The sequence below is a fragment of the Kocuria sediminis genome (genome assembly GCF_009735315.1).
Lineage (GTDB): Bacteria > Actinomycetota > Actinomycetes > Actinomycetales > Micrococcaceae > Kocuria > Kocuria turfanensis.
The window spans coordinates 1-48,219 of sequence record NZ_WOGU01000003.1 but is presented as its reverse complement, the minus strand read 5'-3'; the positions used below and the strand labels follow the sequence as shown (position 1 = coordinate 48,219).

General features: G+C 68.2%; 40 protein-coding genes and 3 pseudogenes. 21 read left to right on the top strand and 22 right to left on the bottom strand.

Annotated elements, in window-relative coordinates; all coding sequences use genetic code 11:
• The coding region (locus GMA12_RS04535; RefSeq protein ID WP_370830218.1) for a GH25 family lysozyme at nucleotides 1-979 on the bottom strand (979 nt) is incomplete at its 3' end.
• 223 nt (nucleotides 980-1,202) lie between these two features.
• Between GMA12_RS04535 and GMA12_RS04530 the strand changes: the two genes are divergently transcribed.
• Nucleotides 1,203-1,835, top strand: a complete 633-nt coding sequence (locus GMA12_RS04530) for an arsenate reductase/protein-tyrosine-phosphatase family protein (protein ID WP_156267643.1) — start codon at nucleotides 1,203-1,205, stop codon at nucleotides 1,833-1,835.
• Between the two features lie 16 nt (nucleotides 1,836-1,851).
• Here GMA12_RS04530 and cls read toward each other — a convergent pair whose 3' ends face one another.
• The gene (cls, locus tag GMA12_RS04525) at nucleotides 1,852-3,315 is read right to left on the bottom strand and encodes a cardiolipin synthase (RefSeq protein ID WP_156267641.1); all 1,464 of its coding nucleotides are present in this window, start codon (nucleotides 3,313-3,315) and stop codon (nucleotides 1,852-1,854) included.
• 40 nt (nucleotides 3,316-3,355) lie between these two features.
• Complete coding sequence (locus GMA12_RS04520; protein WP_156267639.1) at nucleotides 3,356-3,757, bottom strand: hypothetical protein; 402 nt, start codon at nucleotides 3,755-3,757, stop codon at nucleotides 3,356-3,358.
• Between the two features lie 305 nt (nucleotides 3,758-4,062).
• Here GMA12_RS04520 and GMA12_RS04515 point away from each other — a divergent pair, with 305 nt between their 5' ends.
• From GMA12_RS04515 to GMA12_RS04500, 4 genes are read left to right on the top strand one after another with little or no spacing between them, the layout of a single operon-like run.
• On the top strand, nucleotides 4,063-5,619 hold the full coding sequence (locus GMA12_RS04515) for a S8 family peptidase (protein ID WP_156267637.1): 1,557 nt from the start codon (nucleotides 4,063-4,065) through the stop codon (nucleotides 5,617-5,619).
• Nucleotides 5,616-6,104 (top strand): hypothetical protein, encoded by a 489-nt coding sequence (locus GMA12_RS04510; protein ID WP_156267635.1) that lies wholly within the window; start codon nucleotides 5,616-5,618, stop codon nucleotides 6,102-6,104. Before GMA12_RS04515 ends, GMA12_RS04510 begins: the two co-directional genes overlap by 4 nt.
• A gap of 5 nt (nucleotides 6,105-6,109) precedes the next feature.
• Entirely contained in the window at nucleotides 6,110-7,285 is a 1,176-nt protein-coding gene (locus GMA12_RS04505) for a M14 family metallopeptidase (protein ID WP_156267633.1), read from the top strand.
• Complete coding sequence (locus GMA12_RS04500; RefSeq protein WP_156267631.1) at nucleotides 7,282-8,154, top strand: NmrA family NAD(P)-binding protein; 873 nt, start codon at nucleotides 7,282-7,284, stop codon at nucleotides 8,152-8,154. Before GMA12_RS04505 ends, GMA12_RS04500 begins: the two co-directional genes overlap by 4 nt.
• 119 nt (nucleotides 8,155-8,273) lie before the next feature.
• Here GMA12_RS04500 and GMA12_RS04495 read toward each other — a convergent pair whose 3' ends face one another.
• The 3 genes from GMA12_RS04495 to GMA12_RS18515 all read right to left on the bottom strand — a co-directional run bounded on the left by GMA12_RS04495 (nucleotide 8,274) and on the right by GMA12_RS18515 (nucleotide 11,336).
• Nucleotides 8,274-9,221: a phosphotransferase family protein gene (locus GMA12_RS04495; protein WP_156267629.1), complete on the bottom strand. Its 948-nt coding sequence runs from the start codon at nucleotides 9,219-9,221 to the stop codon at nucleotides 8,274-8,276.
• Between the two features lie 121 nt (nucleotides 9,222-9,342).
• Complete coding sequence (locus GMA12_RS18520) at nucleotides 9,343-10,002, bottom strand: response regulator (protein WP_162459475.1); 660 nt, start codon at nucleotides 10,000-10,002, stop codon at nucleotides 9,343-9,345.
• Nucleotides 9,999-11,336 (bottom strand): sensor histidine kinase, encoded by a 1,338-nt coding sequence (locus GMA12_RS18515; protein WP_206064638.1) that lies wholly within the window; start codon nucleotides 11,334-11,336, stop codon nucleotides 9,999-10,001. Before GMA12_RS18515 ends, GMA12_RS18520 begins: the two co-directional genes overlap by 4 nt.
• Before the next feature lie 206 nt (nucleotides 11,337-11,542).
• Here GMA12_RS18515 and GMA12_RS04480 point away from each other — a divergent pair, with 206 nt between their 5' ends.
• Nucleotides 11,543-12,175, top strand: a complete 633-nt coding sequence (locus tag GMA12_RS04480) for a ClpP family protease (protein WP_156267627.1) — start codon at nucleotides 11,543-11,545, stop codon at nucleotides 12,173-12,175.
• Nucleotides 12,172-12,774 (top strand): ClpP family protease, encoded by a 603-nt coding sequence (locus GMA12_RS04475; protein ID WP_062736601.1) that lies wholly within the window; start codon nucleotides 12,172-12,174, stop codon nucleotides 12,772-12,774. The genes GMA12_RS04480 and GMA12_RS04475 overlap by 4 nt, the downstream gene beginning before the upstream one ends.
• Nucleotides 12,775-12,819: 45 nt before the next feature.
• On the opposite strand, the gene GMA12_RS04470 is transcribed toward GMA12_RS04475, so the two are convergent.
• Entirely contained in the window at nucleotides 12,820-13,200 is a 381-nt protein-coding gene (locus GMA12_RS04470; protein WP_240898604.1) for a helix-turn-helix domain-containing protein, read from the bottom strand.
• Between the two features lie 103 nt (nucleotides 13,201-13,303).
• Between GMA12_RS04470 and GMA12_RS04465 the strand changes: the two genes are divergently transcribed.
• From GMA12_RS04465 to GMA12_RS04445, 5 genes are all read left to right on the top strand, one after another.
• On the top strand, nucleotides 13,304-14,989 hold the full coding sequence (locus GMA12_RS04465; protein ID WP_156267625.1) for a helix-turn-helix transcriptional regulator: 1,686 nt from the start codon (nucleotides 13,304-13,306) through the stop codon (nucleotides 14,987-14,989).
• A 160-nt stretch (nucleotides 14,990-15,149) separates the two neighbouring features.
• The gene (locus GMA12_RS04460) at nucleotides 15,150-16,001 is read left to right on the top strand and encodes a class I SAM-dependent methyltransferase (protein ID WP_156267623.1); all 852 of its coding nucleotides are present in this window, start codon (nucleotides 15,150-15,152) and stop codon (nucleotides 15,999-16,001) included.
• 119 nt (nucleotides 16,002-16,120) lie between these two features.
• Nucleotides 16,121-16,414, top strand: a complete 294-nt coding sequence (locus tag GMA12_RS04455; protein ID WP_062736602.1) for an ArsR/SmtB family transcription factor — start codon at nucleotides 16,121-16,123, stop codon at nucleotides 16,412-16,414.
• A complete protein-coding gene (locus GMA12_RS04450) occupies nucleotides 16,411-16,806 on the top strand; it encodes a VOC family protein (RefSeq protein ID WP_156267621.1) in 396 nt (131 codons plus the stop codon). The genes GMA12_RS04455 and GMA12_RS04450 overlap by 4 nt, the downstream gene beginning before the upstream one ends.
• A 424-nt stretch (nucleotides 16,807-17,230) precedes the next feature.
• A complete protein-coding gene (locus tag GMA12_RS04445; protein ID WP_156267619.1) occupies nucleotides 17,231-17,710 on the top strand; it encodes a hypothetical protein in 480 nt (159 codons plus the stop codon).
• A gap of 463 nt (nucleotides 17,711-18,173) precedes the next feature.
• On the opposite strand, the gene GMA12_RS04440 is transcribed toward GMA12_RS04445, so the two are convergent.
• From GMA12_RS04440 to gmd, 3 genes are read right to left on the bottom strand one after another with little or no spacing between them, the layout of a single operon-like run.
• Nucleotides 18,174-19,817: a tyrosine-protein kinase domain-containing protein gene (locus GMA12_RS04440; RefSeq protein WP_156267617.1), complete on the bottom strand. Its 1,644-nt coding sequence runs from the start codon at nucleotides 19,815-19,817 to the stop codon at nucleotides 18,174-18,176.
• 44 nt (nucleotides 19,818-19,861) lie between these two features.
• Nucleotides 19,862-20,866, bottom strand: a complete 1,005-nt coding sequence (locus tag GMA12_RS04435; protein ID WP_156267615.1) for a GDP-L-fucose synthase family protein — start codon at nucleotides 20,864-20,866, stop codon at nucleotides 19,862-19,864.
• A gap of 26 nt (nucleotides 20,867-20,892) precedes the next feature.
• Entirely contained in the window at nucleotides 20,893-21,924 is a 1,032-nt protein-coding gene (gmd, locus tag GMA12_RS04430) for a GDP-mannose 4,6-dehydratase (protein ID WP_156267612.1), read from the bottom strand.
• Between the two features lie 738 nt (nucleotides 21,925-22,662).
• Here gmd and GMA12_RS04425 point away from each other — a divergent pair.
• On the top strand, nucleotides 22,663-23,919 hold the full coding sequence (locus GMA12_RS04425; RefSeq protein WP_162459474.1) for an O-antigen ligase family protein: 1,257 nt from the start codon (nucleotides 22,663-22,665) through the stop codon (nucleotides 23,917-23,919).
• 75 nt (nucleotides 23,920-23,994) lie between these two features.
• Here GMA12_RS04425 and GMA12_RS04420 read toward each other — a convergent pair whose 3' ends face one another.
• Together GMA12_RS04420 and GMA12_RS19680 are read right to left on the bottom strand one after the other, a co-directional pair.
• Complete coding sequence (locus GMA12_RS04420; RefSeq protein WP_156267608.1) at nucleotides 23,995-25,092, bottom strand: acyltransferase family protein; 1,098 nt, start codon at nucleotides 25,090-25,092, stop codon at nucleotides 23,995-23,997.
• Between the two features lie 420 nt (nucleotides 25,093-25,512).
• Nucleotides 25,513-26,412 (bottom strand): annotated as a pseudogene (locus GMA12_RS19680) (IS30 family transposase); the annotation flags it as partial.
• A gap of 69 nt (nucleotides 26,413-26,481) precedes the next feature.
• Here GMA12_RS19680 and GMA12_RS04415 point away from each other — a divergent pair.
• Nucleotides 26,482-27,309: pseudogene (locus GMA12_RS04415) on the top strand (IS5 family transposase).
• 441 nt (nucleotides 27,310-27,750) lie between these two features.
• Here the strand turns inward: GMA12_RS04415 and GMA12_RS19500 are convergent.
• From GMA12_RS19500 to GMA12_RS04380, 7 genes are all read right to left on the bottom strand, one after another.
• The gene (locus tag GMA12_RS19500) at nucleotides 27,751-28,854 is read right to left on the bottom strand and encodes an acyltransferase family protein (protein WP_370830377.1); all 1,104 of its coding nucleotides are present in this window, start codon (nucleotides 28,852-28,854) and stop codon (nucleotides 27,751-27,753) included.
• A gap of 304 nt (nucleotides 28,855-29,158) precedes the next feature.
• Nucleotides 29,159-29,986 (bottom strand): glycosyltransferase, encoded by an 828-nt coding sequence (locus tag GMA12_RS18740; RefSeq protein WP_162459473.1) that lies wholly within the window; start codon nucleotides 29,984-29,986, stop codon nucleotides 29,159-29,161.
• 516 nt (nucleotides 29,987-30,502) lie between these two features.
• Nucleotides 30,503-31,810 (bottom strand): oligosaccharide flippase family protein, encoded by a 1,308-nt coding sequence (locus GMA12_RS04400; protein ID WP_162459472.1) that lies wholly within the window; start codon nucleotides 31,808-31,810, stop codon nucleotides 30,503-30,505.
• A gap of 124 nt (nucleotides 31,811-31,934) precedes the next feature.
• Nucleotides 31,935-33,086: a glycosyltransferase family 4 protein gene (locus tag GMA12_RS04395; protein WP_276607350.1), complete on the bottom strand. Its 1,152-nt coding sequence runs from the start codon at nucleotides 33,084-33,086 to the stop codon at nucleotides 31,935-31,937.
• A complete protein-coding gene (locus GMA12_RS04390; RefSeq protein ID WP_162459471.1) occupies nucleotides 33,083-33,874 on the bottom strand; it encodes a WecB/TagA/CpsF family glycosyltransferase in 792 nt (263 codons plus the stop codon). Before GMA12_RS04390 ends, GMA12_RS04395 begins: the two co-directional genes overlap by 4 nt.
• A 161-nt stretch (nucleotides 33,875-34,035) precedes the next feature.
• Nucleotides 34,036-35,583, bottom strand: a complete 1,548-nt coding sequence (locus GMA12_RS04385; protein ID WP_156267596.1) for a sugar transferase — start codon at nucleotides 35,581-35,583, stop codon at nucleotides 34,036-34,038.
• 297 nt (nucleotides 35,584-35,880) lie between these two features.
• Entirely contained in the window at nucleotides 35,881-36,339 is a 459-nt protein-coding gene (locus tag GMA12_RS04380) for a hypothetical protein (protein WP_156267593.1), read from the bottom strand.
• 312 nt (nucleotides 36,340-36,651) lie between these two features.
• Between GMA12_RS04380 and GMA12_RS04375 the strand changes: the two genes are divergently transcribed.
• A complete protein-coding gene (locus tag GMA12_RS04375) occupies nucleotides 36,652-37,887 on the top strand; it encodes an MFS transporter (RefSeq protein ID WP_156267591.1) in 1,236 nt (411 codons plus the stop codon).
• On the opposite strand, the gene GMA12_RS04370 is transcribed toward GMA12_RS04375, so the two are convergent.
• Nucleotides 37,884-38,300, bottom strand: a complete 417-nt coding sequence (locus tag GMA12_RS04370; protein WP_156267589.1) for a VOC family protein — start codon at nucleotides 38,298-38,300, stop codon at nucleotides 37,884-37,886. The genes GMA12_RS04375 and GMA12_RS04370 overlap by 4 nt on opposite strands.
• Nucleotides 38,301-38,471: 171 nt before the next feature.
• On the opposite strand from GMA12_RS04370, the gene GMA12_RS04365 reads away from it, so the two are divergent.
• From GMA12_RS04365 to GMA12_RS04355, 3 genes are all read left to right on the top strand, one after another.
• A complete protein-coding gene (locus tag GMA12_RS04365) occupies nucleotides 38,472-38,876 on the top strand; it encodes a hypothetical protein (protein ID WP_156267587.1) in 405 nt (134 codons plus the stop codon).
• An 88-nt stretch (nucleotides 38,877-38,964) separates the two neighbouring features.
• The gene (locus GMA12_RS19395) at nucleotides 38,965-40,623 is read left to right on the top strand and encodes a sensor histidine kinase (RefSeq protein WP_156267584.1); all 1,659 of its coding nucleotides are present in this window, start codon (nucleotides 38,965-38,967) and stop codon (nucleotides 40,621-40,623) included.
• Between the two features lie 86 nt (nucleotides 40,624-40,709).
• A complete protein-coding gene (locus tag GMA12_RS04355) occupies nucleotides 40,710-42,437 on the top strand; it encodes a cation:proton antiporter (RefSeq protein WP_156267582.1) in 1,728 nt (575 codons plus the stop codon).
• A gap of 15 nt (nucleotides 42,438-42,452) precedes the next feature.
• On the opposite strand, the gene GMA12_RS04350 is transcribed toward GMA12_RS04355, so the two are convergent.
• Entirely contained in the window at nucleotides 42,453-43,928 is a 1,476-nt protein-coding gene (locus tag GMA12_RS04350) for a sugar transferase (protein ID WP_370830209.1), read from the bottom strand.
• A 370-nt stretch (nucleotides 43,929-44,298) separates the two neighbouring features.
• On the opposite strand from GMA12_RS04350, the gene GMA12_RS04345 reads away from it, so the two are divergent.
• Entirely contained in the window at nucleotides 44,299-45,099 is an 801-nt protein-coding gene (locus GMA12_RS04345; RefSeq protein ID WP_156267575.1) for a WecB/TagA/CpsF family glycosyltransferase, read from the top strand.
• 98 nt (nucleotides 45,100-45,197) lie between these two features.
• Here the strand turns inward: GMA12_RS04345 and GMA12_RS04340 are convergent, their stop codons facing one another.
• Entirely contained in the window at nucleotides 45,198-46,703 is a 1,506-nt protein-coding gene (locus GMA12_RS04340; protein ID WP_370830208.1) for a sugar transferase, read from the bottom strand.
• A 508-nt stretch (nucleotides 46,704-47,211) separates the two neighbouring features.
• Between GMA12_RS04340 and GMA12_RS04335 the strand changes: the two genes are divergently transcribed.
• The gene (locus GMA12_RS04335) at nucleotides 47,212-47,847 is read left to right on the top strand and encodes a 50S ribosomal protein L25/general stress protein Ctc (protein ID WP_156267573.1); all 636 of its coding nucleotides are present in this window, start codon (nucleotides 47,212-47,214) and stop codon (nucleotides 47,845-47,847) included.
• A 148-nt stretch (nucleotides 47,848-47,995) separates the two neighbouring features.
• Nucleotides 47,996-48,219 (top strand): annotated as a pseudogene (locus tag GMA12_RS04330) (aminoacyl-tRNA hydrolase); the annotation flags it as partial.

Genomic DNA, 48,219 nt, shown 5'->3' with positions numbered 1-48,219 from the left:
CGATGTGCATGGGGTGGTCGTTGAAGGCGCTGGAGTTGCCCGTGCAGTCCCGCCACCAGTAGTAGTTCGTGTAGATCGCCGGCAGCCGGCCGGTGCGGGCCTTGTACCGGTTGGAGAAGTCCCGGATCCAGCTGACCATCTCGGACGGGGAGAAGCCGTAGCAGGCGTTGCCGTAGAGCGAGGGGTACGGGTTGTTCTCGATGTCCAGCAGGCCCGGCAGGGTCCGGCCGTCGGCGGACCACCCGCCGCCGTTGGCGAGGAAGTAGTCGGCCTGCTTCGCGCCCGAGGAGTCCCGGGTGGGGAGCGCGAAGTGGTACCCGCCGCGGTACATCCCCACGGCGCCGGCGCCGTCGTACTGCTGCCGGAACAGCCGGTTGGTGATGCTGTCCCCCTCGGAGGACTTCACGTAGGCGTAGCGGGAGCCCTGGTTCCACAGGCTCGTCCAGTTCAGGGAGGTCTGCCAGTTGGAGACGTCCGTGCCCTCGATCCCGGACGGCGCCCAGGACGCGGCGGCGCCCAGGGCGCCGGCCGACGCGGCCCCGGCGACGGCCTCCTCGTCGGTCGGGCCGGACGCATCGGACGGGCCGGATGCCTCGGAGGGATCGGACGCCTCGGAGGCCCCGGATCCGCCCTCGAGCTCCGCGGCGGTGCGGGCGGAGTTCGCGGCCAGCTGCTCGAAGTGCGTCGGGGACTTGGCCCACTGGCCCATCACGGCGCCGCCGGAGAGGCTGCCCGCGGTGGGCCGGGTGCCGGCCAGCGCCGGGTCGGGGAGCACGCTCTCCCCGGTGGTTCCGTCGACCAGGGTCGAGACGATCTCGCCGTCGGACTCCACGACCTTGGAGACCAGGTTGCCCTGCTGCTCGGCCGAGAGGGTGGTGGGGGCGGCGTCTTCCGTGGCCGCCGTGGGTGTCAGTGTGGTGATGGCCAGCACCGCCGCCGTGAGGGCAGCGGGCAGCGTCAGTCGGGGGGGTGCTTTCACGCTGGGACGCCTAACTCGCATGGATCGTTTGGGGGAACGACTCGTGCAAGGCCATGGGGATGGGGGGAAGATCCTCTGGAGCCACGTCGAGTATAAAGGCGCGTTTACATAAATAATCAATAACGGTGCGACGTGTTACACACATTCCGCCGAGTGCGCGTCGGAGCATCGCGCCTGGTGCCGCCGGATACGATGAACCGGACTCGACCCCCGGAGGAGAACCATGCCCCCCACGCGCATCCTGACGGTCTGCACGGGCAACGTCTGCCGCTCGCCCATGGCGGCGGTGGAGCTCGACCACGGTCTCAACGCCGTCTCCCCGGGCGGCTTCGCGGTGACCAGCGCCGGGATGCACGCGCTGGTGGACCAGGGCTTCGAGGAGCGGGTGGGCCGGCTGGCCCACGACCGCGGCCTGGACGCCGCCGCCGCCCACCGGGCCCGGCAGGTCACCCCGGAGGTCCTGCGGGACGTGGACCTGGTGCTGGTCATGGCCCGGGAGCACACCCAGCCGGTGCTCCAGCAGTCGCCGCGGCTGCTCAAGAAGGTCTTCACCCTCCGGGAGTTCGCCCGGATCCTCCTGTACCTCTCCACCGACCCGGAGCTCGACGCCGCCGTCCCGGCCGACCGCGCGGAGCGCTGGGCGTGGCTGGTGCAGCAGGCGCCGCGGCTGCGCCAGCGCGTGCCGGTGCGCCACCCCGAGCGCAACGACGTGATCGACCCCTATCGCCAGGAGGACGCGGTGCTCGAGCAGATGGCGGAGGAGCTCTTCGAGGCCACCGACGCCGTGATCGCGTGGGAGCGGCGCTACGCGCAGCGCCGCGCGGCGAGCGGCACCGCGAGCAGCTCCGCCGGCTGAGCCGCGGCGGCCCGGTTCACATCAGGGCGGAGACCAGCCGGCACACGTTGTCGAGGTAGCGGTGGTGCCAGGGCTGGCCCCGCCACTCCTCCAGGGTCAGCTCCCGGCTGATCGCCCGGTAGTGCGCGTCGTTGGCCTGCAGCCGGGCCACCAGGTCCCCGCCGAAGGCCAGCAGCATCACCTCGTAGTCCAGGGCGAAGGACCGGAAGTCCATGTTGGAGGACCCGATCATGGCCACGGTGTCGTCGACGGTCAGGTACTTGGCGTGGAGCACCGCCGGGGCGGGGTAGAGGTGGATGTGCACCCCGGCCTCCAGCAGGGCGCGGTAGTAGGAGCGCTGGGCGTGGCCGACGAGGAACTGGTCGGCCTCCGCGCCCACGAAGAGGTCGATCCGCACGCCGCGGTAGGCGGCGGTGGTGATGGCCGACAGCAGCGACTCGTCGGGCACGAAGTACGGGCTGGTGAGCGCCACCGTCTCGGTGGCCTGGTGCACCAGCGCGGTGAAGACCCGCAGGTTCGGCTCGGAGGGGAACCCCGGCCCCGAGGGGATGAGCTGCATCGCGTGGGCCGGCCCGCCGGGCACCAGGGACGGGGCGTCCACGACGTGCTGGGCGGGCGTCAGGTTATGCCCGGTCTCCAGGTACCAGTCCGTGGCGAAGACCGCCTCGACCGCCCGCACGATCTCCCCGCGCACCTGGAGGGTCAGGTCGTTCCACCGTCGGCCCGCGCGGGCGTTGCGGGCGCTGCCGTAGGCCGGGTCGATCATGTTGTGCGAGCCGAGGAAGGCCACCTCGCCGTCGACGACCAGCAGCTTGCGGTGGTTGCGCAGGTCCGGGCGCCGCCACCGGCCGCGCAGCGGGGCGATCGGCATCATCAGGTGCCAGTCGATGCCCGCGTCCGTGAGCCGACGGCGGAAGGCCCGCCAGCCCGGGTACTTCCGTGACCCGAGGTGGTCCATGAGCAGCCGCACCCGCACGCCGCGGCGCACGGCCTGGGCCAGGGCGGTGAAGAACGGGTCGGTGGTTTCGTCCCAGGCCATGATGTAGAACTCCACGTGCACGTAGGTCCGCGCGCCCGCGACGGCCTCGGCCATGGCGGCGTAGGTCTGCGGCGCGTCGCCGAGCAGGCCCTCGTCGGTCCCGGTGACGCACGGCATCCCGGTGAGCCGGCGGGTCATCCGCAGCACGGACGCCAGCTCGTCGGACGGATCCGCCCCCGGCGGCACCGTGGGGCGGTGCCCGGTGTGCTCGGCCAGCAGCCGGTTGACCCGGGTCTGCACCTCGTGCCGGCGCCCGCGCACGTACGGGCTGCCGATCAGCCAGTACAGCGGGAAGCCGACGACCGGCACGAAGAGGATCAGCAGCAGCCACGCCGAGGACGAGGAGGGCCGGCGGTTCTCCGGCACCGTGCCGACGGCCACCAGCTTGAGCCCGTACTCCAGGACCACCAGCGCCACGGCCGTCAGCTGAGCCCACCCCATGGAACGCGCCTTTCCCGCAACGCCGGGTGCGTTGCTGCTGTCATGCAGTCTCGCGTGCGCCGACCCGGGGCACCAGCGGGCCGGCCGGGAAGACGTGCTGCTCCAGCACGGTCGCCTGCTCGATCTCGAACTGCCCGGCGCTGAGCAGGCCGCGGTCCCGCAGCTCGACCAGCAGGGCCAGCCGCTGGGCCTGCTGCGGGCCCACCGGCCGGGCGGGGGACCCCTCACCCCACCGGAGGACCTGCGTGCCCGGAGACCGGGGCGGCCGGCGGGCCAGGTAGACCAGCGCCCCCACCAGCGGCACCAGCACGACCAGCGCCCAGGCCGCCGCCCGCACGCCGCGCAGGTCTCCCCGCCCGTGGATGTCGGTCAGGGCGAGGCCCCACAGCAGGCAGATCGGGGTGGCGGCCACCACCCACCCGAAGACGCTCCAGACATCCATGCGCGTTCCGTCCTTCCGCACCGCCCTGCTGGGTGGTCAGGGCCACCGACAGGCTCTCGTGGGCCCGGGCCCCGTGGCCTCACCCCGGCAGGGTGAAACCGGCCTCGCCCCGCCCCGGCCGCGCGCTGCAGGGCGCGGCAGAGCCGCCCGGCGAACTGTGACGACGCCCCAGGTGCGGCCGTGGCCCCGGAGTGGTTAGGTGTGTGCCACGACGACGACGCACGCGCGGCGTCGGCGGCGGGGCGGACACGACCGGCGCCGCCGGTGCCGCACGGCCCGACGGCCGGCATCCCGGGAGGAGCGCAGTGGAACGGAGCTACTACCAGCGCGGACGGCTGAGGACCGTGGAGCAGATCGAGGACGTCGCCCCCGTGCAGTCCTCGGCCGCGGGAGTCCGGTGGGAGGCGCTGGGCCCGGAGGTCGACGCCGCCGCCCTGGAGATGCCGTCGGACTCCCTCGAGGCGTTCCACCGGGCGGGCTGGGTCTTCGTGCGCCCCACGCCCAGCACGGCCCGTCTCGTCGCGGAGCCGCGGGCGGACGGGACGGCCCCGCCGGCCGGAATCCTGGTCCGACGCCAGGACGGACGCTACGGGATCGTCACGCGCCGCCTGGTGGTGCAGCTGCAGCAGGAGATCCCCGAGGAGGACGCCGCCGCCGTCCTGGCGGAGCTGGACCTCGACGAGGTCGGACGGCTGCGCTTCGCCCCGAACCTCTTCGAGGTGGACGCCACGGCCTATCCGGACGCCCTCGACGCCTCCGTGGCCCTGCACGACGACCCCCGGGTCAGCCTCGCCGAGCCCAGCTTCCAGGAGCACGTCCCGGGACGCGCCGCACCGGCCGACCCCCGCTACCGGGAGCAGTGGCAGTGGTCGAACACCGGCCAGACCGGGGGCACGCCCGGCGCCGACGTCGCCGCCGAGGCCTCCTGGGACCGCACCCGCGGGGCCGGGGTCCGGGTGGCCGTGATCGACAACGGCTTCCTGGCCACGCACGAGGACCTGCGGGACGGGGTGGTGGGCACCTCCGGGTACTTCACCGCCGCCGGCCCGGAGCCCGGTGGGAGGCCACGGTTCGTGCCCGGCACGGCCGGCATGCCGTCCGGGGACCACGGGACGTTCTGCGCCGGGATGGTCGGCGCCCGGCAGGGCAACGACCGGGGCGGTTCCGGAGCCGCCCCCGAGTGCGGGCTCGTGCTGCTGGCGTGCCTGCCCGACCAGGTCGGCGACCAGACGACCCTGGCGCGGGCGGTGGCCTGCGCCGCGGACCCGTCGTCGGAGGTCCCCGGGGCCGATCCGGCGTCCGGGGCCGACATCCTGGTCTGCAGCCTGGGCCCCAACGACGCCGCGTGGGAGCTGGCCACCGTGCTGGACCTGGCGCTGGCCTCCGCCGCGCGCGGGGGCCGCGGCGGAGCCGGTATGGCGGTCTTCTGGGCGGCCAGCAACGGGGAGAACGTCGACGTGCTCGAGGACGAGGTGGTCTCCCACCCGGACGTGATCGCCGTGGTGCGCTCCACCCACGACGACCTCGAGGACCACGCGGCCCGGGGCCCGGAGGTCGAGCTGATCGCGCCGGGCGTCGACGTGCTGAGCACCGGCGGCGACGGCGGCTACCACGTGGCCACCGGCACGAGCTTCGCGGCCCCGTGCGCGGCGGGCTGCGCCGCCCTGGCGCTCGCGGTCAACCCGGGACTCACCGGGGCGCAGCTGCGGGCGGTCCTGCGGGAGTCCGCGGAGAAGATCGGCGGCGTTCCCTACGACGACGCCGGGCACGACGACGACTACGGCTACGGGCGGGTCAGCGCCGCGGCCGCCGTGCAGGCGGCCGAGGCCCTGCTCCGCGCGCCGGTGAGGGAGATGTCATGAGCGAGGACGTTCCGACCGAAGACGTCATGGGCGGCGGGGCCCCGCTGCCCCCGCTGATCCACGTGGAGGTCCACGGGACCGAGCTGGGCGATCTGCGGGACTTCGCCCGGGAGACCGGCGCGGACCTGGGCTGCCGGGCCACCCCGCGGCAGGAGGCCGAGGGCTGGGTGGTGGACGCCTACCTGCCGGAGGACCGGCTCGAGGCCGCCCGCGGTGCCCGCTCCGGCGCCCGGGTGCGCCTGGAGGTCCGGGAGAACGCCACCGCCGTGGGTCGCGAGCGCCAGGCCGAGGTCGGCACCGGCAACCGGTTCCTCGCCGGTGACACGGCGGCGGGCGAGGCGGCCCGCGGCCGGGCGGCATCGGGTGGAGCGGCACCGGAGGGAGCCGCACCGGGGAAAGCCACAGGCGGTGAGGCCGGTCGCGGCGCGGCCACCGTTCCCGGCACGCAGCTGGCCCCCGTGCGGGGCCTGGGGGAGAAGCGCTGATCGCCATGAGCTACCTCAACGTCGACGAGATCGAGACCGCCCTGCAGTCCCTGGCCGCCGAGTACCCCGAGCTCACGGAGCTCATCGAGCTGCCGCACCGCACCCACGAGGGCCGCCGCGTCCGGTGCCTGCGGATCGGAACCGATCCGCAGCACCCCGGGGTGCTGCTGCTGCTGGGCGGTGTGCACGCCCGGGAGTGGGTGCCGCCGGACGCGCTCGTGTCCCTGGCCGCGGACCTGTTGGAGGCCGCCACCCGCGGCACGGGCCTGGTGTACGGGGACCACCAGGTGCCCGCCGACCGGGTGCAGCAGGTGCTGGAAGGCACCACCCTCTACGTCGTCGCGTGCGTGAATCCGGACGGGCGCCACCACAGCCAGACCGTCGAGCCCATGTGGCGCAAGAACCGGCGCCCGCACCCGGCCGGCGGCATCTGCACCGGGGTGGACGTCAACCGCAACTTCGACTTCCTCTGGGAGCACACGGCGAAGTTCCATCCCGACGCGGACGTGGCCACCTCCGCCGACTCGTGCGATCCCCGCCAGGTCTACCGGGGACCCGCGGCCGCCTCGGAGCCGGAGACCCGCAACGTGGTGCACCTGCTGGACACCTACCCGGGGATCCGCTGGCACGTGGACGTGCACAGCTTCGTGCCGGTGATCCTGCACAACTGGGGCAGCGACGAGCACCAGAGCACGGATCCGGAGCAGAACTTCCGCAATTCCGCCTTCGACGCACTGCGCGGGGTCCCCGGCGACACCGCCTACCGCGAGTACCTCCCCACCGCCGACCTCGAGGCGGAGCTGGCGCTCGGGGCGCGGATGAGCGAGGCGATCCGGCAGGTGCGCGGGGACGAGTACCCGGTGGTGCCGGCCTTCGGCGGGCTCTATCCCACCTCCGGGGCCAGCGACGACTACGCCTACAGCCGGCACTTCAGCGATCCGTCCCGGACGCGGGTGCTGGGCTTCACGATCGAGTACGCCCACAGCTTCCAGCCGCCCTGGGCCGAGGCGGAGCACGTCATCCGGGAGGTGTCCGCGGGCCTGCTGGCGCTCGCCGCTGCCGTGGCCGACCCGGCCGATCCCGAGGCCCGCAGTGCCGAGGGCCAGGGTGCCGAGGACCGCGGTGCCGAGGACCGCGGTGCCGAGGACCGCGCGGCCGCCGGACGGGAGGGCCCGGCATGAGCATCGTGGTCACCACGCCCACCGGGCACGTCGGCTCCCGGGTGGTGCAGCTGCTGCTCCAGGCCGGGGTCCGGCCCACGCTCCTGGTCCGGGACGCCGCCCGGCTGGAGCCCGCGGCGCGGGAGCGCTGCACGGTGGTGGAGGGGGACCAGGACGACGTGGAGGCGGTGCTCCGGGCCACGGCACGCGCCGAGACCCTGTACTGGGTGAACCCGCCGAGCCTCGACGACGACCCGGTGGCCGGCCACGCCCGCTTCGGCGCGGTGGCCGCGGCCGCGGTGGCCGAGAACGCCGTGCCACGGGTGGTGTTCCAGAGCAGCGTGGGCGCCGAGGCCCGGGAGGGGTTCGGGGACATCGACGGCCTGGCCCGCACCGAGGAGCTGCTCGACGCCACGGGCGCCTCCGTCACCCACCTGCGCTGCGGGTACTTCTTCACCAACCTGCTGCTGGACCTCGAGTCCGTGCGCGCCGGGGTGCTGAGCACCACCTTGCCGGTGGACCACCGGATGCCGTGGGTGGACCCGCGGGACATCGGGGAGGTCGCCGCCGCCCGGCTGCTGGCCGGCGGCTGGACCGGGCGGCACACCCAGGGCGTGCACGGCCCCGAGGAGCTCTCCTTCGCCGAGGTCGCCCGGATCGTGGGCGCGGCGCTCGGCCGGCCGGTGGCCGCCCAGCAGGTGGCCGAGTCCGAGGTCGCCGAGGCGCTGCGGGGCCTCGGCCTCACCGACGCGCAGGTGGAGGGGGTGCTGGGCATGTCCCGCGGGCAGCGCGGCTTCGTCCCCGAGAACCCCCGGGACGTCCTCACGACGACGCCGACCCGGCTCGGCGCCTGGGCCTGGTCGGTGCTGCGCCCGGCCCTGGAGCAGTGACCCGGTGTTGGGGCAATGACCCGGTCCGGTGCCCGGGGGCCCGGCCGGGCCGGTCCACCGGCCGGCCACCGCCGCTGATCGAGACCCGGCCGCCGCCGGGCCGCGGGACGATGGCCGGTTCAGTCCAGCGGGGCGCGGCAGCGGTCGAAGGTCTCCCGGGCCACCGACCAGGTGGTCTTGCCGACCTCGAAGTGGTCGGTGAGCATGTACACCCCGACCCAGCGCTGATAGGTCCACACCCGGTCCAGGAACCCGAGGTCCTTCGGCCCGGTGTAGCGCTCGTAGACCGCGCGGACGAAGGCCTCGCCGTACTCGTGCAGCTCGGCGAAGTCCACGGCCGGGTCCCCGAGGCACATGTCGCTGAAGTCGATGACCCCCAGCCGGCCGGCGGCCTCGTCCCAGAGCAGGTGCCGGCTGTAGACGTCGTTGTGGATGAACACCGCCGGCAGATCGGCGGCCAGCAGCTCGTCGACGTCGGCGAGGATGTCCTCCACCTCGGCCAGCTCACCGGGAGTCAGCACGGCCGACAGATGCGCCGCGACCCCCTCGCGGATCTCTCGCTGGTCCTCGGCCAGGAAGGACGGCGGCACCCGCTCCAGCGGAGTTCCGGCGATCGGGGCGGTGTGCAGGACGGAGAGGAACCCCGCCAGCTGCCCGATGAGGGTCTCCCGCTGCGCCGCGGGCAAGGCGGCCCACAGCTGCGGGGTCAGCATCCCGCCCGGCACGATCGGATAGCCGGCGAACGAGCCATCGGGCGCCACCCGGTCGTAGCGCGGGATCCGCACCGGCAGCGGGCCGGCGCGGCCGTCGCCGGCCCGATCGTCGGAACGGCCGACGGCACTGTCGGCGGAGGGCTCGCCGGAGCGTGCGGCGAGCAGACCGGCGAGGTGGTCGAGGACCTCGATCTCCAGGCCCAGCCGGTCCGTGTAGGGCGACTCGACCGGGAAGCGGAACACCCGGGCGTCGTCGAGGAGGACCACGACGTGGTCCCAGCCCTCCGTGATGCGCCGGGCCTGCGACCAGCGCAGGTCCGGGAAGGCGGCGGCGATCCGGTCCAGCTCGTCCATGGCAGTCCTTCCGTGCGGGATCGGCGGGCGGCACCGGCCGTGCGGGCGGTGGTGCGGGTCCGCGGTGCCGGGGTGATGATGGTCGGGTCGGTGGGGCTGGGTCGGGATCGGTCGGGCGGGGTCAGCTGCCGGGGGCGACGAGCCCGGTCTCGTAGGCGATGACCACCAGCTGGGCGCGGTCCCGGGCGCCGAGCTTGTGCAGCAGCCGGGAGACGTAGGTGCGAGCCGTGGCGGGGGAGAGGAACAGGGCCTGGGCGATCTCGGCGTTGGACAGCCCCCGGCCGACCTGCTGCAGCACCTCCCGTTCCCGCTCGCTCAGCCGGTCCAGGGGCGTCGCGTCCAGGACCGCGGCCGGCCGGGCGGCGATGCTGCTGAGCACGGTGCGGGTCACCGACGGGGCGAGCAGGGCCTCCCCGCCCGCGACCACCCGGATCGCCCGGCGCAGATCGGCCGGCGAGATGTCCTTGAGCAGGTACCCGGCAGCCCCGGAGCGGATCGCCTCGAAGATGTGCTCGTCCTCGTCGAAGGTCGTCAGCACCACCACGGCGACGTCGTGCAGCGCCGGATCGGCCACGATCACCCGGGTCGCCTCCAGCCCGTCCAGCTCCGGCATCCGGATGTCCATGAGCACCACGTCCGGGTGCAGCTCGCGCACCCGCGCCACCCCGGTCCGGCCGGTGGCGGCCTCCCCGACGACCGCGATGTCGCCGTCGTGCTCGGCCAGGGCGCGCAGCCCGGTCCGCACCAGCACCTGGTCGTCCACGACCACCACCCGGATCACGGGTGCAGCCTCGCCGGCAGGGCGGCCCGGACCACGAACCCGCCGTCCTCCCCAGGACCGGCCGTGAGCGTGCCGCCGAGCAGGCCCACGCGCTCGGCCATCCCGGCCAGCCCCCGCCCGCCCGCGGTGAGCGCCGCGTCCGGATCGGTGATCCTGTCCGGGGCCGCGTCGGGACTCCGATCCGCACGGGCACCCGGACCTGCGCTCGCGCCCCGAGCCGTGCCCTGACCGGTGCTCGCACCGGAGCCCGGACCCGCGCCCGGACCGACGACGGCCGTCGGAAAGAGAGCGGCGCCGCGGCCGTCGTCGGCGACCGTCACGTGCAGCGTCCCGTCCCGGAGCCGCAGCGCCACGGTGGCGTGCTCGGCCCCGGCGTGGCGCAGGACGTTGGTGAGCGACTCCTGGACCACCCGGTAGGCGGCCGCCTCGACCGCGGCGTCCAGCCGGCCGGGCTCGACGTCGAGCTCCGTGCTCACCTGCACCCCTGCCTCCTGGGCCCGGCGCACCAGGTCCGGCAGCCCGGCCAGGCCGCCGGCGGACCGGTCGGCCGGGGCCGCGGTGGGGGAGCGCAGCAGCTTCACGGTGCCGCGCAGCTCCTGCAGCGTGGCGGAGGCGGCCGCACGGATCTGCTCCACGGCGCCGGCGGCGGCGCCGTCGTCGCGCCCGATGGCCTCGGCGGCCACGTTGCTGTGCACGGCGATCACGGCCAGGCTGTGGCCCACGGTGTCGTGCAGGTCCCGGGCGATGCCCACCCGCTCGGCCTGCAGGCGGCGCTCGGCCTCCCGGCGTTCGGCTGCGGCGGTCAGGGCGCGCAGGTGCTCCTCGTGGGCGCGCAGGTCGCGCCGCGAGCGCACCCCGACGCCCAGGGCGATGGCGGCGGCCACCAGGGCGACGTCGGTCAGCAGGTCGTAGCTGAGCAGATAGGCGACGGGCAGGCCCTCGTCCACCCGGAAGAACGCCGCCACGGACACCAGCACCACCCCGGCCAGCACCGCCGCGCGAGTGCGGTCCTGCTCCGCGGCGGAGAAGAGGGCGGCCACCGCGGGCAGGGCGATGCCGATCGGCGGGAGCTGGAACACGTAGTAGCCGAAGATGCCGAGCACGGTCAGGGCCAGCACCAGCCGGGGCGCCTTCCGCCGGGCCAGGAGCAGGGCGCCGAACCCGGCCGCGAACAGGTACGCCAGCGGGCCGGCGCGGCCGGTGCCCTCCAGGTCCGCGGCGACCACCACGGCCACGACCGCGCCCATCGCCGCGGCGAGCACGCCGTCCACCAGCCGGGGATCGGCGGTCCCGGCCGGCCGGTCCCCGGCGCAGGCGAGCGCGGTGCTGGGCATGCTCCCAGGGTAGCCACGGGACCGGTTGCCGGGGTCCGCCGGGAGGCGACATCCCGTGTCATCGGCAGACGATCGGCAGTCGATCCGCCCGGCGACCCGCCGGGCGGGACGGCCACCGGAACCGCTCCCAGCGGAGCCGCTCAGGGCAGAGCCGCGCACAGCAGAAACGGGTTCCGCCCCGCACGGGGCGGGTCCACGCTGGGGCCATGAACACCTCCACCGCACCACCCAGAACCCCGATCGACGACGAACTGGCCTCCCGGCTGCTGGAGCAGCGCATCATCGTGCTGGGCGCCGAGCTGGACCAGGCCACCGGCAACCGGCTGTGCACCCAGCTGCTGCTGCTCTCCGCCCAGGACCCGCGCCGGGACATCAGCCTGTGGATCAACTCCCCGGGCGGCTCCGTCCCGGCGATGCTCGCGATCATGGACGTCATGCGGATCATCCCCAACGACGTCTCCACCCTCGCCATGGGGCTGGCCTGCAGCGCCGGGCAGTTCCTGCTCTCGGCCGGCACCCCGGGCAAGCGCTACGCCCTGCCGCACGCGCGGATCCTGCTGCACCAGGGCTCGGCCGGGATCGGCGGCACCGCCGGGGACATCGCCATCCAGGCCGAGGACCTGCGCCACACCCGGGACACCGTGCTGGGGCTCATCGCCGAGCACACCGGCCAGCCGGTCGAGCGGATCACGGCCGATTCCCAGCGCGACCGCTGGTTCACCGCCGAGCAGGCCCGCGCCTACGGGTTCGTGGACCGGGTCATCGCCGGGCTCGACGACGTCCGGCCCCGCGCCGCCGCGTCTCCCGCGACGCCCGCCGCTGCGGGGGTGGGGTCATGAGCACCTACACCGTGCCCTACGTCGTCGAGCGCACCCCCAACGGGGAGCGCAGCATGGACGTCTTCAGCCGGCTGCTGGCCGAGCGGATCGTCTACCTCGGCACCGAGATCGACGACGGCGTCGCCAATGTCCTGATCGCCCAGCTGCTGTACCTCGACTCCTACGGCTCCGACCAGCCGATCGGCTTCTACATCAACTCCCCGGGCGGCTCCACCACCGCGATGCTCGCTGTCTACGACGCCATCCAGTACGTGGGCGCCCCCGTGGAGACCACCTGCGTGGGCCAGGCCGCCTCGGCGGCCGCGGTGCTGCTGGCCGCCGGCGCCCCGGGGCGGCGCTCGGTGCTGCCGCACGCCCGCGTGGTGCTGCACCAGCCCGCCGCCCAGGGCCAGGGCACCATCCCGGACCTCATCCTCGAGGCCGAGGAGATCGCCCGCACCCGCGCGCAGCTGGAGCAGGTCCTGGCCCGGCACACCGGGCGCACCCCGAAGCAGATCCGCGAGGACACCGACCGGGACCTCGTGCTCACCGCCGAGGAGGCCGTGGCCTACGGGGTGGCCGACCGGGTCGTGACCCCGCGGGAAGTCCGGGCCCGGTGAACCGGGTCAGTGGTGCCGCGTCAGCGGTGCCGCGGGGACGGCCGCTCAGACGGCCAGGGCCACGGGACCGGCCAGGCAGACCGGCCCGCCCGGCGCTACCCGGGCGGCCGGGGCCGCGTCCCGCAGCACCCCGGTGGTCCCGGCCGTGAGATCGAGCAGGTTCAGCCCCAGCGCCCCGACCACCGCGGCGATGATCTCCGAGGACGGGTCCTTCACCCCGCGCTCGATCTCCGAGAGGTACTGCGTGGACACCCCGGAGGTGCGCGCCACCTGCGCCAGCGTCAGCCCCTGCGCCAGGCGGTGGCGGCGCAGGAACATCCCGAGCACGGACCGCCACAGCGGGTCCACGGGCGCTCGCGGCGCCGTCCGCTCCCGGGGTGCGGGCGCCGGGAGATAGGCCGGTGTGGGCTCGGTCACGTTGCTCATGGATCCATGCTAGGTCCGTCCCGGCGCCGGCGGGCGGGTCCTCTGCTGTGAGCGGATCACCCCGCGCCTGTCCACGCACCGGGCGCGGTGGGATACTGCTGTCATGGAGTCGCCGCACGTGGGCGGACTGATCCAGGAGGGGGCGGAGGCGCTCGAGCAGGCCGACTGGCCCGGCGCGCGCCGGGTCTTCGAGCGCGTCCTGGACGGCAACGGCTCCGCCGAGCACGCGGTGGCCGCCGAGGGCCTGGGCCTGGCCCTGTGGTTCGAGGGCCGGATCGCGGAGGGCATCGAGTGGCGCGAGCGCGCCGTGGCGGGCTATGCCGCCCAGCACCGGTGCCACGACGCCGCCCGAGTGGCGGCCTGGGTGTCCGACCAGCACCTCATCGCGGGCCGGCCGTCCGCGGCCCGGGGCTGGCTCGCCCGGGCCGAGAGGGTCCTCGAGGACGTCCCCACCGGCGTGGGGCACGGCTGGGTGGCCATCGGGCGGGCGCAGCAGGCCGAGGCCGTCGAGGAGCAGGCCGAGCAGGCCGCCCGCGCGCTGCGCATCGGCCGCGAGACGGGGGCGGAGGACCTCGAGATCCTCGCGCTGAGCCTGCTCGGCAAGGCGGAGCTGACCGCCGGGCACCGGGAGCCGGGCCTGCGGCTGCTCGAGGAGGCCATGGTCGCGGCCACGGCGGGCCGGATCCGCAACGTCCACACCCTGGGGGAGACCTACTGCACCCTGGTCGGGGCCTGCGCCGAGGCCGAGGAGTGGGAACGCGTCGTGGAGTGGTGCGAGCGCGTGGAGGACTTCGCCCGGACCCACCAGGCGGCGCCGCTGCTGGGGGTGTGCCGGACCGTGCACGCCGACGTGCTGGTCGCCACGGGCCATTGGGCTGAGGCCGAGGCGGCGCTGACGTCCGCCCTGGCCACCCACGCCCGCGCCATCCCGGAGCTGAGCGTCCCGGCCCGCGCCTCCCTCGCCGAGCTGCGGATCCACCAGGGCCGGCTGCGCGAGGCGGAGCAGCTGCTGTCCCGGCGGGAGGAGCACCCCGCGACCCTGCGTGCCATGGCCCTGCTGCACCTCGCCGAGGGACGGCCGCAGCTGGCGGTCTCCCTGCTCGAGCGCGGCCTGTCCGAGACGGAGGGGCACGCGGTGCGCACCGCGCAGCTGCTGGCGGCTCTCGTCGACGCCCGCCTGGCGGCCGGGGACCCCGCCGGCGCGGAAGTCGCCGTCGAGCAGCTCGAGCGGATCGCCGAGGAGTCCGGGATGCGGCTCGGGGCGGCGCGCGCCGATCTGGCGGCGGCCCGGCTCGGACTGACCACCGGTCACCGCGCCGCCGCGGCCGAGTCCGCCCGGCGGGCCCTGCGCGCCTTCGGCGTCCTGGCGATGCCGCTGGACGTCGGGCTCGCCCGGCTCGAGCTGGCCCGCGCGGTGCGGGACGACTCGCCCGAGCTGGCCCGGGAGGAGGTGCTGGCCGCCCAGGCCACCTTCCGCGAGCTCGGGGCCTCCCGGGAGCTGGACGCCGCGGGCCGGCTCCTGCGCGAGCTCGGGGGCGGCACAGCACCCCGGTCGCGGAGCGCCGGGGAGCTGACCTCCCGGGAGCACGAGGTGCTGGACCTCGTCGCCCTCGGGATGTCCAACGCGCGGATCGCCCGGGTGCTGGGGATCAGCCAGAAGACCGCCGGGCACCACGTGAGCCGGATCCTGATGAAGCTCGGGGTGCACAACCGCGCGGAGGCGGCCGCACACACGGTGGCCACCGGCCGGGACGGAGGCCGGGGAACAGGGTCAGGGGCGGCGGGATAGGGGCGGGGTATAGGGACCGGGGATAGGGACCGGATAGGGCGTTCTCCCGATGTTCGGCCCCACCGGTCGGCGGATGCTGGATGGCGTGACACACCTTCAGCGCACACCAGCAGCAGGCCTCGACCCGAGGCGCCCGTCCCACCGATCAGGAGAACCCGTCATGTCACAGACCCTCAGCACCCCCGCCCCCGGCAGCCCCACCGCGGACCAGCAGCTCAAGGCCAAGCACCGCGCCATCTGGGCCTCGGGCGACTACCCGGCCATGGTGGAGACGTTCCTGCTCCCGCTGGGCCCGCGCCTCGTCGAGGCCGCCGGCATCGGCTCCGGCCGGCGCGTGCTGGACGTCGGCGCCGGCACCGGCAACGCCTCCCTGCCCGCGGCCGCCACGGGCGCCCGCGTCACCGCCAGCGACCTCACGCCCGAACTGCTCGACGTCGGCCGCCGCCGCGCCGAGGCCGCCGGGCTCGACCTCGACTGGGTCGAGGCCGACGCCGAGAACCTTCCGTTCGCGGACGGCTCCTACGACGTGGTGATGTCCTGCATCGGCGCCATGTTCGCCCCCCACCACCAGCGCACGGCCGACGAACTGGTGCGGGTCACCCGCCCCGGCGGGACCCTCGCGCTGCTGAGCTGGACGCCCGAGGGCATGGTGGGGGAGCTCTTCCGCACCATGAAGCCCTTCGCCCCCGCCCCGCCGCCGGGCGTGCAGCCGCCGCCGCTGTGGGGCAGCGAGGAGCACCAGCGCGGGCTCTTCGGCGGGCGGGTGGACCTGGCCACGGTCCGCCGGGACGTCCTCGAGGTCACGGCGTTCGAGCGTGCTCGCGACTTCGGCGAGCACTTCAAGGCCAACTACGGCCCCACCATCGCCGCCCGGGCGAACGCCGAACGCGAGGGCCGCGCCGCGGAGTTCGACGCGGCGATCGACCGGCTCTGCGATGAGTGGAACCGGGGGACCGCCGACCGGGCGCGCTTCGAGATGGAGTACCTGGTGACCACCGGCACCCGCGCCTGACCGGCGCCGGGAACCGCAGGGCGGGGGACGCACGGCGTCCCCCGCCCTGCGTGCTGCGTTCCCCGTCATCGACCCCCGAAGTCTTGAACAGCAACTCATAGGTTGCCTATTCTGGTCGTGTGGACATCCTCTTCCAGGCGCTCGCGCACCCCGCGCGGCGGATCCTGCTCGAGGAGCTGGCCGCGCGCAACGACCAGAGCCTCTTCGAACTGACCGTGCGCCTGACCACCGGCCACGGCCTGTCCCTGACCCGCCAGGCCGTGACCAAGCACCTGGCCGTGCTGCGCGAGGCCGGCCTGGTGACCAGCACCGTCCGAGGCCGCACCACGGTGCACCACCTGGACACCACCCCGCTCACCGACCTGCGGCAGTGGCTGGACGCCCTGCCGCCCCCACCGAAGGACACGCCATGAGAATCACCACCGCCAGCATCTTCGTGGACGACCAGGCCAAGGCCCTGGACTTCTACACCACCAAGCTCGGCTTCCAGCTCAAGACCGACGTGCCGGCCGGGCCCTTCCGCTGGCTCACCGTGGTCTCGCCCGAGGTCCCGGACGGGGTGGAGCTGCTGCTGGAGCCCTCCGAGCACCCGGCCGTCCGTCCCTTCAAGGAGGCGCTGGTGGCCGACGGCATCCCGTTCAACAGCTTCGCCGTCAAGGACGTGCAGGCCGAGTACGAGCGGCTCACCGGGTTGGGGGTGCGCTTCGTGCAGGAGCCGGCGCAGATGGGCCCGGTGACCACCGCGGTGCTCGACGACACCTGCGGCAACCTCATCCAGATCGCCCAACTGAACCACCCGGAGTAGACCATCGAATGACGTGGATGTTGCGAGCAGGGAATGCGCGCGGCGCCTCTCCGGAGGAACTGACCTTGTCAACGACGGGCAAGTACGGCAGTCGCACGAGCGCCTCCGTGGAGGTGGACCGGGCAAAGAATTCGAACTGTCTCCTCTAGCGGAAGCATCGGCGTCAGGTGGCCGTAGGCGCACTCCTAGTCTGGTCTGGAATGCACCGGCGGGCGCATCTCAGGTGACCGCACGGCCTCTGCACGCCCGCTCGGCGGCTAGAGGAGTTGGCCGTACGCCCATGAATGTCGAGTCCGGATGGATTGCGGCGCAACGGCGGGAGGACCGATCAGCTGTTATTCGATCGTCATCGTCACAAAGGCCAATGCCAGTCATGGGGTTTGTAAGTTGGGGGGCGTTCGCATCCGTGACCAGGGGGAATGTCATGAAAACGTGGAAGAAGTCTGTGCTTTGTTCAGTAGCCGCCGGTGCGCTGATGGTCGGCGGGTTGTTGAGCCCGGTCAGTGCTGCCCCAAATCCACCCGGACCGGATGGGGGAACATTCGACTTCAATTGCTCCAATGGGGCGGAACTCACGGTGACCTACGAAGGGAAAATCAAGACCATTGAAAATGCCTCCGGGACGAAAACCATATCTCCCGGTACGAAGGCGACGGTCACAAACATAACGAGTGGGAAGTCCGCAACGTACACGATCACGGGCACGGGCCGTCCTGAAGCACTCGGAGAGAACACTCGTGTGAGGTTGACCGGACGCAATCTGGTTATCAGGCCGTTCCCGAACCCTGACGAGCTCTACGTTACCTCGGGGAACGTGACCTACGTGGTCGACGCAGAGGGAAACGAAGTTAAGCGATTTAGCGGCCCCGGCAACGTCATCGATGTCTGCGAGGAACTGGGCTAATTCCAACTCCTGAGACGGTCCGCCGCTATGGCGGAAGCAACGACATTGCAGTCGAACAAGCGACGCCCACAATAATGAACACACACCACACGCTCACACCATGAACCGTGAGCTCTGAGATCCGGGAGTGGGCTGAGCTACACCACTTGTCCATGCGAGAGTAACCGTGTTGGCGAATTTATCAGAACTGCTGAGCTCGGTAGCGGCTATGGACCGTGCTACGGGCAGACTATCGGACCGGCGCCGGCGTACCGTCTTTACGGTAATGATTGGAGGCCGAGTCAGGGCTATGCCATTTCCAAGGCTATGGTGCTGATGCGGCGACGGCCGAGGCAAGACCCTTTCGCATCATGGTCACTGTCCGCACCTCCGATAACCATCGGATATAGCAGGACAGAAGCGCGCTCAAAGGGCGCCCTACAAAAGCAGGGCGCCCTTTGAGTGCATTGAGTCTCGAGAAGGCTCAGTGGCCCGTGGACGTGGACCCGGAGGACGAGCCGGGCCGGCCCCAGGCCTCGATCCCGAAGGTCTCGTGCTCCGGGGAGTCCTGCTCCTTGGACTGCTCGGCCTGCGGAGCCGGGGCGGCGTCCTCGGCCGCCGGGGCCGTGGGTTCCTTCCACGGCGCCGCCGGAGCAGCAGGAGGAGCCGGAACGACCGGCTGCGCACCGGTCTGGGGCGCCGCCTGCTCGTCCGAGCTCGCGTAGTAGGACTTGCCGTAGTACCCGTAGTACCCGGCGTCCGCTCCGGTGGTGGGCACGCGGTTGAGCACCACGCCGAGCACGTGCCCGTGGACCTGGTGCAGGTTCTCCAGGGCCTTGGACAGCTCGTCCGTGGTGGTTTTCTGCGCGGTGGCCACGATGATCGCCCCGTCCGCCGAGGCGGTGAGCAGTGCGGCATCGGTGACCGGCAGCAGCGGGGGAGCGTCCACCAGGACCAGGGCGTCCTCGGCGAGGGTCTCCAGCATGGTGTGCATGGCTTTCGAGGACAGCAGCTCGGTGGGGTTCGGCGCGGTGCGGCCGGCGCCGAGCACCTGCAGGTTCGGGAACTTGTCGTAGGTCTGCAGCACCTCGTCCACCTGCACCTGACCGGTCAGCACATCCGTGACGCCCACCCCGGGCACGAGGCCGAACAGCTCGGTCATCACCGGGCGGCGGAGGTCCCCGTCCACCACGACGACGTTGCGCCCGGTCGAGGCGATGGCCACCGCCAGGTTCGCAGTGATCGAGGACTTGCCCTCACCCGGCAGGGAGGAGGTGACCACGATCACCTTGGGCGGGTTGTCCACGGAGACGAAGCTGAGGTTGGTGCGCAGCTCGCGCAGGGCCTCGGAAAACTCGTGGTGCCCGCGTCCGCCGGAGTAGCCGGTCTCGATGATCTCGCGGTGGTCGACCAGCCGCTCGTCGGTGGGAATCACGCCGAGGACCGCGACGCCGAAGCCGTCCCGGATCTCCTCGACCGACTTGATCCGGCGGTCCATCTTGAACCGGGCGAAGGCGTAGAGCAGACCCAGTCCCAGACCGCCCACGAGGCCGAGGACCAGGTTGAGCTTGAGGTTCGGCGAGGACGGGGCCAGCGGCAGCGAGGCGTTGCTCAGCGGCTGGACGGCCACGCGGTTGATCGCGTCCTCGTCGCCCTGGCTCTCGAGTTCCTGAACCTGACCCGCCAGCGCCACGACCCACGCGTTGGCCAGGTCGGCCGACTCCGTGGGGTCCTCGGCGTCGGCGGTGATGCGCAGCTCCGGGGTGTCCACCGGGACGTCCGTGGTGATGCGCGGCAGGATCTCCTCCGGCGTGGCGTCCGAACCGAGCTCCTCGATCACGGACTCAGCCACCGGCCGGGACGTGGCCAGCGACTCGTAGGAGACCGCCTTGGACTGCGCCAGGTTGTTCCCGGCCAGTGCGCTAGCCAGGTCCTGCTCACCCGTCGCCACGACGAGCCCGGACGCGGTGGCCGAGTAGATCTTCGGCTGGATGAGCGTCCAGCCCAGGGCCAGCAACGTGCACAGCAGGGTGATCAGCGTGATTGCCCGCCAGTGGGTGCGCACCAGACGCAGGAGATCCCGGGCATCGAGCGCCGGGGCTTCGCGCTCTGCGTCAAGGTGCTCCATGGTTCTCCTCGGATTCGGGTCGGGGGTCGGGGGCTGCGTGACGGTCACTGGCGGATGCCGTCCTGGTGTTGGCGGTACCAGTCGACGGTGGTGCGCAGGCCCTCTGCGAGGGGGATGCGGGCGGTCCAGCCGGCGTTGGTGAGCTTGGTGACGTCCATGAGCTTGCGCGGGGTGCCGTCGGGCTTGGTGGTGTCCCACTCGATGCGGCCCTCGTAGCCGACGGCGGCGGCCACCTGGTGGGCGAGGTCCTTGATGGTGACGTCGGTGCCGGTGCCCACGTTGACGTGCTGGTCCCCGTCGTAGTGCTCGAGCAGGTGCAGGCAGGCGTCGGCCATGTCGTCCACGTGCAGGAACTCCCGCAGCGGGGTGCCGGTGCCCCAGTTGGTGACCGACTCGGCCCCGGCGATCCGCGCTTCTTCGTAGCGGCGGATCATGGCGGGAAGCACGTGGGAGCCGGTGGGGGAGAAGTTGTCCCCGGGCCCGTAGAGGTTGGTGGGCATCGCGGAGATCCAGGGCAGCCCGTACTGGCGGCGCACCGCCTGGATCTGCAGGATCCCGGCGATCTTGGCGATCGCGTAGGCGTCGTTGGTGGGCTCCAAGTGCCCGGTGAGCAGGTACTCCTCCTTCAGCGGCTGGTCGGCCAGCTTCGGGTAGATGCACGAGGACCCCAGGAAGAGCACCCGCTCCACCCCGTGGGCCAGGGCGGCGTCGAGGACGTTGACCTGGATCCGCAGGTTCTCGGAGAGGAAGTCGACGGGGTAGGTGTTGTTGGCCAGGATCCCGCCGACCTTGGCCGCGGCGAGCACCACGTAGCGCGGCTTGGCCTCGGCGAAGAAGGCGAACACCGCCTCGCGGTCCTTCAGGTCCAGCTCGGCGGAGGTGGCCCCGATCAGGTCGGTGAAGCCTTCGGCCTGGAGCTTGCGCCAGATCGCGGAGCCGACCAGCCCGCGGTGGCCGGCCACGTAGAACGGCGCGGTGCGCTCCAGCGGGCCGGGCACGAACCCGGTGGTGGTATTGGCGGGGGCCGTGGTGGTGGGTGTCTGTGTCATGGGTGTTCTTCCTGTCGCGTTCCGCGTCACTTGGCCCAGGAGGCGAGCTGCACGGAGTCGACCCAGGCGTCGTCCTGGAGCATGGCGATGTCGGCGTCGACCATGAGCCGGGCCAGTTCGGGGGCCTTGATCGTGGCTTCCCAGCCGAGCTTGTCCTTGGCCTTGGCGGGGTCCCCGATCAGGGCGTCGACCTCGGTGGGGCGCAGGTAGCGCTCGTCGAACTCGACGTGCTCGCGCCAGTCCAGCCCGGCGTGGTCGAAGGAGAGCTCCAGGAACTCCCGCACGGTGGTCGGGGTGCCGGTGGCCAGGACGAAGTCCTCGGGCTCGTCGGCCTGCAGCATCCGCCACATGCCCTCGACGTACTCGGCGGCATAGCCCCAGTCGCGGATGGCTTGGAGGTTGCCCATGTAGAGCTTCTCCTGCTGGCCGGCCTGGATCGCTGCCACGGCCCGGGTGATCTTCCGCGTCACGAAGGTCTCCCCGCGGCGGGGGGATTCGTGGTTGAACAGGATCCCGTTGACCGCGAACATGTCGTAGGCCTCGCGGTAGTTCTTGGTGATCCAGTAGGAGTAGATCTTCGCCGCCCCGTAGGGGGAGCGGGGGTAGAACGGGGTGGTCTCCGACTGCGGCGGCGGGGTGGCCCCGTAGAGCTCGGAGGTGGAGGCCTGGTAGTAGCGGGCGTCCACATCAGCCATGCGCAGGGCTTCGAGCAGGCGGATGGTGCCCAGCCCGGTGGTGTCCCCGGTGTGCTCGGGCTCCTCGAAGGAGACCTTCACGTGGGACTGGGCGGCGAGGTTGTAGACCTCGTCCGGGCGGATCTGCGCCATCAGCGTCACCAGCCGGGAGCCGTCGGAGAGGTCGCCGTAGTGCAGGAACAGGCGCGCGTCGGACTCATGGGGGTCGGAGTAGAGGTGGTCGATCCGGTGGGTGTTGAACGTGGAGGCCCGCCGGATCAGGCCGTGGACCTCGTACCCCTTGGCGAGCAGCAGCTCCGCCAGATAGGAACCGTCCTGACCGGTGATACCCGTGATGAAGGCCTTCTTGGGGGTGGCGTGCATGATCGTCCTTCTGGGGGATGAGACGTGGGCCGTCGGGGGGACAAGTTCATGCTAGTGAATCAACGGGCAAAGTCGACGATCGATGGCAGACATGTTGCGTCAAAGATCAGACCACATCTCTTTACGAGCGCATGGCGGCGTTTACTGTGAGGTGCTCCGCGACGTACGTGGGACCGCGGCCGCGGGGCTTCGAGGGCGCGGACCGGTCGAACTCAGTGCCCGGTCACTCGCGGCAGTCCTCGGAAATCGCCGGAGCAAGTGATCGTTTTGGCCCCGGCCGAGTCGATGTCGTTGGCGAATGTGTGCTCGGTGTCCACCGCAGCCAGGACTAGGCGACCGGTGGCGAAGTATGGCGTCAACGTGCTTGGCACACGTTCTCAGGAACACAGGTTTCTCGCTGATGAACAACACGCTGACGACGATTGACATATATGGGGCTCCTTATCGGCAGGCTAGGGAGAGGCGCCGTCCGAAGTCACCTCTTTTGGCTCGTCTGGACACTGGTCCGGCCACGGTTGGCCTGTTGTCGGTTGGTCTGCGGACCGGCATGTGTACACAGCCGTGGCGCAGGTGGTGGCAGCCATGCCTCGGTTCTGTCCAATAACGAGTCCGGTCCAACTTGCCTTCACAGGGCCACTTGAGTCGTCGATCACATCACTAACGATCAAGACGGACGGTCAACCGCCACGGGCACGACATCTAAGCGTGTCGGCGGGGCCCACGGTTAGAGTGTCTCGCATGGTCTCCCCCCGCCGTAAACGTCTCCCGCTCATGGGCTGGATGGCCCTCTCCTGGTTCCTCGTCATTGATGTGTTGACCAGTGTCCAAGCGGGGCCCATCAGCCTATCAGGGCTGTTCACCATAGCCACGGCACTGTTGTGCGTCTGGTATCTCGCTCTCATTTACATCAAAAAACATGGCGAGGTACCCCGCAAAGCGGTTCCGTGGCCGTTGGTTGCATTTTTATTGCTGTCCTGGGTCCAACTGCTGTTCGGGCCGTCCTTACTGGGTGTGCAGAACGTCGCCGTGTACACCGGGTTCATCGGGGCGATGCTGGCTGCCGCCCGGTGGGCGCCGGTATGGCAGACGACCAGCTTTTTGCGGGCACTGCGGCTGGTGGCGATCACCGCACCCCTGATTTTTCTTATAGCGTGGGCGGCTGGTGTGCAGGTGTACGGCGAACGGGCTTATGCGCTCACAGCGATGCTTTTCACGGCCGTACTTATTCCCTACCGTGGCCAGCGGCTGGCGTATAAAGCTGGCCCCTATTTAGTAGTTGCCACAATTTTCCTGAGTCTTTCGCGCACCGCTGCAATTATCGCGGCCGTCTTGCTGGTGTTCACGGCGGTCCGGTCGAGGCGACGGTACAGGGTGGCGCGTGCTGCGGCTCTTGCCAGTGTTGTTGGCGTGGCATTGTTCTGGGCGGTGACCTCCTATGCGCCGTTCCGAGACAGATTCCTGGTCGGGGACCAGGCCCTTGCGGTGGGAGGGTTGAACATCAGCACCTCAGGCCGATCGGCGTTGTGGGGTGCTCTTATCGATTCCGCAGCCGAGGCCCCGTGGTTCGGGCATGGCCCTGGTTCCTCCAATCAGCTTATGATTGATGTGTTCGACGGTATCGCCCATCCTCACAACGACTATCTGCGTCTTTATCATGACTCCGGGATCGTTGGCGCGTCTTTGTTCACGGCCGGATTGCTTATCCTGATATATCGAGTGTGGTTGAGGGTTTGCCGTACCGACGATCAGATCCATTGGGTTGCTTTCCTTTCCCTCCTTGGCGGGGCAATTGCGGCAGTCACTGACAATGTAATCGTCTACGCCTTTGTTGTCGTCCCACTCGGCGTCATCGTTGGGTGCTCACTGGCTCAACCTGTGCCCACAAAGCGACGCAAGCGCCGCATACTACCCAACCAGGCTGCCGCCCTACATCAGTTGAATCCAACGGATCCGTCCGGTTACAACACCCAGCGACCCAAGGAGATTACCCGGTAGACCTGCGAGGTGGTGTTATTACGTACGAGCCAACCCCCGGGGCGGCCCTTTGCGATAAAAATTGATAACTTTGAGCTACGATCTGCTGAAACCCGGAGCAAGCCTAAAGTGGCGCAGGCGCTTTTCTACGGGCCGCTCAAAGTATTCATACAGTGCCCCCGCCAAGGCTACTGACACGATGAGAATGGCTGTGGATGTCGCCATGGCCCCGGTAAAGCTTAGGGTGTCAACAAACGGGATTGCCAATTTGATAACGAGTTCGTGGACCAGGTAGAGAGCGAACGACCATTGCCCTAGCCGTACGACGGTCCTCGAGCGTAGATGCCCCTGCACGCCACTGACGTCTCCGGTGGCGGCGGCTGCGATGATCGCAGCATACCCAGGCAGCATCCACACGTTGGCCACTACGTACGGCACGGCCTCTGTCGTTCCGACAATCGCCAAGGCCACCGCCATGAGCGCCATATACATCAAAGCGCTCCCGATCAATGCCTGGCTCAGTGTGAAGCGCGGCCGCCACCCGCGCTGAATGGCCAATGCGAGGCAGATGCCGATGATGAACTCACCAAATCGATACGCCGGCATTGTGTAAAACAGATATCCCAGCACACGCTCTGGCAGAACTGTAGCGCCCACCGCACCGACCAGGACCATGCCTGCGAACACAGGCGCGCCGACGTTAAGGAGGCGGCGCTGCTTGCTGATCCACCCGACGGCGAGGGGAAACAACACGTAGAAAAACGCTTCACAGGCCAGGGACCAGGACGGACCGTTAAAGGCGTACCGCCATTCCCCGGGCGGAATCCATGCATGGGTCAGGGTGAGTATGAATGGCAAAGTCGGCCACAGGATGCCGCCGCCCGTGAACAGAATAACGGGAATGGCGAGCGCAGTGGTAAGGGCGTGGAGCGGCCAGACGCGGGCGAACCGACGCCAGTAGAAGGTGCCTTTTGCGTCTTGTGTACGGCGCGACCATGCCAATACGAATCCGGACAGGATGAAGAAGAAGCCAACACCGGTATAGCCAAACCCAACGAGCAACCCTGTCTTGGCCATTGGATGGAAGTGAACTGAGAAGTGGTATAGCACCACGAGCAACGCTGCGTAGAACCGTAAGCCCGTGAGGCTGCGTAGGTGGGTGGTGCGGTACTTGCTGGGGGGTGTCGTTTGCACTCAGTAAGGCTATGAGCTGACGTGCATCACGGGACACATGACACGGCGAAACGAATAGCTCCGCGTTCGATGGAGGCTCGGTTACCTGGGTAGGGCCTCAACACAGTGAAGAGACTGCCGTCAGGCGGACGTCTCTTTCTGTGTCACGAGCTGTTGCTCGTAGTCGGTGGGGTTGCGGTCACCCGCCCGGGAGTGGCGGCGACGAGAGTTGTAGAAGGCTTCGAGGTAAGAGAAAACCTCCATCTCAGGCCCTGTCTCGGCGGCCGGGAGCGGCGGTAGACGATCTCGGTCTTTGGGTTGGCGAAGAGTGTTGCGGCCATCGCGTTATCAGAGTCCGGCCCCACCTAGCCCATCGCGGCCAGTATTCCCTTGGTGCGCAATGTCCGGCCGAAATCGCAAGCCGTGTATTGGCCGTATGCAACCGGTTGTCGCAACAGTGTGCTGTTGAGCCGAGCGTAGGTGTTCCTCGAAGAGCTCGGCGGGGGCGCGCCAGTCGAGGATTCCTCGGGGCCTGTTGTTACCGGTGTCTGCCTATGCGGCGATGTCCGCAGTACTCCAGCGGGAGAGGTCGGTGCCCTTGGGCAGGTACTGGCGCAGCAGCCCGTTGAGGTGCTCGTTGCTGCCGCGCTGCCAGGGGCTGTTGGCAGCGGCAAAGTAGGCGGGCACTGCGGTCTGTGCCTCGAAGAGCGCATGCGAGGAAAGCTACTTGCCGCGGTCCCACGTCAACGACCGGCGCACGCTATCTGGTGGCCGGCGTGAAGGCCGCTACAAGGGCGTCTTTCATGGACAGGGCGCCTTAGCTAGGCGGTGCTGGTGCGTTCTTCTTCGGCAAGATCAGCCCATAGCCCTCTTGGCGTGGCAGGTGGACCAGCATGGCGTAGCGGGTCGTGCGCTCGATGAAGGTGGCAACCGCTGAGCGCTTCAGTCCGATGATGAGGTCACCTCTCAATGTCTGGCGACCTTGCGATCCTCGACCTCTTCGGTGCGCTTGGCCGGTAAGGTCTCCTCGGTCACGTGCGCCCAGGTCTGCTGCCGGGTGCGCGGCCGGGGTGCGCGCTTGGTCCGGCCCTCATCGCAGTCACCAGCTCAGGCGTCCTTGGAGAGCGCCGCGGCCTTCGATGTAGAAGGCCTGATAGATCGTCTCGGCATCGATCCGCATCGAGGCATCTTGGTGAAAGTCGAGGGGAAGCCGCCTGGCCATTTGCGGCGGGCACCATCCACGCGCCCACGCCCGGCCCCGCGATGGGGCTTGTTCTTCCCATCCCGAATCGGTCCGGTCGGGCCCACGGCCTCGCCTTCGGCGGTGTGGACGGCGCCATTCGAAAGTGGTCTCCATAGTTATGGCTGAGGCGTTAAGTGGGGTCGGCCGGGCCGGCGATCATGACTGCCATGGCAAGTCAGACGGCCTTCGGGCGACTGCTCAGCAACCAGTTGTGGGAGCTGCTGAAACCTTTCATCCCACCGCCTCCACCGGCGAAGAACGGGCATACCGGGCGGCCTCGGCTCGATGACCGATCCGCCTTGAACGGCACCCTGTTCGTGGTCGAGCACGGCATCGCGTGGAAGAAAAGCTCCCCACCGAGCTGGTCTTCGGCTCCGGGATCACTTGCTGGCGTCGGCTGCGGGCCTGGCAAGAGGCCGGTGTGTCGGAGAAGCTCCACCACGCCGTCCTCGACCAACTCGGCCAGGACGGGGCGCTCGACTGGTCGAGAGCGTTTTTGGACTCGGCGAGCGCCCGGGCCAAGAGGGGGGGCGAGCTGACGGGTCCCAACCCCACGGATCGCGAGAAACTCGGCAGGATGTACCACCTGCTGGTCACCGCCGACGGGTTGCCGCTGGCGGTGGCGATCACCGGAGCCAACCGGCACGACTCCATGCTGGTGGAGCCGATCTTGGACGGTTCGAGCCCGGTCAGAGTGCGAGGCCGCGGTCGGCCACTGCGGAGACCGGGTAAGGTGCACGCGGACAAGGCCTACGACAACACGAGGGTGCGCCGCTACCTGCGCCGGCGCAGGATCACCGCCCGTATCGCCCACGCGGGATGGACTCAAGCAAAAGCCTCGGGCAGTACCGCTGGGTCGTGGACAGCACTTTAACCTGATCGCTGGCCTTCCGCCGCCTGGCCAACCGCTACGACCGAAGTGCCGCCACCATCACCGCTGTCGTCATCCTGGGGTCACCGTCGTCTGCGCCCGGCGACTGCCTCGGATAAACTAATAAGCCCATCTCCAAGAACAAACGACCCACCAAGGTGCCATACAACTCACTCGCACTTACAGAAGTAAACCCCGTTGACGGTACAGGTCTACCAAGTTCAGCAAAGCGTCGCGCCGGCGGACGGCAGCTCGCAAAACAGAAGTAAGGTCCGCCACCTCATCTTCGGCTGCCTGAAGTTCCTCGACAAGAGGAAACTGAGTAACAGTGCGGGTGTGCAATTTTGAGGGGGCAAGTAAATCATTCGAAGGCAAGCGGTTTGACGGCAAAGTGTCGTGTCCCTTCTTCCTGAGCAGTCGCTCAGACCTCGACATCTCACCACGCTCGCATCATGCCAGCCGACAGACCAATCTGACCGGTCACTTTTGCCTTGCTAAAAGGCGTGTCGTGATGATGCGACTGTGGTTATAGTACACCTATTGAATCTGTAAGAACGGAAGTATCTTAGGTGCGAAGAGCCCCCCGGCGGGCGACAAGGCGTACTTTGGCGAGAAGTGAACGGCCATCCAGCATAAAAAATGACGGAGGTTGAAATAACCACCTCATGCCAATCCTTGGAAGTAGCCAGGACAAAAACACGGGTACAAGAACGCCTACGGATATCCCAGCTACGAGATGAAAAGCTGGGTTCTCAACTCCAGCGTGCATTAAGAGCACGCGTGTGCCCGCATAAAGAGAGTAATGCATCACAAACACTTCAAGCGTGCGCTGTCCAACTAACTGGAGAGGGCGTGCGACATATGGAACAAAGAATAGAATTTGAGAGCAGGCCACAAGTGCTATGCAACCAACTGTGGATGCAAGCAAGCTTGGCAAAAGCAATTGAGGCGGAGTCGCAGACGTACCCGACGCCGGATGTTGTGGCGAGGCGCCCAGAAGGGCTATGAAAAGGGAAGTACTTACTGCGCCCACAGCAATCCAAGTTCCCAAACCACGATTCAGTATGCGGACTGCCCGATGCATACCCATCGTAGCGCCGAGCGCGGAGAAGAAAATAAGACTCAACCCAGCAATACCCACATAATTGTACTGACGCCCCCACATTAGCAAGGTAACGCAAAGGAAAAGGACGAGGGATGCAATAGCCCGTTTCCCATTTTTCCAAGGACGGAAAATGGTGAGCAAAACCGACGCGGTCATCAAGTAAGTGAGAAACCACAACTGGCCCTCGGGAGTCCATAACGAAAGTACGCCGAGCCATGTCCCACCCGAGCCATTCCTGTAGCCTGCAAACGCGACCGCGACAGTTCCCTGAATCAAACTCCACAGGACATACAAGTATCCTAGCGAAACAAGCCGAATGCGCATGTACCGTGATGCACCACGCTTCGCTATTCCCGACGGAATAAACAGACCCGTAAGAAAAGCCAAAGCGGGAAGTCGCAGCATACCGATGTTCTGGATCCATTCGTACGCGGGATAACTCGAATCTATGAGAGACGAGTTTAACATTCCAGATACAGTATGGGTGGCTACGACACCAATGACAGCGAGGGCACGGGCGATGTCTATGCCTGGAGCCCTCGTCCGACTCGCATTTGAGTGCATTTTAACCATCATTTATCCATATCTATTTGACTGTCGCAAAACGCCTACTGACTGAAAAACAAAAATTTTAGAAATAGGCGAGGCAACATGACAGTCTCCAATGGAGTTGGCCTCAGCCATCGGCACACCAACTTAAGAAGTCACCGATGCCGGCCGCCCGGTTGGAGTAGGCGTCGCATCAATTTCGGTTGCCTTCCGCTATGTCTATGTGTTGACACCTCGCCTTGAGCAACGCTGATGCGCCCGCGTGGGTCACCGATTGCAGTGGATCGCATTGAGTGGCTTTCAAGGTAACCGAGGAGATCTAGCCAGTGGATAAGGCCGCTTCGTACCACTCCTCTAAAAGGCTGGGTAAACGACTGCCGTCCCACCTGGTGCTCGGCCAACCTTGTGTGTGCAACGCCTCCTCCATGCCCTGCCGCAGCGAGGCGACATTGTTATCAGTAACAATACCGAAGCCGCCGAGTCGAACCGTGGCTTCGCATCCAGAGCCCCTAACAACAACAGGTACGGTGCATACCGCTTGTGCCTCACCGACGGCCCAGGCCGATCCCTCTTGCCTTGATGGATGTACCAACACACGAGAGCTCGCCATAAGGGATAGTGTTTCTGCACGGTCGACCGATCCGGCAAAGACGATTCGCTTCCCTACCCCGGCGTCCTCGGCCTGCCGCTCCAGGGTCCGTCGCAATGGACCGTCACCTACGACGAGCATCCTAAGAGAGCGGTCCTGCATGTTGCTAAAAGCATCGATGGCCATGCCGAATCGTTTCAGGTCTCGCAACTGCCCTACGCAGATAAAGTCGTAGCCGTCTGCTTCGCACGTCCGTGAACTCAAGGCCTCGAAGGCCAGTGCGGAAGGAACCACGATGTTCGGTTCCACAATAGTATGAGTTGAGCCAAGTCGCCTAAACGATTGAGCGGCAAAGTCGTTGTTTGCGAGAGCTAAAACTACGTCGCGCATGTTAATCCGGCCAATGATCCTGCGCACGCCGTTTCGCATGAACGCCCTCAACTTGCCTGAGGATTGCACGTTTAACGCTTGCGAGCTACCTGCCGGCCCGAATACAATTTTTGCCCGCTTACCGAGCATGCTTTCAAATGTCGGCAATGCCTCCGTGGCGAAGGTCACGTGATGTACAACGAAGCCGCCCTCCGTTTTCCGGGAAAGTCGCGATATTGCCAAGACGGCCTTTAACTGCCATATAATGTATGCGATGCGTATACCTCTGCCTTTGGTGGCGGCCACGAGCCACAATGGCAGTTTGACAGAATGTATGGTCAAATTGTGGCCCGCTACGCTCTCGTTTAGAGCCCTGCGAATCGCGTCAGTTGTGTGCGGCCGAGTAAAAAGAGTTATATCGTGGCGGAGCTGTAGAGACAATGTAGCGAGAGCCTCAGCCATGCTGTAGCCGACACCTGGTTCACTACCGCGGCCGGGCTCACAGGAAAAAGCACACACAAAAATGGGCAATTTGCGCTGATTTGACATGAGTTTTGATCTTTCGCGATAGTTAAGTTTATAAATTCAATTACATGTTTACGTTTGAGATCGCTCGCTAAAGCCCTGCGAAAAAGACGCCACGCGAATCGAACTAACCGGGGCATATGGCGGAAAGTGACCAGCGGCCTACAGAATGGGCTCGAGTCAGCGTGTGTTTATCAGATTGTTCGCGCTCGGGGTAAAACGACTCCAGGGCAATACAACACTTCCGTAGCCAATAGCTAGCATTTGTCGCCCGCGAGCAGTGAATGCAAAGGTCGATATCAACGCAACGGGGTGGGTTAAAACAGACGCTACAGCTGCACCGGTAAGTTCATATAAGGGAATAAAAATCAGATTAAGCATTACCGTTATGGCAATAAAGGCGCAACTGTAAAGAAAAGTATAATTGTAAGATCCTTCGAGTATGACAATCCGATCAAGAAGCTGCTTTTGAAAAATAAAAACTATGCTGGCTGCGTATATAAGTAGGAGCTGTGCGGCGGGATAAAAGGCGTCACCATACAGATATATAATAGCCATTGGGCCAAAAAGCAAAATCGTTATGGTAATGCTCGCCGACGCGAAAGTTAGAGCTCTAGCAGCACGAGCCGAGTATCTCGCATAGGCGCTGGCGGAATTGCGATTCCTGGCCATAGCATTGAAAAGAACCGTTATGAGGCTACCTGCTACCATTGTTGTTGCTTCTACGGGTCTACTCGCGGTGGCATACTGGCCGGCGGCATAAGTTGTCATAAGGCCACCGACTATAAATAGGTCGATTCGTTGGGCTATGGATCCTAAAATACTTGCTATCCAGAGTGAACGCACGCCCCAGATTCCCCTGATTGTTGCCTTCCATTCATTTGGTATGTGCCGAAATGGCCACGCAGGCAGCCCAGCACCCGGAATAAGTACAAGTTGCCACAACACGGATTCTACGGCCAACAACAACAATACTGATTCGAGGTGCCCCCGTGATGCCGCTAAAAATATGAAGGGGCAGAAACAAATTAGTAACGCCACGCGCCGCCACGCTATAGTTTGAAAATTGCCCAGCGCCGTGTGCGAAAGATCGGCGATGTCAAAGGAGCCTACGGCATATCCAATAAAAAACAGGGTCATGACTTTAGGGTCAGCCAGTTCTATACCCGGCAGCAAATGGACAATCAATGCTCCGCATACAAATATCGGAGGTATAACAAAGATTCTGCTGAAAATTATCCTTCTTAGTTCGGAGGTTCGATTGATATCTGCGCGCAAAAGTGCGGCAATGGCCGCCGTATGGAGGCCGGCCGTCGATATAGACTGCAGGATCGAACCGGATGCGGTGGCAAGGGAAAAAATGCCCAACGCTTCCGGGCCCGCACTGCGTCCAAGCAAAATGGTTGAAATGAGTAACGTGCAAAGGTGTAGCACGTTCGCTGCAGTGAGGGCCCCTACGTGAGCGGACGCGCCGAGTAAAGTTCGCACTCGCACTGCTTTCTTGGACCTCGTCGCCATCATATGGTCACCGTATTCGCTTTGTTGTAGATGATCCTCAACGAACGCTGAGCTTGCGACGTGGCTCTATCGACATGTGTCGTCCGACTGAGATTCATTTATGGGGCAGCCTATTGAACGCATCCTGGTATATAGCTTCAATGTTTCGCAGCCAAGTTGCTTTTGTGTACTGGTCTCGAAATCGTTGGCGTGCACCAATGGAAAGGTCCTGGTGGTTCTGTGTCGCCTGTTCGATAGCCTCGTGTAATTGTTGCGTGTTGTTGTAAGTAAGACCGGGCGCCCAAGTATCAATGTCGTCTGCAGCGCTATTTCCACGCCTAGCAATGACAGGCGTTCCAGCTGTGAGTGCCTCAAGGTAGATTGTAGGCAAGTTTTCTGCGCAAAGACTCGGGATTACCACACCTTTTGCATTGCATATTAATGAAAGTAATTGTTCGCGGGGTATTGGCCCAACGAATGTGACGTTTTTCATTTGTTTTGCCATCTCTTGCACCTTGTTTTCAAGGTTTCCGGTACCAGCTACTATGAGACGCTCGTTGCGCGGCCATCTTTGCAGCAAATCGACTATGCCTTTTTCAACGTTCAACCTTCCGGCGTATATCCAGGTTGATCGATCTTGTCCTACTACGTTGCTGAAAGTTGGTGGATTTATGAAATTCGGGACTACAGTTAGATTGCTTGCGTTGGCCCCAAATTTTTTGTAGGTACTCCGTGATCGTTCCGACAGGACGATGAGTTCTTGCGCTCTGGAGAAAAGCGGGTCTCCAGCCACTCCATTTCGGTTGCGTATAGCGATAGGGAGTGTTGCTAAGCGAGAATCCCGATAGCATGCATGCACGACAGCGTTGTGGTGACCCTGTTCTGGACACAGACTGCACTGATGACCGTCCCGGAACATAAGCCCGTTGGAGCAGATAGGGCGAAAATTGTGCATAGTCGCCACTACGGGGCCCCTCCACTTTTTTAGCCACCGTGTAGAAAAGTTGGGGAACAGATTGTGAACGTGAACGATGTCGGGACGGAACTTTTTTAGTTCTTTGAGTGGCGATGCTCCAAGTCCGCTGGCCACGTTGAGCGATGCGCGGGCTTTATAGAAGGGTCGGTTTCTAAGTTCGTCCGTGCGTAGCGCCACGACTTTTACGTCGTGGCCTGCTTCAGTCAGTGCCGCGGCCTGCATATCTACAACAATGTTTTCACCACTTGGAGTGACGGAGCTATAGTAACTATGTACAATCGCTATTTTCATCGGCGGGCCAGTTTCCGCAAAATAAGGAGGACGAAGGTGGTGTTTCCCCAAAGGTATCGTCGCCAGAGCCGTTTGGGTTCGCTGATTAGTCGGTGCAGCCATTCCAGTCCGAGGGTTTGTATTATCTTGGGGGCCATCAGTTTTCGTCCGGCGCTGAAGTCGAAGGCTGCTCCCACGGCTGCGGCGGTGAAGCCAGCTTCCGCGAGCCTTCGAGTCTCGTAGTCCTGCTTGGGGGTGCCGAGTCCGACCCAGACTATGTCCGCTCCTGTATTCCTTATTGTGGCATCCTGTTCGGTGCGTTCAGTATCTGTCAGGTCCCTGAACGGTGGGCTAAGTGTTCCGACTATCAACGCGCCCGGGTATTTTTTAAGGAGGGACTGTTCCAGCGCGCTCAGGGTATCGGGAGTCGAGCCAAGCAGGAAGTGACGTATGTTGTCATGGCGACCGGCGGATATGACGTCTTCGAAGAAGGCGGGACCGCGAACCTGTTTGAGTCGGTTTCCAAAAAGCAGACTAACTGCTGCGACTGGTTTTCCATCTGGCAGGTTTATGGCGGCGTTTTGGACGCATCTTGCAAATTGTGGGTCCTTAGTTGCGAGCGCGACGCTATATACATTTAGTAGGTGAATATCGGTGCCTCCGCTGGGTCTGGAGCGCACGAGGTTCAATGTCTGTTCTACTGCACTTTGTGGTGTGGCCGCTGTAAAAGGAACGCCACCTATGAAGGTTTTGTCGGTGTCTCCAGGTAAAAGGCGGGTAAAGCGGTTGGTGTTTGGATGGTTTGCCATGGGGCGTCCTTCATGTTGCATTGAGCGAAGTCTTGTCGCTGAGCGGCTCGTGGGTTTGTCCGCGCTGTCCAAATGGAGCGAGTGTATTTAGGTATATCTTGCATTGTGATTTTGGTGAGATGCTTTAAGCCGCATGTCTGCGTAGGTGCAGATAGATTTTCCTAGTACGCACCTTCCTTGGCCAGAACGGCTTTAAAGGTTCGTCCAAGGATGAGCATGTCCTGCACCGGCGACCAGTTCTCTACGTAGTAGAGGTCCAGGCGCACAGACTGCTCCCAGTCGAGGTTTGACCGTCCGGACACCTGCCAGAGGCCGGTGATGCCGGGTTTTACACGCAGCCGGCGGTGGACGTAGTCCTCGTACTGGTCTACCTCGCTCGGCAGCGGGGGTCGGGGGCCGACCAGGGACATGTCGCCCTTGAGGACGTTGAAGAGCTGGGGGAGCTCGTCCAGGCTGTAGCGGCGCATCCACTTGCCGGGGCCGGTGACGCGGGGGTCGTCCTTCATCTTGAACAGCAGGCCGGCGCCTTCGTTCTGCTCCTTGAGGCGCTGTAGGACTTGCTCGGCGTCCGTGCGCATGCTGCGGAACTTCAGCATCCGGAAGCGGCTGCCGTCCTGGCCGATGCGCTCCTGGGCGAAGAAGGCTGGGCCCTTGTCGTGCGCCTTGACGATGAGTGTCAGGGCGAGCAGGACGGGGGACAGGGCCAGCAGCGCCGCCGCGGAGCCGACGATGTCCATGAGGCGCTTGGTGAGCGCCCGGCTGCGGCTCAGCCGCGGGGTGGCCACGTGGATCAGGGGGAGGCCGGCCACCTGCTGCATGTGGATGCGGGGACCGGCGATGTCGGTGAGCCCGGTGTCCATGACCAGGCGGATGTGGGCGTCGGCCAGTGCCCAGCTGAGGTGGCGGATCTCCGTGGTGCTCAGCGGCACGTTGGAGGACAGCACCACGGTCTCGATCTCATGCTCCTGGCAGGCGGCCATGATGCCCGGCACGGAGGGGCGCTCACCCGCGGGCAGGGCGTTAACGGGCAGCTTGATGCGCTGCAGTTCCGCCGGCATGGGGTGCCGGGTCTCCGGCACGTAGACGGCGGCGGCGTCGAGCCCGGAGGTGGGGTGCTGGCGCAGGGACTTGATGAGATCGGTGGCCCCACCCAGCCGGCCGACGACCATGGTGCGGGACAGGGCCTCGCCGCGGTAGCGGGCCTTGACCAGGCGGTGCCGGACGAGGAACCGGCCCAGCATGAGCAGTCCGATGCCCAGGGGCAGGGCGATCAGGACGTAGCTGCGCGCTGTGGGGATGTCGAAGCCGAAGGAGATGATGGCGAGCGCGCCGAACAGGATGAGGCTGGAGAGGACGACCTGCCGGGTCTCCTCGAGGCCGTGGCCGATGAGCCGCACGTCGCGGGCGCCGCGCAGGCCCAGGTGGGTCCACCACACCAGGGCGAGGACGAGTCCCACCACCGCATAGGGGACCGAGCGGGGGCCGAGGTCCAGGCCGGCGTGCTCCAGCTGGAAGCGGAACAGGTGGGTGCCGAGCAGCGCCACGGTCACGGCCAGCGCATCGGCCCAGCGCAGCCGGGTGAGGTACGCGGAGCGCCACCCGGTCTCGGACGCGGGTGTGCGCTCGGCATCGACCCGGCGGAGCTGGTCGATCGGATTCTCGATGTGGTGGTCCGCAGCGGTGTGGGCTACCTGGCTGGCCTTGAGCATGGTGGTGCTCCCTCCCCGAAAAAGCGCGCGGCCACCTGGGGAAGTCGACTCCCGGCCCGGGGAGCGACGGTGGACCGCGCGCTGCATTGCACTTGTCCCCAAGTTTAGGGGCGCAAATGGATGAATAGGGCTCTATGACGAACCATTTTTGCGTTTGCATTGACCTCTGCCGAGAACTCGCGGAACGGCATTCCCCCTAGTGGTGACGGGGGTCACGTCGTCGGGCAAAGGGACGGCCCCCGAGGGGGCGGGGGCCGTGCAGCGTCCCCCAACAGGGGGACGCCGTGGGTTTTCAGCTCAGGCGGCGCGCGCCGACCAGTGGTCTTCTGAGCGGCTCAGGTGCTCGGCCTTCAGGCGGCGCAGCACGGGCAGCAGGGAGGCCGGGGTGTAGTCCGGCTTGGCGACCACGGGGGTGCCCTCGTGCCCGTGCGCGGCGAGCAGGGCCTCAAAACCGGCCTCGTGCCGCTCCAGCAGCACGTGGCTGAAGTAGTGCTCGTTGAACACCCGGGACAGCTCCAGGGCGTAGGCCCACGTGGGGGAGCCGGCCTCCGTGGGAGCCTGCGGGCAGTCCCAGTCGGCGGGGGTCTCCACGGCTTCGAGCTGCGAGCGCAGCACGCGCTCCAGGGCCTCCGGGGTGAAGGCGACGGTGAGCTCGGCGACGTCGTCGACGATCTCGAACCGGGTGACGGTGAGGCCGGCGGGGGAGCCGGAGCGCAGGTAGCGCTGGGCGTCGGTGAACAGGGGGGTGGTGGTCATCGGATTCTCGCTTGTCCGTCGAGGGGGATACGGAGCGGGTGGGATGTGTACGAGCGTATCCGGATGACTCTGCATGTGGGGGGAGGTTTCTGTCCCCACATGGTCCCCGTGGGATCGGACAAAGGTCTATTGTCAGCGCGTGGGCCCTGTGCGGAGAGTGGTCACGTGTAGACCTTCGTCCAGGCGGCCCGGTGGGATCCGCCCGGGGCCATGGCCGTCAGGACCTCGCGCTCGGGAGGACTATCCTGAGCTCCTCGCAAATTCCTGGCGTTCGCGCGCGTCCCGCGCCACCCTCTGCCGTGAAAGGTCCGCATGCCCTCCGAGTCCGCCGCCCCGTCGCGCCGTCGTCGAGGGCTGCCCGCCTCTGCTGCCTTCTGGGTGCAGGCGTCCGTGCTGGTGGTGCTCATGGCCGCCTCCAGTGCGCCGAGCCCGCTGTATCCGCTGTACCAGGAGCTGTGGGGCTTCCCGCCGGTGGTGATCACAGTGGTCTTCGCCGCCTACGTCCTCGCTCTGCTCACCGCCCTGCTGACGGTGGGCTCGCTGTCCGACCACCTGGGGCGCCGCCCGGTGGTGCTCGCCTGTCTGGGGCTGGAGATCGTCGCGATGCTGGTGTTCGCCCTGGCCGGCAGTGAGGCGGCCCTCGTGGCGGCGCGCCTGGTGCAGGGCGTGGCCACCGGCACCGCGATGGGGGCGCTGGGCGCCTACCTCATCGAGCTGGAGCCGCCCGCCCGGCCGGGGCTGGGCACGGTGCTCAACGGGGCGGGGCCGACGTTCGGCCTGGCCGCCGGGGCGGTGGCCTCGAGCCTGATCGTCGCCGCGGCGCCCGGTGCGGTGTCCCTGATCTACGTGGTGCTGCTGGTGCTGCTCGTGCTGCAGGTGGTGGCCACGGCGCTGGGCCCCGAGACCGTCGAGCGGAAGCCCGGCGCCCTGGCCTCGCTGCGGCCGCGGGTGCAGTTTCCGCCGGCGGTGCGGCGCTCCGCGCTGTGGGTGCTGCCGGCCGCGGCGGCCACCTGGTCCCTGGGCGGGCTGGTCCTGTCCCTGGGGCCCAGCGTGGTCCGCTCGATGACCGGGGCGGACTCCGTGGTCCTCACCGGCCTGCTCGTGGCGGCGCTGACCGGCACCGGCGGGCTGACCACGCTGCTGCTCGGCTCGGTCCGGGCCTCCCGTGTGCTCGTCCTGGGCATGAGCACCCTGGTGGTCGGCATGGCCGCCACCGTGGCCGGACTACTCACCGGGTCCGTGGGGCTGTACTTCGCCGCGACCGTGGTGGCCGGGGTCGGCTTCGGCGCCGGCTTCCTCGGCGTGCTGCGCACCCTGCTGCCCCAGGCCGCCCCGCGCGAGCGGGCGGGCCTGCTCTCGGCCATCTACGTGGTGAGCTACCTGGCCAACAGCATTCCGGCGGTCGCCGCCGGTGCGCTGGCCGGCCGGGTGGGCCTGGTGCCCACCGCGGTGGGCTACTCCGGGATGGTCCTGGTCCTGGCGCTGGTCGTGCTCGCCGGTCAGGCGGTCCGGGCGCGGTCGGCGCGCCGGGGCGCGGCGGGCTCCTAGGCCACGAAGATGCAGAACGGGTGCCCGGCCGGATCGGCGAACACGTAGAGCGGTTCGTCCGGGTCGTCCGTGCGGTCGAGCAGCTGCTCGGCCCCCAGCTCCAGGGCACGCTCCCGCTGGTGCTCGAGCGCGTCCCGGTCCGGGACGGTCAGGTCCAGGTGCAGCTGCTGGGCGACGCCGGAGGCATCGGGCCACGTCACCCGCGGCAGCGCCGGGACGGCCTGGAAGGCCAGCTTCCGCGTCCCGTGTGCGTCGGTGAGGACCAGCCACTCGAGCTCGTCGGCGGAGCCGTCCACCGGCGGCTCGTCCCCGGGCCGGTACTGCAGGCCCAGCAGCTGCCGGTAGAACTCGGCCAGCCCGCGGACGTCCGTCGCGTCCAGCACGGTGGTCTGCAGGTGCGGATAGTCGGCCATGAGGGGTCCTTTCCCGTGGTGCTCCCGCCTCACCGTAACCACGGGCGGCGAAGTGCGGAAGGCACGGGAAGCTGGCAGGTGGGGGACACGCCCCTGTTACGCGCCTCACGGAGGCTGGAGGAGGGCGGCTGACCGGCCGGTCCACGCAGCGTCCCGGAAGGACCCCGCACGATGACCGTGACCCTCAGCATCCTCACTGCCGAGACTCCCGCCGGGGCGGTGGAGTGGGCCCGGCTGTTCTCCTATCAGCTGCCGGCCGGCCACGACCCCGGCCTGCCGGTGGTGCTGGAGTCCCTCACCGAGGGCCGGCGCCGCCCCGGGCACACGTACCGGTGGACGGACTACCAGGTGCCGGTCGCGCTGGTGCCGGCCTGCCTGCTGGACACCGAGCACGAGGCGGAGCTCGACCACGGGCGGATCACGGGTTTCCACGGCGTGGACCTGCTGCCCGTGGTGGCGGAGTACGCCGTGGCCCGGGCCGAGCTGCACGAGCCCGGTCCGTCTGCGCCCGGATCGTCCGCGCCCGGATCGTCTGAGTCCGAGGAGCCCGGCGCGCCCCTGTCCCCGGCCGCCTGAGCGGTCCGCCGCGGGGCCCGACGCGCTAGGGTTTGCAGGTGCCACTCCGCCCCCCGGGTGGCGCCCCCGCCGTCGGAAGAGCCCTGCCGTGGACGCCCTCGTCGCTCACCGTTCCCTGGTCCCCAAGCCGTTCCACGAGCTCTCGCTGCGCGGGCGGGTGGTGGTGAGCCAGCTGCCGCAGGCCGTCACCACGCTCCTGCTCCTGCTGGTCCTGGCCGTCTTCCGGGCGCCGCTGCTGGCGGACCCGCGGGTGCTCTGGGCCGGGGTGCTCACGGTGCTGCTGACCCTGGTGTGCCTCCTGGTGCCGTGGGACCGGCTGCCCGAGCGGTCCTACCTGGTGATCCCGGTGCTGGACTTCGTGCCGATCGGGCTGCTCTTCGAAGGCCTGTTCCCGAACGTGCTGGGGGTGCCGTTCCTCGCGGCTCTTCCGGTGCTGTGGCTGGTCGCCTCGGCGCAGCTGCCCCGGTCCGCCGCCGCGCTGGGGGCGCTGCTGACCACGGCCATGCTGTGGGTGCCGGTGCTGCTGCGCCCCGGGCCCGTGGTCCTCTCCGCGCTGACCGCCCCGCTGCTGATCCCGCTGATGATGTTGGCCATCGGCACCATGGCGCAGGTGCTGGTCAACAGCGCCGAGGCCAAGGACGCGCAGCTGCGCCGGCTGCTGGCCGCCGGGGACCGCCGGGAGCGGCTGCTGAGCACCGTGCTGGACTCCGTGGAGGTCGGGGTGCTGGCCCTGGACGAGATCGGGCGGCCGCTGCTCACCAACAACGGACGGCTGCACGACCACGCCCAGCAGCGGCTGGCGCCCCCTGCGGCCTCCGCGCGGCTCACGCTGTACGACGGGGCCGGCGCTCCGCTGCCGCCCGAGGCCACCCCGATCGCCCGGGCGGTGGGCGGGGAGTCCTTCTCCTCGATCCTGGTCCGTGTGGGCGAGCCCCCGGCCCAGCAGGTGCTGTCCGTGACGGCGCGGGTGATGCACGACGAGCACGGGCGGGCGGACGGATCGGTGCTGTCCTTCAGCGACGTCACCGAGCTCGTGGACGCCCTGCAGGCCAAGGACGACTTCGTGGCCGGGATCTCCCACGAGCTGCGCACGCCGCTGACCTCCATCCGCGGCTACACCGAGCTGCTGGCCATGGACGACCGGCTGCCGGCGTCCGCGCAGGACGGGCTGGAGGTGATCGAGCGCAACGCCGACCAGCTGCTGAGCCTGGTGGAGGACCTGCTCAACGCCCACCGGGACGCCGCCGACCTGCACCGGGTCCCGGTGGACCTGGTGGGGCTGCTCGAGCAGTCGGTCGCCGCCGCCCAGCCCTCGGCCGCCCGGACCGGAATCACCGTGCGGACCTGGGCGCCGGACTCCCTGGGGCTGGACTGCGACCCGGTGCGCATCGGGCAGGTGCTGGACAACCTCGTCTCCAACGCCGTGAAGTACTCCTCGGCCGGCAGCGCCGTGTTCGTGGTCGGCACGTGCACGGAGGACACCGCCCGGGTGCAGGTCATCGACCACGGGCACGGCATGACCCCGGAGGACGCGGCCAAGGTGTTCGAGAAGTTCTACCGCAGCTCCACCGCCCGGATGAGCACCACCCCGGGGCTGGGCATCGGGCTGTCCCTGAGCAAGGCCATCGTGGACCAGCACGGCGGGACCCTGACCTGTCACAGCACCCTGGGCGAGGGTACGGTGTTCACCCTGACCCTGCCGCTGGACCCTGCACGCGCCGCGCTCCCGGCCGCCGGGGCCCGCTGACCGCCCACCGGCCCGCGGCCCCGCCCGGCCTCCGGCCGCCGCGCGAGGTCCGGGGCGCGGCCGGTGCCGCTGGATAGAGTGCGGGAATGGGAATGGCAGTCGCGGGTGTCCTGGTGGTCGTGCTGATGGTGGCGGTCACCGGAGTGTCGAGGAGACTCGGCGTGGCCGCCCCGCTGCTCCTGGTGATCGTGGGGCTGGCGCTGTCCTACGCCCCCGGAGTGCCCGCCGTCGAGGTGCCGCACGAGTGGATCCTCACCGTGGTGCTCCCGCCGCTGCTGTACGCGGCCGCGATCAAGGTCCCGGTGATCGACTTCCGCCGCAACCTCGGGGCGATCACCAGCCTGTCCGTGGTGCTGGTGCTGGTCTCCGCAGTGCTCACCGGTCTGGTGCTCTACGCCCTGCTGCCGGACCTGAACCTGGCCGCCGCCATCGCCCTGGGCGCCGTGGTCAGCCCGCCGGACGCGGTGGCGGCCACGTCGATCGGCAAGCGGCTGGGCCTGCCGCCGCGGCTGGTGACCGTGCTCGAGGGCGAGGGCCTGGTCAACGACGCCACCGCCCTGGTGCTGCTGCGCAGCTCCCTGGCCGTGGCGGCGGGCACCATGTCCGGGGTGTGGGGCGGGGTCGCCGACTTCGGCTACGCCGTGGTCGTCGCCGTGGCCGTCGGCCTGCTCGTCGGGGTGGTCACCGTCCTCGTCCGCTCCAAGATCCACGACCCGGTGCTGGACACGGCCCTGTCCTTCGTCGTGCCGTTCCTGGCGTTCATCCCCGCGGAGGAGCTCGGGGCCTCCGGGGTGCTGGCCGTGGTGGTGGCCGGGCTCTACACCGGCCACCGCAGCGCCAGTGTCCTGGACGCCCCCGCCCGGATCAGCGACGACGTGAACTGGCGCACCGTGCAGTTCCTGCTCGAGAACGCCGTGTTCCTGCTCATGGGCCTGGAGCTGCGGCACTTGGTGGAGAACATCGACCAGGACCTGCTGAGCATTCCGCACACGGTCCTCATCGGCCTGCTCATCACGGCGGTGCTCATCGTCGTCCGCGTGGCCTGGGTCTTCCCGCTGGTCCTCCTCCTGCGCCGGCGCGCCGGCCGCGCCGAGCGCCGGACCATGCGCCTGTGGCTGGGCCTGGACCGGACGGGCGAGCGCAGCACCGATCCCCGGCAGGAGCGCCGGCGCCGGCTGCGGCAGCGCGTCTACGCCCAGCGCCGGGCCGACCTGGAGCAGGAGCGCCGCGAAGGACTGGGCTGGCGGGGCGCCGTCGTCCTGGGCTGGTCCGGCATGCGCGGTGTGGTGACCCTCGCGGCGGCCCAGTCCCTGCCCAACTCGGTGCCCTACCGGGAGCAGCTCGTGCTCATCGCCTTCACGGTGGCGGTCACCACCCTGCTGCTGCAGGGCGGCACCCTGCCGGCGCTCATCCGGGCCCTGGGCATCCGCGGCATCGACACCACCGCCGACCTGCGGGAGTCCGCCGCCCTGTTCGACGAGATCGCAGACGCCGGGCTGCGGGTCCTCGACGCCCCCGACGCGGTCCTGGGCGCGGACGCCGCCGTGGACCCCGACGTCGTCGAGCGCGTCCGCCAGGACACCTTCCTGCGCAGCGAGTCCACCTGGGAGCGGGCCCATGCACGGGAGGCGAAGGACGCCCCCACACCCCATTACCAGTACCGGCAGCTGCGCCTGGCCGTGGTCCGGGAGGAGCGCGAGGCCCTGCTCACCGCCCGCCGGCAGGGGAAGTACCCCTCACGGATCCTGGCCGACGCCCAGCGGGTCCTGGACGTCGAAGAGGCGCGGCTGCGCCCGCGCAGCACGGGCCACTGACCGTGCCCGGAGGGCTCAGTGCGCGCCCTCCTTGGCGAGCACGGTCTTGACCGTGCGGAGCAGGATGACGAAGTCCTGGACCGGGGACCAGTTCTCCACGTAGTAGAGGTCCAGGCGCACGGCCTGCTCCCACTCCAGGTCATCCCGGCCGGAGACCTGCCACAGCCCGGTGATCCCGGGCTTGACCCGCAGCCGGCGGTGCACGTAGTCCTCGTACTGGGCCACCTCGCTCGGCAGCGGAGGCCGAGGCCCGACCAGGGACATCTCCCCGCGCAGCACGTTGAGGAACTGGGGCAGCTCGTCGAGGCTGTACTGGCGCATCCACCGCCCCGGTCCGGTCACCCGCGGGTCGTTCTCCATGAAGAACAGCACCCCGCCCTTGGCGTCGTTGGCGGCCATCAGCTCGGCCTTGCGCTCCTCGGCGTCGGTGTACATGGAGCGGAACTTCAGCATCTTGAACGTGGTGCCGTCCCGGCCGGTGCGCTCCTGGGCGAAGAGGACGGGTCCGCCGTCGTGGGCCTTGACGATCAGGGCCAGCACGAGCAGCACGGGGGAGAGCAGCACCAGCGCGGCGGCCGCCCCCACCACGTCGACCAGGCGCTTGAGCATCCGCCGGGACCGGCTCAGCCGCGGGGTGGAGACGTGGATCAGCGGCAGGCCGGCCAGCTGCTGGGTGTGGATCCGGGGCCCGGCGATGTCGGTGAGCCCGGTGTCCAGGACCAGGCGGATGTGGGCGTCGGCCAGGTGCCAGGACAGGTGCCGCACCTCCTCCGAGCTCAGCGGCGCGGAGGCGGCCAGCACCAGCGTCTCGATCCGGTGCTCCCGGCACGCGGCCACGATCCCCTCCACCGAGGGGCGCTCGCCGGCGGGCAGCATGTTCTGCGGCATCCGCACCCGGGCCAGGTGCCGGGGCAGGGCCGTGCCCGACGACGGGGCGTAGACCGCCACCGGCTCCAGGCCCGCGGCCGGGTGCTCCTGCAGCGCCTTGAGCATCTCCACGACCCCCGGCACCCGGCCCACCACCAGGGTGCGGGCCATCGCCTCCCCGCTCAGCCGCCGGCGCGTCAGCCCGCGCCGGACCAGGCCGCGTCCGGCCAGCAGCAGGAGGATGCCCAGCGGCAGGGCGAGCACCACGTAGCTGCGCGCCATCGGCACGTTGAACACGTAGGAGAGGATGGCCATGGCTCCGAAGAGCACCAGGGTGGCGGAGACGACCTGTCGGTTCTCATCCACCGGGTAGCCGATCAGCCGGACATCGCGGGCGCCGCGCAGCTCCAGCCAGGCCCACCATGCGAAGCCGAGGGCGGCACCCACCAGCCAGTACGGCACGGTGAGCCCGCCGAGGAGCAGCTGCTCCTGCTCGAGGCCGAAGCGCACCAGCTGCGTCAGCACGAGCGTGGCGGCCAGGGCGGCCGCGTCCAGGTGGCGCAGGTTCCGGATGTGCGTGTCCCGCCAGGCGGCCGGCCGCACGGTCATGTTCCTCTTGAGCACGGATGACTCACTCCCCCCGAGTGTGCGGGGGCCGGAACGCTCCCCTGCGCCCCCCGGCGCGGTTCCGACCCCGTTCCCGAGTTTACAAGCGCACATTCATGCAAACAGTCCCTTAACTGGGGACACCCTCACGCAGCTCCAGGGGCGCGGCGAGCCGTAGGCTGTGCGTATGTAAACGCACGTGCACGACGGCAGACCCACGGGCTCGGGTCGGCATGACGTGCGCGTCAGGGGGCGCCGGTGCGCCGGCCGGATCCGGGGGGATCCCGCCGCACCACGGCCGGTGCTCCCTGCCGGAAGCCGCCGGCCCGGTCACCGGGTCCAGCGCGAGAGCGAGGCGCCACAGCGGCGCCGCACAGGGGGAGCACGCATGTTGAAGCACCAGTCCCGTGCCGAGAGCACGGGCCCGATCGAGATCCCGGTCAGTGGAGTCAAGGTCACGCCGATGGACGCCGACGAGTTGCACCGGTGGATCTCGGCGACCTGGCAGGAGGGCCGCAAGGCCGCCATCCTGGCCCACAACCTGCACAGTCTCTACACCTGGGAGGTCAACGCCACCTTCCGCGCCTTCTACGAACAGGCCGACGTGGTCCTCACGGACGGTTTCCCGGTCCTGAAGCTGGCGAAGTGGCGCTCCGGCCGGCCGCTCAGCGCCAAGCGGCACCGGCTCGGCACCCTGGACTGGCTGCCGGGTCTGATGGGGCGCACGCCGGTGCGGCGCATCGCCGTCGTCGGCGCCACTCCTCAGGGCAACGCGCGCACGGTGCAGATGCTGCGTGCGGGGGCCGGCTCCGGCGAGGTCCGGGGCTGGGCGGGCGAGGGCTGGCATCCCATGCTGGAGAAGCGCATCGTGCAGGAGCTCCAGGAGTACCGGCCGGACTTCGTGATCGTCGGCCTGGGCATGCCGCTGCAGGAGGAGTTCCTGAGCCGGCGCTGGGCGGAGCTGCCCCCGGCGATCTACGCGGCCGTGGGCGGCGGGATCGACGAGTACGCCGGCATCCAGAAGCCGCCGCCGCGCTGGCTCGGGCCGCTGGGCCTGGAGTGGGCCTACCGGCTGGTGACCCAGCCGCGGCGGCTGGGCCACCGCTACGTCGTCGAGCCCTGGATCCTCGCGTATCTGCTGGCGGCCAAGGTCGCCCGGAGCGGGACGGGGACCAGCACGGGTGTGTAAATCAAGCTGTCCCGGTGGACCCGAACCACGCAGCCGGGCCCAGCGAAAGCAGAAGCCAGGGCTTCGGGGTCGATCGGCTCTTCGGGTCTTCGCTCCGCTCAGTACGCCCCGTCCGGGAGGATGACCACCTTGACGGTGCGCAGCAGGATGGTCAGATCCTGGATGGGCGACCAGTTCTCCACGTAGTACAGATCCAGGCGCGCAGCCTGCTCGCCGCGAACGTTGGACCGTCCCGAGATCTGCCACAGTCCCGTGATGCCCGGCTTGACCCGCAGTCGTCGGTGCATGTGCCGCTCGTACTCGTCCACCTCTGCCTGCACCTGCGGCCGTGGACCGACCAAGGACATGTCACCGCGCAGCACGTTCACGAACTGCGGCAGCTCGTCGAGGCTGTACTTGCGCATCCACACTCCCGGCCTGGTGACCCGCGGGTCGTTCTTCAGCTTGAAGAACACGGCGCTTCCACCGGCCTCGGCGAACAACTGCTGGTGCAGGGCTTCGGCATCCGTGCGCATGGTCCGGAACTTCAGCACCTTGAAGGGCTCGCCGTCGAGCCCGATGCGCTCGTGGGCGAATAGCACCGGACCGCCGTCGTGGAGCTTGACGATGAGCGCGAGCACTATCATGAGCGGGGCGAGGAGCACGAGGGCTGCAGCGGCACCGACGATGTCCATGGTTCGCTTGCACAGCCGACGGGACCAGCTCATCCTCGGTGTGGACACATGGATCAGAGGGAGACCGGCCATCTGTTGCGTGTGGATGCGGGGTCCTGCGACGTCGGTCAGGCCGGTGTCCAGGATCAGCCGGATGCGCTCGTCGCTGAGGTACCAGCTCAGGTGCCGGATCTCCTCCGGAGAAAACGGTGCACTCGCGCACAGCACGAGCACTTCGATCTGATGGTCGCGGCAGGCCTCCACGAGTTCGTCCACGTCCGGGGCTTCGCCGTCCGGCAGGAGATTCGGTGGTTGCTCGACAGATGCCAGTGCCGCCGGTAGGGCCCGGTGCGAGGTGGGTACATAAGTGGCCACGGGATCGAAACCGGCTTCCGGGTGCTCCTGCAGGCACTTGACGGTCTCGATGACCCCGGGCCGACACCCGACCACCATCGTCCGGGACATGGCCACGCCGACCCGTCGCCGGTTGACCAGGCGGCGGCGGATCTGGCTCCGTCCGAGCAGCAGCAAGGAGGTTCCCAGTGGCAGCGCCACCAACACGTACCCGCGGGCCGTGGGAACGTTGACTGCGTATGAGACGATGGCGATGGCCCCGAACAGGATGAGGGTGGCGTTGATCAATTCCCTGGACTCCTCGACGCCCTGCCCCACGAGTCTGATGTCACGCGTACCCCTGAGTTCCAGCCACACCCACCAGCAGATGCCCAGCGCCGCGCCCACCAGCCAGTACGGGAGACCCAGGCCTTCGACGGGCAGCGTCTCATCGAAGCCGAACTCGTCGAGGGGCAGCGTCTCGCCCTCGAAGCCGAATCGGATGAGCTGCGTGGCGACAACCGTCGCCGTCACCATCACCGCGTCGGTCTTGCGCAAGGAGCGCAGGTAGTGGTCGCGCCATGTAGTGGAACGGCGCAGTGCAGATTCCTTAAGCACGGCTCTTTTGTCCTTTCCCCTGCGGCCTCGCACGAGTCGGGGTGCACGGGGTTCCCAGGGCAGCACAAAGCAGGCCGTCGCCGCGACGACGAGAGATTTGTGAGTACTGGGCACCCGGTTCTCCGGTGCACGTTCCGGTGCGAACCAGTCGACCCCCATCGACTGGCCTGTACCGGTGGGACTGGATCGACCCCCACCGGTCCGGTTGCCGCACTCTCGACTGTAAAGGGAGAAGTTCCGGAAGCGCACACATGTGTCGAGAATGGCTAAATGTGAATTCACTATCGCAATGACTAGGCGCGATGCCCCTCGGAGTGCCCCGTGCTACCCTGGCGTGGTTGCCAAGGCGAGGGGACCCCTGTGTCCCGTGATCGACGACGGCTGGTTGAACGTTCCCGCCCCGCGCGGTGGCGGCGTCCGCGAGGGCGTGCCGCCCAGGATGCTGGGGAGGGTCTGCGGCCGGTATCGCCTGGCCGAGACAGCACAGACCCGATTCCGAGGAGTTCCCATGGTTGACACCATCCGCATCCCTGCCGAGACCCGCAGCGACTTCGGCAAGGGCTACGCCCGCCGGATCCGCGCCAACGACCAGATCCCCGCGGTCGTCTACGGCCATGGCGCCGAGCCCAAGCACGTGGTCATCCCCGGTCACCTCACCATGCTCGCGGTCCGCAACCGCAACGCCGTGCTCGAGCTCCAGCTCGACGGCGGCACCGAGCTGGTCATGGTCAAGGACGTCCAGCGCCACGCCACCCGCCCGGAGATCCTGCACATCGACCTCCTGGCCGTGCGCCGCGGCGAGAAGGTCCAGGCCGAGATCCCCGTGCACGTGATCGGTGAGGTCGACGCCGACGCCGTGCACAACGTCGAGGAGAACACCCTCACGGTCGAGGCCGAGGCCCTGCACGTCCCCGAGCAGCTGACCATCAACCTCGAGGGCCACGGCGTGGGCGACCACGTCTACGCCGCCGACGTCCGCCTGCCCGAGGGCGTCACCATGGTCTCCGACCCGGAGCTGCTCGTGATCAACGTCGCCGCCCCGCAGGCCGCCGACCTCGGCGAGTCTCCGGCCGAGGGCGCCGAGGTCGCCGACGAGGCCGCCGAAGCCCCCGAGGGCGACGTCGTCCCCGAGAACGAGGCCTGAGCACCACCGCTCGACCGGTCCTCGTGATCCCGTGAGTGCGGGGCGGCCCGCGGGCCGCCCCGCACTTCACATGACCGCACCGACGCCGTCCGTCCCGGCTGCGGCGTCCTGATCCGCACTTTCTGAACCGAACTCGCTGGAGGCACCGATGTCCGAGGCATGGCTGGTGGTGGGGCTGGGCAATCCCGGCCCCGAGTACGCCCGCACCCGGCACAACGTGGGACAGATGGTCCTCGACGAGCTGGCCTCCCGGCTCGGCGGGTCCTTCAAGGCGCATAAGGCTCGTGCCCAGGTCCTCGAGACCCGGTTGCGCCCGGGCGGGCCGCGCGTAGTGCTGGCCAAGCCGATGACCTACATGAACACCTCTGGCGG

Coding starts and splice junctions, on each gene's coding strand:
- gmd (WP_156267612.1), bottom strand. CDS start 21,924: ATGCACGCCACCCCCAAGAAGGCCTTCATCACGGGTATCACCGGTCAG.
- GMA12_RS04355 (WP_156267582.1), top strand. CDS start 40,710: ATGGGAATGGCAGTCGCGGGTGTCCTGGTGGTCGTGCTGATGGTGGCG.
- GMA12_RS04440 (WP_156267617.1), bottom strand. CDS start 19,817: ATGGAGCACCTTGACGCAGAGCGCGAAGCCCCGGCGCTCGATGCCCGG.
- GMA12_RS04365 (WP_156267587.1), top strand. CDS start 38,472: ATGACCGTGACCCTCAGCATCCTCACTGCCGAGACTCCCGCCGGGGCG.
- GMA12_RS04510 (WP_156267635.1), top strand. CDS start 5,616: ATGAGCGAGGACGTTCCGACCGAAGACGTCATGGGCGGCGGGGCCCCG.
- GMA12_RS04370 (WP_156267589.1), bottom strand. CDS start 38,300: ATGGCCGACTATCCGCACCTGCAGACCACCGTGCTGGACGCGACGGAC.
- GMA12_RS04375 (WP_156267591.1), top strand. CDS start 36,652: ATGCCCTCCGAGTCCGCCGCCCCGTCGCGCCGTCGTCGAGGGCTGCCC.
- GMA12_RS04495 (WP_156267629.1), bottom strand. CDS start 9,221: ATGGACGAGCTGGACCGGATCGCCGCCGCCTTCCCGGACCTGCGCTGG.
- GMA12_RS04425 (WP_162459474.1), top strand. CDS start 22,663: ATGGTCTCCCCCCGCCGTAAACGTCTCCCGCTCATGGGCTGGATGGCC.
- GMA12_RS04450 (WP_156267621.1), top strand. CDS start 16,411: ATGAGAATCACCACCGCCAGCATCTTCGTGGACGACCAGGCCAAGGCC.
- GMA12_RS04435 (WP_156267615.1), bottom strand. CDS start 20,866: ATGACACAGACACCCACCACCACGGCCCCCGCCAATACCACCACCGGG.
- GMA12_RS04335 (WP_156267573.1), top strand. CDS start 47,212: ATGGTTGACACCATCCGCATCCCTGCCGAGACCCGCAGCGACTTCGGC.
- GMA12_RS04445 (WP_156267619.1), top strand. CDS start 17,231: ATGAAAACGTGGAAGAAGTCTGTGCTTTGTTCAGTAGCCGCCGGTGCG.
- cls (WP_156267641.1), bottom strand. CDS start 3,315: ATGGGGTGGGCTCAGCTGACGGCCGTGGCGCTGGTGGTCCTGGAGTAC.
- GMA12_RS04530 (WP_156267643.1), top strand. CDS start 1,203: ATGCCCCCCACGCGCATCCTGACGGTCTGCACGGGCAACGTCTGCCGC.
- GMA12_RS04470 (WP_240898604.1), bottom strand. CDS start 13,200: ATGAGCAACGTGACCGAGCCCACACCGGCCTATCTCCCGGCGCCCGCA.
- GMA12_RS04345 (WP_156267575.1), top strand. CDS start 44,299: ATGTTGAAGCACCAGTCCCGTGCCGAGAGCACGGGCCCGATCGAGATC.
- GMA12_RS04505 (WP_156267633.1), top strand. CDS start 6,110: ATGAGCTACCTCAACGTCGACGAGATCGAGACCGCCCTGCAGTCCCTG.
- GMA12_RS18515 (WP_206064638.1), bottom strand. CDS start 11,336: ATGCCCAGCACCGCGCTCGCCTGCGCCGGGGACCGGCCGGCCGGGACC.
- GMA12_RS04385 (WP_156267596.1), bottom strand. CDS start 35,583: ATGCTCAAGGCCAGCCAGGTAGCCCACACCGCTGCGGACCACCACATC.
- GMA12_RS19500 (WP_370830377.1), bottom strand. CDS start 28,854: ATGCACTCAAATGCGAGTCGGACGAGGGCTCCAGGCATAGACATCGCC.
- GMA12_RS04395 (WP_276607350.1), bottom strand. CDS start 33,086: ATGAAAATAGCGATTGTACATAGTTACTATAGCTCCGTCACTCCAAGT.
- GMA12_RS04480 (WP_156267627.1), top strand. CDS start 11,543: ATGAACACCTCCACCGCACCACCCAGAACCCCGATCGACGACGAACTG.
- GMA12_RS04520 (WP_156267639.1), bottom strand. CDS start 3,757: ATGGATGTCTGGAGCGTCTTCGGGTGGGTGGTGGCCGCCACCCCGATC.
- GMA12_RS04475 (WP_062736601.1), top strand. CDS start 12,172: ATGAGCACCTACACCGTGCCCTACGTCGTCGAGCGCACCCCCAACGGG.
- GMA12_RS04465 (WP_156267625.1), top strand. CDS start 13,304: ATGGAGTCGCCGCACGTGGGCGGACTGATCCAGGAGGGGGCGGAGGCG.
- GMA12_RS04500 (WP_156267631.1), top strand. CDS start 7,282: ATGAGCATCGTGGTCACCACGCCCACCGGGCACGTCGGCTCCCGGGTG.
- GMA12_RS04390 (WP_162459471.1), bottom strand. CDS start 33,874: ATGGCAAACCATCCAAACACCAACCGCTTTACCCGCCTTTTACCTGGA.
- GMA12_RS04380 (WP_156267593.1), bottom strand. CDS start 36,339: ATGACCACCACCCCCCTGTTCACCGACGCCCAGCGCTACCTGCGCTCC.
- GMA12_RS04460 (WP_156267623.1), top strand. CDS start 15,150: ATGTCACAGACCCTCAGCACCCCCGCCCCCGGCAGCCCCACCGCGGAC.